General features: G+C 64.0%; 55 protein-coding genes (2 of these 55 only partly in view). 33 read left to right on the forward strand and 22 right to left on the reverse strand.

The genetic code is table 11. The annotated features are described in order from the left end of the window. Nucleotides 1-211 carry the beginning of an efflux RND transporter periplasmic adaptor subunit gene (locus H597_RS0126740; protein ID WP_028104814.1) on the reverse strand. 983 nt of this gene lie to the left of the window's left edge, so only the first 211 of its 1194 coding nucleotides appear in the window; the start codon lies at nt 209-211; the stop codon falls past the left edge of the window. Nucleotides 212-351: 140 nt separating this feature from the next. Next, on the reverse strand, nt 352-1281 hold the full coding sequence (gene tal / locus H597_RS0126745; RefSeq protein ID WP_028104815.1) for a transaldolase: 930 nt from the start codon (nt 1279-1281) through the stop codon (nt 352-354). A gap of 121 nt (nt 1282-1402) precedes the next feature. On the opposite strand from tal, the gene H597_RS0126750 reads away from it, so the two are divergent. From H597_RS0126750 to H597_RS0126760, 3 genes are all read left to right on the forward strand, one after another. Further along, nucleotides 1403-1777 carry a hypothetical protein gene (locus H597_RS0126750; protein ID WP_028104816.1) on the forward strand — a complete coding sequence of 125 codons (375 nt, stop codon included), beginning with the start codon at nt 1403-1405 and terminating at the stop codon, nt 1775-1777. Between the two features lie 36 nt (nt 1778-1813). Next, nucleotides 1814-3070: a D-amino acid dehydrogenase gene (locus H597_RS0126755; RefSeq protein ID WP_028104817.1), complete on the forward strand. Its 1257-nt coding sequence runs from the start codon at nt 1814-1816 to the stop codon at nt 3068-3070. 76 nt (nt 3071-3146) lie between these two features. Next, nucleotides 3147-3422, forward strand: a complete 276-nt coding sequence (locus tag H597_RS0126760) for a DUF4242 domain-containing protein (RefSeq protein WP_028104818.1) — start codon at nt 3147-3149, stop codon at nt 3420-3422. Here the strand turns inward: H597_RS0126760 and H597_RS0126765 are convergent. Further along, nucleotides 3419-4345: a GGDEF domain-containing protein gene (locus H597_RS0126765; RefSeq protein ID WP_051294140.1), complete on the reverse strand. Its 927-nt coding sequence runs from the start codon at nt 4343-4345 to the stop codon at nt 3419-3421. The two genes, H597_RS0126760 and H597_RS0126765, sit on opposite strands and share 4 nt — an antisense overlap. Nucleotides 4346-4441: 96 nt before the next feature. Between H597_RS0126765 and H597_RS0126770 the strand changes: the two genes are divergently transcribed. Beyond that, entirely contained in the window at nt 4442-4846 is a 405-nt protein-coding gene (locus tag H597_RS0126770; RefSeq protein WP_028104820.1) for a hypothetical protein, read from the forward strand. 98 nt (nt 4847-4944) lie between these two features. On the opposite strand, the gene H597_RS0126775 is transcribed toward H597_RS0126770, so the two are convergent. The 4 genes from H597_RS0126775 to pgi are packed head-to-tail and all read right to left on the reverse strand — an operon-like array spanning nt 4945 to nt 9845. Further along, nucleotides 4945-5799, reverse strand: a complete 855-nt coding sequence (locus tag H597_RS0126775) for an SIS domain-containing protein (protein ID WP_028104821.1) — start codon at nt 5797-5799, stop codon at nt 4945-4947. Next, nucleotides 5799-7271: a glucose-6-phosphate dehydrogenase gene (zwf, locus tag H597_RS0126780; RefSeq protein ID WP_028104822.1), complete on the reverse strand. Its 1473-nt coding sequence runs from the start codon at nt 7269-7271 to the stop codon at nt 5799-5801. Before zwf ends, H597_RS0126775 begins: the two co-directional genes overlap by 1 nt. A 34-nt stretch (nt 7272-7305) precedes the next feature. After that, nucleotides 7306-8199: an SMP-30/gluconolactonase/LRE family protein gene (locus H597_RS0126785; protein WP_028104823.1), complete on the reverse strand. Its 894-nt coding sequence runs from the start codon at nt 8197-8199 to the stop codon at nt 7306-7308. After that, on the reverse strand, nt 8196-9845 hold the full coding sequence (gene pgi, locus H597_RS0126790) for a glucose-6-phosphate isomerase (RefSeq protein ID WP_028104824.1): 1650 nt from the start codon (nt 9843-9845) through the stop codon (nt 8196-8198). The genes H597_RS0126785 and pgi overlap by 4 nt, the downstream gene beginning before the upstream one ends. 181 nt (nt 9846-10026) lie before the next feature. Here pgi and edd point away from each other — a divergent pair, with 181 nt between their 5' ends. The 6 genes from edd (at nt 10027) to H597_RS0126820 (ending at nt 16520) form a co-directional block, all read left to right on the forward strand. After that, nucleotides 10027-11949: a phosphogluconate dehydratase gene (gene edd / locus H597_RS0126795; protein ID WP_028104825.1), complete on the forward strand. Its 1923-nt coding sequence runs from the start codon at nt 10027-10029 to the stop codon at nt 11947-11949. A gap of 3 nt (nt 11950-11952) precedes the next feature. Next, nucleotides 11953-12573 carry a bifunctional 4-hydroxy-2-oxoglutarate aldolase/2-dehydro-3-deoxy-phosphogluconate aldolase gene (gene eda / locus H597_RS0126800; RefSeq protein WP_028104826.1) on the forward strand — a complete coding sequence of 207 codons (621 nt, stop codon included), beginning with the start codon at nt 11953-11955 and terminating at the stop codon, nt 12571-12573. Next, entirely contained in the window at nt 12573-13085 is a 513-nt protein-coding gene (locus H597_RS32635; protein ID WP_035375336.1) for a hypothetical protein, read from the forward strand. The genes eda and H597_RS32635 overlap by 1 nt, the downstream gene beginning before the upstream one ends. Nucleotides 13086-13112: 27 nt before the next feature. After that, a complete protein-coding gene (locus H597_RS33605; protein ID WP_028104827.1) occupies nt 13113-13712 on the forward strand; it encodes an RDD family protein in 600 nt (199 codons plus the stop codon). 146 nt (nt 13713-13858) lie between these two features. Further along, on the forward strand, nt 13859-15091 hold the full coding sequence (locus H597_RS0126815; protein ID WP_035375337.1) for a DUF3667 domain-containing protein: 1233 nt from the start codon (nt 13859-13861) through the stop codon (nt 15089-15091). Between the two features lie 10 nt (nt 15092-15101). Further along, complete coding sequence (locus H597_RS0126820; RefSeq protein ID WP_028104829.1) at nt 15102-16520, forward strand: hypothetical protein; 1419 nt, start codon at nt 15102-15104, stop codon at nt 16518-16520. 36 nt (nt 16521-16556) lie between these two features. Here the strand turns inward: H597_RS0126820 and H597_RS0126825 are convergent, their stop codons facing one another. Next, entirely contained in the window at nt 16557-17039 is a 483-nt protein-coding gene (locus H597_RS0126825; protein WP_229632254.1) for a GlcG/HbpS family heme-binding protein, read from the reverse strand. A 47-nt stretch (nt 17040-17086) separates the two neighbouring features. Between H597_RS0126825 and H597_RS0126830 the strand changes: the two genes are divergently transcribed. The 3 genes from H597_RS0126830 to H597_RS0126840 are packed head-to-tail and all read left to right on the forward strand — an operon-like array spanning nt 17087 to nt 18849. Further along, the gene (locus H597_RS0126830; protein ID WP_028104831.1) at nt 17087-18112 is read left to right on the forward strand and encodes an acyl-CoA dehydrogenase family protein; all 1026 of its coding nucleotides are present in this window, start codon (nt 17087-17089) and stop codon (nt 18110-18112) included. Further along, entirely contained in the window at nt 18109-18489 is a 381-nt protein-coding gene (locus tag H597_RS0126835) for a hypothetical protein (protein ID WP_028104832.1), read from the forward strand. The genes H597_RS0126830 and H597_RS0126835 overlap by 4 nt, the downstream gene beginning before the upstream one ends. A 9-nt stretch (nt 18490-18498) precedes the next feature. Beyond that, complete coding sequence (locus H597_RS0126840) at nt 18499-18849, forward strand: DUF3147 family protein (RefSeq protein ID WP_028104833.1); 351 nt, start codon at nt 18499-18501, stop codon at nt 18847-18849. A gap of 100 nt (nt 18850-18949) precedes the next feature. Here H597_RS0126840 and H597_RS0126845 read toward each other — a convergent pair whose 3' ends face one another. Genes H597_RS0126845 through H597_RS0126860 form a run of 4 tightly spaced genes read right to left on the reverse strand, consistent with a single transcriptional unit; the run spans nt 18950 to nt 21432 of the window. After that, nucleotides 18950-19486 (reverse strand): dihydrofolate reductase family protein, encoded by a 537-nt coding sequence (locus H597_RS0126845; RefSeq protein ID WP_028104834.1) that lies wholly within the window; start codon nt 19484-19486, stop codon nt 18950-18952. Continuing rightward, entirely contained in the window at nt 19483-20439 is a 957-nt protein-coding gene (locus tag H597_RS0126850) for a GGDEF domain-containing protein (protein ID WP_028104835.1), read from the reverse strand. Before H597_RS0126850 ends, H597_RS0126845 begins: the two co-directional genes overlap by 4 nt. Beyond that, nucleotides 20436-21065: a chemotaxis protein CheC gene (locus H597_RS0126855; protein WP_028104836.1), complete on the reverse strand. Its 630-nt coding sequence runs from the start codon at nt 21063-21065 to the stop codon at nt 20436-20438. Before H597_RS0126855 ends, H597_RS0126850 begins: the two co-directional genes overlap by 4 nt. Before the next feature lies 1 nt (nt 21066). Beyond that, on the reverse strand, nt 21067-21432 hold the full coding sequence (locus tag H597_RS0126860) for a response regulator (RefSeq protein ID WP_028104837.1): 366 nt from the start codon (nt 21430-21432) through the stop codon (nt 21067-21069). 80 nt (nt 21433-21512) lie between these two features. Here H597_RS0126860 and rpiA point away from each other — a divergent pair, with 80 nt between their 5' ends. Further along, entirely contained in the window at nt 21513-22190 is a 678-nt protein-coding gene (rpiA, locus tag H597_RS0126865; RefSeq protein ID WP_028104838.1) for a ribose-5-phosphate isomerase RpiA, read from the forward strand. A gap of 21 nt (nt 22191-22211) precedes the next feature. Continuing rightward, a complete protein-coding gene (locus H597_RS0126870) occupies nt 22212-22553 on the forward strand; it encodes a hypothetical protein (protein WP_028104839.1) in 342 nt (113 codons plus the stop codon). Between the two features lie 71 nt (nt 22554-22624). On the opposite strand, the gene H597_RS0126875 is transcribed toward H597_RS0126870, so the two are convergent. Next, a complete protein-coding gene (locus H597_RS0126875; protein ID WP_028104840.1) occupies nt 22625-22897 on the reverse strand; it encodes an oxidative damage protection protein in 273 nt (90 codons plus the stop codon). A gap of 24 nt (nt 22898-22921) precedes the next feature. Then, nucleotides 22922-24232 carry an amino-acid N-acetyltransferase gene (gene argA, locus H597_RS0126880; RefSeq protein WP_028104841.1) on the reverse strand — a complete coding sequence of 437 codons (1311 nt, stop codon included), beginning with the start codon at nt 24230-24232 and terminating at the stop codon, nt 22922-22924. Nucleotides 24233-24288: 56 nt separating this feature from the next. Here argA and hrpA point away from each other — a divergent pair, with 56 nt between their 5' ends. Further along, on the forward strand, nt 24289-28413 hold the full coding sequence (hrpA, locus tag H597_RS0126885; RefSeq protein WP_028104842.1) for an ATP-dependent RNA helicase HrpA: 4125 nt from the start codon (nt 24289-24291) through the stop codon (nt 28411-28413). Nucleotides 28414-28428: 15 nt separating this feature from the next. After that, nucleotides 28429-29286, forward strand: a complete 858-nt coding sequence (locus H597_RS0126890; RefSeq protein WP_028104843.1) for a hypothetical protein — start codon at nt 28429-28431, stop codon at nt 29284-29286. Here H597_RS0126890 and H597_RS0126895 read toward each other — a convergent pair. From H597_RS0126895 to H597_RS32650, 3 genes are all read right to left on the reverse strand, one after another. After that, nucleotides 29256-30272: a GlxA family transcriptional regulator gene (locus H597_RS0126895; protein ID WP_028104844.1), complete on the reverse strand. Its 1017-nt coding sequence runs from the start codon at nt 30270-30272 to the stop codon at nt 29256-29258. The two genes, H597_RS0126890 and H597_RS0126895, sit on opposite strands and share 31 nt — an antisense overlap. A 9-nt stretch (nt 30273-30281) precedes the next feature. Beyond that, complete coding sequence (locus tag H597_RS32645) at nt 30282-31343, reverse strand: DJ-1/PfpI family protein (RefSeq protein WP_035375339.1); 1062 nt, start codon at nt 31341-31343, stop codon at nt 30282-30284. A gap of 86 nt (nt 31344-31429) precedes the next feature. Next, nucleotides 31430-31939, reverse strand: a complete 510-nt coding sequence (locus H597_RS32650) for a PRC-barrel domain-containing protein (protein WP_035375340.1) — start codon at nt 31937-31939, stop codon at nt 31430-31432. 102 nt (nt 31940-32041) lie between these two features. Here H597_RS32650 and H597_RS36045 point away from each other — a divergent pair, with 102 nt between their 5' ends. Further along, nucleotides 32042-33064: an AAA family ATPase gene (locus H597_RS36045; RefSeq protein ID WP_083941323.1), complete on the forward strand. Its 1023-nt coding sequence runs from the start codon at nt 32042-32044 to the stop codon at nt 33062-33064. Here the strand turns inward: H597_RS36045 and H597_RS0126915 are convergent. Further along, nucleotides 33002-34225: a putative Na+/H+ antiporter gene (locus H597_RS0126915; protein ID WP_035375342.1), complete on the reverse strand. Its 1224-nt coding sequence runs from the start codon at nt 34223-34225 to the stop codon at nt 33002-33004. The two genes, H597_RS36045 and H597_RS0126915, sit on opposite strands and share 63 nt — an antisense overlap. 168 nt (nt 34226-34393) lie before the next feature. Between H597_RS0126915 and imuA the strand changes: the two genes are divergently transcribed. From imuA to H597_RS0126930, 3 genes are all read left to right on the forward strand, one after another. Continuing rightward, entirely contained in the window at nt 34394-35080 is a 687-nt protein-coding gene (gene imuA, locus H597_RS0126920; protein ID WP_028104846.1) for a translesion DNA synthesis-associated protein ImuA, read from the forward strand. Next, nucleotides 35010-36476 (forward strand): Y-family DNA polymerase, encoded by a 1467-nt coding sequence (locus tag H597_RS0126925; protein WP_051294143.1) that lies wholly within the window; start codon nt 35010-35012, stop codon nt 36474-36476. Before imuA ends, H597_RS0126925 begins: the two co-directional genes overlap by 71 nt. Before the next feature lie 119 nt (nt 36477-36595). Next, nucleotides 36596-37354, forward strand: a complete 759-nt coding sequence (locus H597_RS0126930) for an alpha/beta hydrolase family protein (protein ID WP_028104848.1) — start codon at nt 36596-36598, stop codon at nt 37352-37354. Between the two features lie 85 nt (nt 37355-37439). Here the strand turns inward: H597_RS0126930 and H597_RS0126935 are convergent, their stop codons facing one another. Then, a complete protein-coding gene (locus tag H597_RS0126935) occupies nt 37440-39332 on the reverse strand; it encodes a M61 family metallopeptidase (protein ID WP_028104849.1) in 1893 nt (630 codons plus the stop codon). A gap of 181 nt (nt 39333-39513) precedes the next feature. Between H597_RS0126935 and H597_RS0126940 the strand changes: the two genes are divergently transcribed. The 5 genes from H597_RS0126940 to coaD all read left to right on the forward strand — a co-directional run bounded on the left by H597_RS0126940 (nt 39514) and on the right by coaD (nt 44745). Continuing rightward, nucleotides 39514-39966, forward strand: a complete 453-nt coding sequence (locus tag H597_RS0126940) for an Hsp20 family protein (RefSeq protein ID WP_028104850.1) — start codon at nt 39514-39516, stop codon at nt 39964-39966. 118 nt (nt 39967-40084) lie between these two features. After that, a complete protein-coding gene (locus H597_RS0126945; RefSeq protein ID WP_035375345.1) occupies nt 40085-41566 on the forward strand; it encodes a DegQ family serine endoprotease in 1482 nt (493 codons plus the stop codon). A gap of 25 nt (nt 41567-41591) precedes the next feature. Further along, nucleotides 41592-42251 carry a response regulator gene (locus tag H597_RS0126950; protein ID WP_028104852.1) on the forward strand — a complete coding sequence of 220 codons (660 nt, stop codon included), beginning with the start codon at nt 41592-41594 and terminating at the stop codon, nt 42249-42251. Then, nucleotides 42251-43585 carry an ATP-binding protein gene (locus H597_RS0126955; RefSeq protein ID WP_028104853.1) on the forward strand — a complete coding sequence of 445 codons (1335 nt, stop codon included), beginning with the start codon at nt 42251-42253 and terminating at the stop codon, nt 43583-43585. Before H597_RS0126950 ends, H597_RS0126955 begins: the two co-directional genes overlap by 1 nt. A 29-nt stretch (nt 43586-43614) precedes the next feature. Next, nucleotides 43615-44745: a pantetheine-phosphate adenylyltransferase gene (coaD, locus tag H597_RS0126960; RefSeq protein WP_028104854.1), complete on the forward strand. Its 1131-nt coding sequence runs from the start codon at nt 43615-43617 to the stop codon at nt 44743-44745. Here coaD and H597_RS0126965 read toward each other — a convergent pair. After that, on the reverse strand, nt 44728-44910 hold the full coding sequence (locus H597_RS0126965) for a hypothetical protein (RefSeq protein WP_028104855.1): 183 nt from the start codon (nt 44908-44910) through the stop codon (nt 44728-44730). The genes coaD and H597_RS0126965 overlap by 18 nt on opposite strands. Before the next feature lie 199 nt (nt 44911-45109). Beyond that, nucleotides 45110-45889 (reverse strand): PhzF family phenazine biosynthesis protein, encoded by a 780-nt coding sequence (locus tag H597_RS0126970; protein ID WP_028104856.1) that lies wholly within the window; start codon nt 45887-45889, stop codon nt 45110-45112. A 55-nt stretch (nt 45890-45944) separates the two neighbouring features. Between H597_RS0126970 and H597_RS0126975 the strand changes: the two genes are divergently transcribed. The 6 genes from H597_RS0126975 to H597_RS34455 are packed head-to-tail and all read left to right on the forward strand — an operon-like array spanning nt 45945 to nt 53010. After that, nucleotides 45945-49178: an error-prone DNA polymerase gene (locus H597_RS0126975; RefSeq protein ID WP_028104857.1), complete on the forward strand. Its 3234-nt coding sequence runs from the start codon at nt 45945-45947 to the stop codon at nt 49176-49178. A 35-nt stretch (nt 49179-49213) separates the two neighbouring features. Next, nucleotides 49214-50104, forward strand: a complete 891-nt coding sequence (locus H597_RS0126980) for a hypothetical protein (protein WP_154668301.1) — start codon at nt 49214-49216, stop codon at nt 50102-50104. A gap of 5 nt (nt 50105-50109) precedes the next feature. Then, entirely contained in the window at nt 50110-50988 is an 879-nt protein-coding gene (locus tag H597_RS35225; RefSeq protein WP_154668302.1) for a hypothetical protein, read from the forward strand. Between the two features lie 52 nt (nt 50989-51040). Continuing rightward, nucleotides 51041-51646 (forward strand): hypothetical protein, encoded by a 606-nt coding sequence (locus H597_RS0126995; protein WP_028104861.1) that lies wholly within the window; start codon nt 51041-51043, stop codon nt 51644-51646. Between the two features lie 22 nt (nt 51647-51668). After that, nucleotides 51669-52550 carry a hypothetical protein gene (locus H597_RS0127000; protein WP_028104862.1) on the forward strand — a complete coding sequence of 294 codons (882 nt, stop codon included), beginning with the start codon at nt 51669-51671 and terminating at the stop codon, nt 52548-52550. Between the two features lie 13 nt (nt 52551-52563). Then, nucleotides 52564-53010 (forward strand): GNAT family N-acetyltransferase, encoded by a 447-nt coding sequence (locus H597_RS34455; RefSeq protein ID WP_028104863.1) that lies wholly within the window; start codon nt 52564-52566, stop codon nt 53008-53010. Here the strand turns inward: H597_RS34455 and H597_RS0127010 are convergent. Continuing rightward, nucleotides 53007-53441, reverse strand: coding sequence for a PRC-barrel domain-containing protein (locus H597_RS0127010; protein ID WP_028104864.1), 435 nt, complete (start codon nt 53439-53441; stop codon nt 53007-53009). The genes H597_RS34455 and H597_RS0127010 overlap by 4 nt on opposite strands. Nucleotides 53442-53577: 136 nt before the next feature. Between H597_RS0127010 and pyrG the strand changes: the two genes are divergently transcribed. After that, nucleotides 53578-55157, forward strand: the 5' portion of a protein-coding gene (pyrG, locus tag H597_RS32660; protein ID WP_051294144.1) for a CTP synthase. Its footprint extends 106 nt past the window's final position; 1580 of the gene's 1686 nt are visible here — the first part of the coding sequence; its start codon is at nt 53578-53580; its stop codon lies off the right edge, out of view.

Consider the following 55157-nt stretch of genomic DNA (forward strand, 5'->3'; position numbering starts at 1 on the left):
CCGGGGTGCGCGCCCGCACCTGGGCGATGCGCGAGGCTTCGACGCGGCCCGGCAGCTCGTTGGTGACGGTGACGGCGCCGGTGGCGGTGGTGACGACCGATACGGTGGGTGGGGGCGGGGCCGCCTTGTTGGCGTCTTTCTTATCGCCGCAGGCCGCCAGGATGAGCGACAGGGCGAGACCCAGTGGGAGTGTGCGCAATACAGGTTTCATTGGCGTCTCTTATTGTGAGGTGGGACTGCGCCGAAAATTGTATAACACTGTTAATTGTAACGTTTTGTATAGCTGAAAATGACAAAAAAGGCGCCGCAGCGCCTTTTTTCGGGGGGGGGGGGGGGGAAGCGGCGAAATGCTCAGCGCAGTGCCGAGATCATCTGCTTCAGTTTGTTGGCGTCGGCCACGAAGGCGCGGATGCCTTCGGCCAGCTTCTCGGTCGCCATCGCGTCTTCGTTCAGCATGAAGCGGAAGGTCTTTTCGTCCATCGACATCTTCATGGCGGTGCCGGAGTCGGCCGGGCTCAGCTTGCGCTCGACCGGGCCCTGGGTGTCGGCCAGCTTTTGCAGCAGGTCCGGCGAAATGGTCAGCAGGTCGCAGCCGGCCAGTTCCAGGATCTGGCTGGTGTTGCGGAAGGAGGCGCCCATCACTTCGGTCTTGTAGCCGAACTTGCGGTAGTAGTTGTAGATGCGCTTGACCGACTGCACGCCCGGGTCTTCCGCGCCCTGGTAGTCGATGCCGGTCGACTTCTTGTACCAGTCGTAGATGCGGCCGACGAACGGCGAAATCAGCTGCGAACCCGCTTCCGCGCAGGCGATCGCCTGGCACAGCGAGAACAGCAGGGTCATATTGGTGCGGATGCCTTCCTTTTCCAGCTGCTCGGAAGCGCGGATGCCTTCCCAGGTTGAGGCGATCTTGATCAGCACGCGTTCGCGCGGAATGCCGGCCTTTTCGTACAAGGAAATCAGCTCGCGGCCCCTGGCCACATTGCCTGCCACGTCAAAGGACAGGGCGGCGTCGATTTCGGTCGATACGCGGCCCGGCACGTATTTCAGGATTTCCGTGCCGAAGGCGATCAGCAGCTTGTCGATGATTTCGCCGGTGGTGGAATTCTTGTTGTCGCGTACCGCCTTTTCCAGCAGCGGCTTATATTCGTCCTTTTGCACCGCCTTCAGGATCAGGGAAGGATTGGTGGTCGCATCTTGCGGCGCATACGCCTTGATCGACTGGAAATCGCCGGTGTCGGCAACAACGGTAGTGTATTGCTTGAGCTGTTCGAGCTGGTTCATTGCAGTCCTGAAAAAGAGGGCGACGGAAAGGACTTATTGTACTAAATCGGCGCGCGCCATCGTGTTGCGTTTACAATGGAGAGTATTGGTATTTTCATATTTTGGTATTGAGGAGTTGGCCATGATCCTGGCAATTGTTGGAGCCCTGCTGCTGGCGCTGGGCCTGTTCTCCGGAGCTGCGCTGGTGATGGCCCAGCTGGGCATCGGTGGCGTGGCCGCCGGCATCTCGCTGTGGCTGATGTTCCCCCTGTTTAGCATCAGCGGCTACCTGCTGTTTGCCACCGGCGCGCGCGTGGCCAATTTCCGCGCGATGTCCTTTGCCGTCTCGATCGCCCTGCTGGTGATGGCGGTGGGCTGCGCGGCGGCCCTGGTGGCGGATGCAACGGCCTTGCTGGCGCTGCACGGCGGTACCGGTGCGTTGTGGTATGTGCTGCTGATCGCCGGTGCGCTGGGCGCAACGGGCGCCGCCTCGCATGGACGGGTGGCGGCGCAGTAGGGGACCGTAGGAGGCTGTGAATCTCTCAGTTCCACCATGAAATCTATCGCAGTGATCGGCGGCGGCATCACCGGCGTCACGACCGCTTATGCACTGGCCCGGCGCGGCCTGCACGTCACCCTGTTCGAACGTCATCGCTATCCGGCCATGGAAACCTCCTTCGCCAACGGCGGCCAGTTATCGGCCTCCAATGCCGAAGTGTGGAACAGCTGGGGCACCGTGTTCAAAGGCTTGACATCGATGCTGCGCAGCGATGCGCCGCTGCTGGTGAACCCAACGCCGGGCTGGCACAAGCTGTCCTGGTTTGCCGAATTCCTGGCCGCGATTCCGCGCTACGAATCGAACACCATTGCCGGCGCGCGGATGGCCATTGCAGCGCGCGAGCACCTGTTCGGCTGGGCGCGCGAGGAAGGCATCGACTTCGACCAGCGGCAGGAAGGCATCCTGCATATCTATCGCGACAAGGCGCGCTTCGACCACGCTGCCCGGGTGAGCACACTGCTGGCGCAAGGGGGCCTGACGCAGCGCGCCGTTACGCCGCAGGAAATGCGGGCCATCGAACCGACCCTGGCTGGCCGGTTCTACGGCGGGTTCTACACCGAAAGCGACAGCACGGGCGATATCCACAAATTCACGGTGGGTCTGGCGCAGGCGGCCCAGGCGCGCGGTGTGGCGCTGGCATGCGGCGTCGATGTGCGGCGGCTTGACGCCGGCGAGGATGGCGCGCGGGTCCTCTACACCCGCGACGGTATTGAGGAAGCGCAGCGTTTCGATGCCCTGGTGGTATGCGCCGGCACGGCCAGCCGGAAGATTGCGGCCATGCTGGGCGACCGTGTCAACGTCTATCCGGTGAAGGGCTACTCGATCACGGTAATGCTGGAAGATGCAGCAAGCCGCGCGGCCGCGCCGACGGTCAGCCTGCTGGACGACGCCAGCAAGCTGGTTTGCAGCCGCCTGGGCGCCAACCGCTTCCGCGTGGCGGGAACGGCGGAATTCAATGGCTTCAACCGCGACATCCGCGCCGAGCGCATCGCGCCCCTGGTGAACTGGGTGCAGCAATGCTTCCCCGGCGTCAGCACGCGCCAGGCCGTGCCGTGGGCGGGCCTGCGGCCGATGATGCCGGACCTGATGCCGCGCGTCGGCCCCGGCAAGCGGCCTGGCGTGTTTTACAACACCGGCCACGGCCACCTGGGGTGGACCATGGCGGCCGCTACTGCTGAGCTCATCGCCGGCCAGCTGCAGCAGGCACTGGCACCGGCAAGCCCGCGCCGGCGCGCACCGTTGGCGGCTTGACTGGACAGCGCGGCAGGATAGTCTATGGTGAAGATGGGCGGCCCGGCCGCCAATCCGGCAACCGAAGGAGACCACTATGCCCCGCTATATTGTTGAGCGCACTTTCCCCGAAGGCTTGCACATCCCTGTGACGGCGGACGGCGCCAAGGCCTGCGACGCCGTGATCGGCACCAATGCCCGCAGCGGCGTCACCTGGATCCACTCCTATGTGAGCGAGGACTTGCGTAAAACCTACTGCCTGTACGAAGCGCCATCGCCGGAAGCGATCCGCGAAACCGCCGAAATGAACAAGCTGCCGGTCGACAAGATCACGCAAGTGACCTCGCTCGACCCGTATTTCTACAAAGGCTAGGCGGGCTGCCCGATGACGATGCGGTTGCGGCCCGCGTGCTTGGCCGCATAGAGCGCCCGGTCGGCCGCTTCCAGCAGCGTCCTGGCGTCGTTCAGGCGCTCTTTATCGAAGCTGGCGACACCGATGCTCAGGGTGACATGCGCATGCGCAGCTTCTGGGGCGTGCGCCAATTTCAGGGATTCCACATATGCACGGATCACTTCCGCATGCTGGACCGCCTGTTCGGGCGTGGTATCGGGCAGCACAGCGGCAAACTCTTCGCCGCCGTAGCGCGCGGCCAGGTCCGCCGGGCGCTGCAGGCGCGACGCGAAGGCTTCGGCCACCATGGTCAGGCAGGCGTCGCCCTGCTGGTGGCCGAAGTGGTCGTTGTAGGCCTTAAAGGAATCGATATCCATCAGCAGCAGGGAAAGGGCGCCGTCCTGGCGCTGGGCGCGGCGCAGCTCGCGGTCCAGCGCCACGTCGAAGTGACGGCGGTTGGCGATGCCGGTCAGGCCGTCCACATAGGATTGCGCGCGCAGGGCCTCGGCCTGGCCGCGCAATTGGCGTTCCCGGTCGACGGTATTGCTGACATCCGCCACCTCGATCAGGCAGAAGCGTTCCTTGCCTTCGTTGAAAGGCGTCAGCGTGACCGACTGTTCGATGCGTTCGCCGCCCCAGGTGCCCGCGGCAAACAAGGGGAAGGGCGTGCGATCCTGGTTCTGCGGCAGGACGGACGGCAGGTTGTTGGCCAGGGCGGACTGCAACGATTGATCGATGCGCCGGCCCGACAAGGCGGGAAACGCCTCCAGCAACGTCAAGCCCTGCACACGGGAAGCCGCCATGCCGGAGCGGCTGGCTAGCCATTGGTTCCAGAAAACGATACGCTGGTCAGCATCCAGCACCATGAAGCCCAGGTTGGCAAGACCGAGTACACGGCCATACATTGTTGATTCTTGCATGAAAGGCATTATATGGATTTTAGAGCCGTGCGTCGGATTTTTATGTTGAGAAATTTCATTATGGAAACATATAATACTGACATGAAAAAAATCATTATTCTGGGCGCGCTTTGCGCTGCCTTTTCCGCGCACGCCGCGGAAGCCACGCCGCAAGCGGCACTTGATCAATTCCTGCGCTTCGAACTGGACGGCGGACGCCTGCGCAACGATACCGAAGGGTATTTCGAGCAGGTTCACCTGGTCGACGGTTGGAAAACCGACGCGCTGAACTGCGACGCCGCGCGCTGCAAGGCCGTGGTGACGTTCAACTACACGCCGACGGCGGGGCTGGACATGGAGCAGGCGGTACCGCATCCCAAAGGCGGCAGCTCGCAGGTCGAATACACCGTGCTGCAGAAGGGCGGCCAGTGGCAGGTGGAATCCGGCAAGGATACGCCGCACGTCTCGCGCGTCGCAATGGAAAAGTTGCTGAAGGACGGTCTCTAAGTCAATGAAAGCCGGGGCCAGCTCTGGCAATCGGACATTCGCGCTGCGCGAAGCGCAAATCTCCTCGAGAAGCCAGAGCTGACCACCGCTTTCAAATGTTAACCAATGAAGGAGTCGAACTGCATGTCGAACTCCTGCAGGGCCTTTTGCGCGTTCTGCATTTTCTTGCGGAATTCGGGGCCGCGTTTCAGCGCCAGTCCCACGGCCAGTACGTCAATCACCACCAGGTAGGCCAGGCGCGCCGAGATCGGGGTGTACGGGTCGGTGTTGAAAATCAGGTCGATCGGGATCAGGACCGATGCCGTTTCCGCCAGCGGCGTGCCCGATGGCGCCAGCACGATCACGTCGGCGCCGCCTTCCTTTGCCAATTTTGCCGAACGCACCAGGGCCGGGCTGTTGCCGCGCTGGGAAATCGCGACCACGGCGTCGCCTTCATGCAGCAGGGCCGCAGAAATACTGTGGATCGCCGGGTCGGCATAGGCCACGGTCGGCACGCCCGAGCGGAAGAATTTGTGCTGGGCGTCCGCCGCCACGATGCCCGACGTCCCATGTCCGTAGAATTCGATCTTGCGCGCCCGCGAGAGGATGTCGAGCGCTTTTTGCACCGGTTCGGCGTTCAGGTTGTTGCGCAGGTCCAGCAGCGTGTTGATGGAGCGGCTGCAGATCTTGCTCACCAGGTCGGCGGCCAGGTCGTCCTGCGCCGGCTGGTCGTTCAGGCCGGGCAGGGCGAGCGCCAGGCCTTGCGCCAGTTTCAGTTTGAACTCATGCCAGCCGTCGTAGCCGAGCGTGCGGCAAAAGCGCACCACGGTCGGTTCGGAGACTTGCGCCGTCTTGGCCAGCGCCGTGATATTGGCGCCCACCGTGCGGGTCGGGTTGTCTAGCACGGCCAGCGCGACCTTGCGCTCCGATTTGGAGAGCGAGTCGAGCTGGGTGCGGATGGAATCGAGCAGCATCAGTCTTCAGGCAACGCTTCTTCACGCCATTGCAGGCCGTCGCGGCCGATCAGGGCGCTGGCCGCAGCCGGGCCCCAGGTGCCGGAGGCGTACGGCAGCGGCGTGGAGTCGTCCTGCTCCCAGTTGTTCAGAATCGGTTCGACCCATTCCCAGGCGGCTTCCAGTTCGTCGCCGCGCATGAACAGGGTCAATTGGCCGCGCAGCACGTCCAGCAGCAGGCGCTCGTAGGCGTCCATGCGCGGCATCTTGAAGGTTTCGCGGAAGTCCAGTTCCAGCTCCGCCGGTTTCAGGCGCATGCCTTCGCCCGGGGTCTTGGCCATCAGGTTCATGCGCAGGCCTTCGTCCGGCTGCAGGCGGATCACCAGGGAGTTCGGCTGGAAGCTGGAGGTCGGCTGGTTGAAGATCGAGTGCGGGATCTGCTTGAAGCGCACCACGATTTCGGCCAGCGAATCGGCCATGCGTTTGCCGGTGCGCAGGTAGAACGGCACGCCGGCCCAGCGCCAGGTGTCGATTTCGACTTTCATGGCGACGAAGGTCTCGGTCCTGGAATTCTGCGGCGCTTCCGGTTCGTCGCGGTAGCTCGGCACAGCCTTGCCTTCCACATGGCCGGCGCGGTACTGGCCGCGCACGATGTTCTGCGCCAGCGTGGTCGGGGTGAAACGCTTCAGGGAGCGCAGCACCTGCAGCTTGGAGTCGCGCACTGCGTCCGGGGCGATCGAAGTCGGCGGTTCCATGGCGACGATACACAGCAACTGCAGCAGGTGGTTCTGCAGCATGTCGCGCAGCGCGCCGGAGGTGTCGTAGTAGCCGATGCGGTTGCCCACGCCCAGTTTTTCGGCGATGGTGATCTGCACGTCGGAAATCCATTCGCGGCGCCACAGCGGTTCGAACAGGATGTTACCGAAGCGCAGGGCCAGCAGGTTCTGTACGGTTTCCTTGCCGAGGTAGTGGTCGATGCGGTAGATCTGCGATTCTTCGAAGACCTTGCCCACTTCGGCGTTGATCTGCTTGGCCGAGGCCAGGTCGCGGCCCAGCGGTTTTTCCAGCACCACGCGCGAATTCGGCGTGGCCAGGCCTTTGTCCTTCAGGTTGTCGCAGATGCGCGAGAACAAGGCTGGCGGCGTCGCCAGGTAGTAGACGCGGGTGACGCCCTGGTCGCTGCGCAGGGACTCGGCCAGCGGCCCGTAAGTGGCGGCGTCGGTGGCGTCCAGCGATACGTAGACGATGCGCGCCAGGAAGCGCTCCCAGTTCTCATCGGTGGCCTTGGCGGACTTGATATGGGGACGCGAAGTGGTGGTCACCATATTGATGAACTCTTCCTGTGTGCTTTCCTGGCGGCCGACGCAGACGATGCGCGCAGTCGGCGGCAGGTCGCCGCAGACATCGCGGCTAAACATAGCGGGCAGCAGTTTGCGCATTGCGAGGTCGCCGCTGCCGCCAAACAGAACCAGGTCGAAATCAGAGAGAGCCATAATCGTCTTCAGGTGAGTTGAAACAGAGTTTACTTCAGTCTACGTAAGCAGGTTCAATGCGCCCCGCCACCGGCATGCGCACCGACAGCAATTTGCCGGTCAGCGGAAGCGCTGCCAGTTCTTCCGCCGGACGCTTGCCGGCGGTGGTGATGTACAGGGTGCGCAGGTCGTCGCCGCCGAAGGCTACCATGGTCGGGCAGCGCACCGGCAGGCGGATCTCGTCGAGCTGGTCGCCTTGGGGCGACAGCTTGAGGATGCGGCCGCCCTCGAACATGGCGACCCAGTAATTGCCTTCGCTGTCGACCGCGGCGCCGTCCGGGCGGCCGCCGTAATCGGCTGCCGATTTGTCGGTGGAGAAGCGGCGCACGTCGCGCTCGTCGCTGACGCTGCCGGACAACAGGTCGAACGCAAAGCGCGTCACGCGGTGGCTGGCCGTCTCGGCGTGGAACATGGTCTTGCTGTCCGGGCTGAAGCCCAGGCCATTCGAGTTGACCATGCCGCCGGACCAGACTTTGCGGACCTGGCCGCGTTCCAGCACATACATTTCGGCCGCCGGCTTGTCGCGCGGTTCGTAAATCGTGCCGCACCAGAAGCGGCCCGCGGCGTCGCACTTGCCGTCGTTGAAGCGGGTGGTGGACTGGTCGAAGGGCGCTTCCGCCACCAGTTCCAGTGCGCCGCTGTCCGGGTCGAAGTGCGAGAAGCCGCGCCGCTGCGCGACCATCAGGCCGCCGCTTGCCGCGCGCGCCAGCGCGGACGCTTCGCTGTCGACCTTCCATTGTTCATGCCGTCCGCTGGCGCTGCACAGGCGGTGGATGGCGAAGCCTTCGATATCGACCCAGTACAGGGCTTTTTCATCGGGCACCCAGAGCGGGCTCTCGCCCACCGTCATGGTGGCGTCGCAGGCGACGTCGATCTGGTAGCTGTTCATTCGATCTGGGCCGACTTGGCCATGACGATCAGGCCGTTGGTCGAGCTGTCATGGGCTTCCGGATCGACCTTGCCGGTCAACTCGGACTGGATCTTCTTGGCCAGCACCTTGCCCAGTTCCACGCCCCATTGGTCGAAGCTGGCGATGTTCCAGATGACGCCCTGCACGAAGGTCTTGTGCTCGTACAGCGCGATCAGGGCGCCCAGCGTCGATGGCGTCAACTGGTCCATCAGGATGGTGTTGGAGGGGCGATTGCCGGGGAAGGTCTTGTGCGGCACCAGCTCTTCGATTTCCGCCGCCGGCAGGTTGGCGCCTTTTAGCTCGGCGCGCACTTCATCCTCCGTTTTGCCCTTCATGAAGGCTTCCGACTGGGCGAAGCAGTTGGCCAGCAGGGCATCGTGGTGGCCGGGCAGGTCGTGCGTGGCGCGCAGGGCGGCGATGAAGTCGATCGGGGTCGTGTCGGTGCCCTGGTGCAGCAGCTGGAAGTAGGCATGCTGTGCGTTGGTGCCGCACTCGCCCCAGACGACCGGGCAGGTCGGGGTGTCGACCGGCTGGCCGTTTTTGGTCACGCGCTTGCCGTTGCTTTCCATGTCGAGCTGCTGCAGGTAGGCCGGGAAGCGGCTCAGGTCGTGGTGGTAGGGCGCAATGGATAGCGTGCCGGCGCCGAGGAACTGGCGGTTCCAGAAGCCGATCATGGCCAGCAGCACGGGCATATTCGCTTCCAGTGGCGCTTCGCGGAAGTGTTCGTCCATGGCGTGAGCGCCTTCCAGGAAAGCCTGGAAGTAGCCGAAGCCGATCGCCAGCGCGAGCGGCAGGCCGATCGCCGACCATACCGAATAGCGGCCGCCGACCCAGTCCCAGAAGGGGAACATGTTTTCAGGATCGATGCCGAAGGCGCGCACCGCATCGGTATTGGTGGATACGGCGACGAAGTGGCGCGGCAGGTCGGCTTCCTTGCCCTTGGCCAGGAACCAGTTGCGCGCGGTCTGCGCGTTCAGCATGGTTTCGGCCGTGGTGAAGGTCTTGGAGGCGACAATGAACAGCGTGGTCTCGGGATTGACCTGCGCCAGCAGCGCGTCCATATCGTGGCCGTCCACGTTGGAGACGAAGTGCATCTTCATGCGCGGGTGGCAGTAGGAGCGCAGGGCCAGCACCGCCATCTTCGGGCCCAGGTCGGAACCGCCAATGCCGATATTGACCACGTCCGTGACCGGCTTGCCGGTATGCCCCAGCCAGCCGCCGTTGCGCACCTTGTCGGTGAACACCTTGATGCGGTCCAGCACCGCGTGCACGTCGCCGTTCACGTCCTGGCCATCCACATGCAAAGCCTTGCCGCGCGGCATACGCAGGGCCGTGTGCAGCACGCTGCGGCGTTCGGTAATATTGATCTTTTCACCGGCAAACATGGCGTCGCGCTGCTCTGCCACCCCGCGGGTGCGGGCCAGGTGCACCAGCAGGCGGATGGTTTCATCGTTCGCCCGATTCTTGGAATAGTCCAGGAACAGGCCTGCCGCGTCGACCGTCATGCGCGGAAAACGGCCGGAATCCTTCTGGAACAGTTGGCGGATGTGCCAGTCGCGGGCGTCGTGGGCGTGGTGTTCGAGGGCCTGGTAAGCGGCGGTGGAGGTCAGGGCAGGCGAGCGCATAATGTCCTGTGAAGTTGGATCGTAGTGGCTAACTATACAGAAAAATCGGTAAATTCACTACAAATCTTTTAACGTGCTATAGGCTGCAAGGGGCGTGGAAGCGTAATTCAGCGCGTTGGAGGCGCTCGTTTCCGGAGATTTTGTAGTAAAATTTCCGTAAATTCATTGAAAAGGAACGATCATGCCGTTGCATCCAGTCCTGGAAAAAGTCACCGCGCGCGTCACCCAGCGCAGCCGCGTGTCCCGCGGCGCCTACCTGGCCCACCTCGAGGCGGCGCGCGTCAAAGGCCGTCCGCAGCGCGGCACGCTGGCCTGCACCAACCTGGCGCACGGTTTTGCGGCATTCCCGGCGAACGACAAGCTGGTGCTGAAGGAAGTGAAGAAGCCTTCCGTGGCGATCATCTCCGCGTATAACGACATGCTGTCGGCGCACCAGCCGTTCGAAACCTTCCCGGCCATCATCAAGGATGCCGTGCGCAAGGCCGGGGCGGTGGCGCAGTTTGCGGGCGGCACGCCTGCCATGTGCGACGGCGTGACCCAGGGCCAGCCGGGCATGGAGCTGTCGCTGTTCTCGCGCGATGCGATTGCCATGGCGACGGCCGTGGGCCTGTCCCACAATATGTTCGACTCCGTGCTGTACCTGGGCGTGTGCGACAAAATCGTTCCCGGCCTGCTGATCGGCGCGCTGCACTTCGGCCACTTGCCGGCGGTATTCGTGCCGGCCGGCCCGATGACCTCCGGCCTGTCGAACAAGGAGAAGGCGGCGATCCGCCAGCGCTATGCGCAGGGCAAAGCCACCCGCGAAGAACTGCTGGAAGGCGAAGCCCAGTCTTACCACGGTGCCGGTACCTGTACGTTCTACGGCACCGCCAACTCCAACCAGCTGCTGATGGAAATCATGGGCCTGCACTTGCCGGGCGCCGCTTTCATCAACCCGGGTACGCCGCTGCGCGACGCGCTGACCGCCGCCGCCGCCCAGCATGCGGCCCGCATTACCGAAATGGGCAGCGCGTACACTCCGGTTGGCCATATCGTCGACGAGAAGGCTATCATCAACGCCGTGGTGGGCCTGCTGGCGACCGGCGGCTCGACCAACCACACCTTGCACCTGGTGGCGATCGCCAAGGCGGCCGGGATCGTGATCGACTGGGACGATTTCAACGAACTGTCCGCCGTGGTGCCGCTGCTGTGCCGCATCTACCCGAACGGCGACGCCGACGTAAACCACTTCCACGCTGCCGGCGGCACCGGGTTCGTGATCCGCGAGCTGCTGGATGCGGGCCTGCTGCACGAGGATGTGCACACCATCCTGGGCAAGGGCCTGCGCCAGCACTGCGCCGAGCCTTTCCTGGGCGACGATGGGACCAGCGTGGTCTTCAAGGATGCGCCGCTGAAGAGCGCCGACGAAAAAGTGCTGCGCGGGGCCGCCGATCCGTTCTCGAAAGATGGCGGCATGGTGCTGGTGCAGGGCAACCTGGGCCGCGCCATCATGAAGGTCTCCGCCGTGAAGGAAGAGCACCGGACGGTGGAAGCGCCGGCGCTGGTCTTCGATTCGCAGGAAGCCTTCATGGAGGCCTACAAGGCCGGCAAGCTCGATCGCGACTTCGTGGCCGTGATCCGCTTCCAGGGCCCGAAAGCCAACGGCATGCCGGAATTGCACTCCCTGACCCCGGCGCTGGCCAACCTGCAGGACGCCGGCCGCAAGGTGGCGCTGGTGACCGACGGCCGCATGTCCGGCGCCTCGGGCAAGGTGCCCGCCGCGATCCACGTGTCGCCTGAAATCCTGGCTGGCGGTCCGCTGGGCCTGGTGCGCGACGGCGACATCATCCGCGTCTGCGCCGCCACCGGCACCCTCGACGCCCTGGTCTCCTCCGACGTATGGCATGGCCGCTCGCTGGCGCAGGCCGATCTCTCGCCTAACCAGATCGGCATGGGCCGGGAACTGTTCTCCATGTTCCGCAGCACCGTGAGCGAAGCGGAGCAGGGCGCGGCTACCTTCCCGCTGCCTTCGCCGATCCCGACCACCGTGCCGCTGCACGGCAAAGACGACGTGGGCAACACCGTGCCCGGTTCCGATGAAGATTTCCTCGCCAAGAAAGCCTGATATATGACCCTGCTTGAAATTATGCGTACCTCGGCCGTGATTCCCGTCATCGCGATCGACGACCCCGACCACGCCGTGCCGCTGGCGAAAGCCCTGGTGGCGGGCGGCATCCGCGTGCTGGAAGTGACCCTGCGCACCCAGCACGGCCTGGCGGCGATCCGCGCCATGAGCCAGGTGGAAGGCGCGATCGTCGGCGTCGGCACCCTGACCCAGCCCGAGGAATTCGCGGCCGCGCGCGATGCGGGGGCGGTGTTCGGCGTGTCGCCGGGGCTGACCGATGCCCTGATCGGCGCCGCCAAGTCGAGCGGCCTGGCGCTGCTGCCGGGCGTGATGACGCCGTCGGAAGTGATGAAGGCGCGCGAACAGGGCTTCAGGCAGCTGAAGCTGTTCCCGGCCGTTCCCGCCGGCGGCGTGGGCATGCTGAATGCGATTGCCGGCCCGCTGCCGGATGTGATGTTCTGCCCGACCGGCGGTATTTCGCAGGACACGGCGCCGGCCTTCCTGTCGCTGAAGAACGTCGCCTGCGTGGGCGGCTCCTGGCTGACGCCGAAGGACGCCCTGCAGGCCGGCGACTGGGACCGCATCACCGCCATCGCCAAGGCGGCCAGCGCGCTGCGCCACTGATGGAAGTCATTGCCCGGCCTTTGACGTCGGGCGAGATCGCGCTGGCCAGGCAGGTGTTCGGCAGCGCGATCGACTACCAGCGGGTGCGCGTCCACAACACCCGCTTCATTCCCTTCCTGCAGCACAAAGATGTCTGCATCACGCCCAACGGCGAACTGTATTTCCACTTGTCGCGCTTTCGCCCGGACTTCTCGCTGGCCAGCGCGCGCGAGCAGCACTGGTTCATGCACGAGATGGCCCATGTCTGGCAGTACCAGCTTGGCTACCCAGTGATGTGGCGCGGCGCCATCCGGATTGGGCTCAGCTACGATTACGAGGTGTCGCCCGAGCTGCGCCTATGCGACTTCAATATGGAGGCACAGGCCGAGGTGCTGGCGGATTATTTCGCGCTGGCCTTTTTGCACAAGCTCGATACCGGGGTCTATGCCGACATGCTGAGCGACTTCCTGCGCGACCCCGCATCGCACGCCAACTTGCCGAATATATTTTTTGCTAACAGTGTGGTATCGTAGTTGCTTTTGAGCATTTATTAAGTCGCTATGCATAATCCCTATCAGGCACCCGTCGCCACCCTGGAACAAGGTAATCAGGAGGGCGATTCCACTCCGGCGGTCGGGGGCTTCTGGCCGCGCGTCGGCGCAAAAATCATCGATTTCCTCGTCATGCTGCCGATTGTCGGACTGACTATCTGGCTGAGCGCAAAGTCGCGTTCCTTCTATTTCTGGGCGGTGATTCCGTCCCTCCTGTTCGCCATGTTCTACTCGGTCTACCTGGTGCGCCGTTTCGGCGGCACCCCGGGCAAACTGGCATTGAAGCTGCGCGTGCAGATGAAGGATCATTCGCCGGTATCGTTCACGGCAGCCTTGATTCGCGAGGCGCCTTTGATGCTGATGGGAGCCGCCAGCAATCTTGGTCTGGGGATGGCCGCCATGCAGATGGACGATGCGACGTATATGGCGCTGGGTTTCATGGAACGAAGCACGATGCTGGTGGCCACGGGCCCTGGCTGGGTGACGATTGTCAGTTGGCTGATCAATGCCTGGACCTTGGTGGGCGCCATCGTGCTGCTGTTGAACGAGCGCCGCCGTGCCGTGCACGACTTCCTGGCGGGCACCGTGGTCGTCAAAGTCAGCAAATAAGACGGGCCGGCGGGCCAGGTTGCAGCGCTGGTTGCGCTGCCTTGGGCGGCAGTTGGAGCCGTCATCGCCGTGGCCGCTGGCTTACTTAGCAATAAAGAGCAATAATTTGCTAACATTGCCACTTTGCACTTGGTGGAGTGGCAGTGATGGGACTCGAGATTGAAGCAGCAGGCGACCTGGTGACGGCCACCCTGGTGGCGAGCGAGGTGGAGGGCGAAGCCGGTCAATCCGGCGCACACGCGGATGCAGGCCCCTGCGCCAACTGCGGTACGCCGGTGACCGCCAATTACTGCGGCAACTGCGGCCAGAAAGGCCACCTGCATAAATCGGTGCTGCACCTGGGCGAGGAATTGCTTCACGGCCTGCTGCACTTCGACACCAAGGGCTGGCGCACCTTGCCGCTGCTGGTCATGCGCCCCGGCGAGCTGACGCGCCGCTACATCGACGGCCAGCGCACGCGCTTCGTTTCGCCGCTGGCGCTGTTCCTGTTCATGATGTTCTTCATGTTCTTCGTCTTCTCGCTGACGGTTGGGACCCATTCGACTTCGGATGCCGAAGACGGTAAAGACAGTGCGGTCACGTTCGAACAGAAAATCAACAAGAAAATCGCGGGCCAGAACGCGTTGATTGCCAAAGCCGAAAAAGAGCTGAAAGAGGTGGAGGCAGGCAGTCCGAAGGCGGAAAAAGCGCAGCGCCGTCTGGAAAAAGCGCAGAAAGAGCTGGCCGGATTGAATGTTGCCCTGCAGGCTGGCAAGGCTGCCTTGGGCGATCCTGCCAAGGTAAATGAGGCGAAGAGCAAACCGGAAGAGGAAGGGAAGGCCGCCAGCCCGGATAGCTCGGAAAAAGATACCGGGAAGGATGACGATATCGCAGCGGAAGTCATTCGCGATGTAGCGACTGGCGTAGCAAACAGAGAGGACAAGGCCGAGGGGAAGCGTGGCCTGCATTCCGATCTTCCGTGGGTCGACAAGGCTATCAAGCATGCCGCCGATAATCCGGAGCTGGCCAAATACAAGCTGGTCAATGCGGCCTACAAATATGCGTTCCTGCTGGTGCCGATATCGCTGCCATTCCTGTGGCTGATGTTCTTCTGGCGTCGCGGCATCACGATGTACGACCATGCCGTGTTCTCGCTGTATTCGCTGTGCTTCATGTCGCTGCTGCTGGCGGTCTTTACGACACTGGGCCATTTCGGTTTCGGCGTCGCGGCAGGCCTGCTGCTCGTTTTCGCCCCGCCAGTACACATGTACCGGCAATTGCGCGGCGCATATGCGTTGTCGAACTTCGGCGCGTTATGGCGCACCTGCTTCCTGCTGCTGATGGCGTTGATCGTGCTCTCAATCTACGCACTGGTGGTGCTGACGCTGTCTGCTGCATAAGGAAAGGTTAATGGTTTTTTCGTTTTTCAAGAATATTTTTCGCCGCCCCGATCCAGTAATTTCGCCGCCGCCGGCGGCAGGGCCCGCAGTTAAGCCGCAAAGCGTTCGCCCGGAAATTGCGGCGCAGAGCCGGCGATTGAAGTGGCATGATCTGGCTGAACTGGAGGAGCAGCTGGGGGACTATTCTGGATATGTGCGCCAGGCCGCAGTCGAGCGCTGCCTGGAGCTGAGCTTGCCAGGCACGCTGCCCTTGGTGGCCACTCGACTGAACGACTGGGTACCTCAAGTACGGGACGCGGCAAGGGCGGCAGTGCTGGCGATGCTGGCCGACGCCAGTCCGGAGGATCAGTGCGCCGCTTTGCAAATAGTGGGCGCGCTGCGGAATGCGAACCGCACAAGCCATGCCGAATGGATTTCTGCATTCGAGGATATCCTTCTGTCTTCGGCAGGAGAGGATGGTATTTGGGATTGGTATGTGGCGGCACCAAATAAACTGGCAAGAATATGTTTTGAAATTTTGCTGAAGCGCTCATCGCGCATCCTGCCGAAAATGCTTGCCAACGGCGTTTCCTCCAGGCGCGATATTGTTATCGCTTGCCGAAGCGCGCAAATCGCCAGGGAACTGCCTGTATCCGAGGGTCTGCCTGTACTGCGTATTGCGCTGAATTCACAGTTTGGCGCAGTCCGCCGGATTGCGTTGCAGGCCCTGCTGGCCAATGGTGGGGCGGGGGACTTGGTGCTCGATTATCTGCTGGATATGCACGGGACAGTGCGAGGAATCGCCATGTCCCATCTGCGTGAGCAGCAATTCGATTTGAACGCATTTTATCGCAGCGCATTGCTTGATTCGGCTCAGCGGCCAACGACACATCGCATCGCTTTGCTTTCGTTGGCGTCGTTGGGCAGTTCCGGGGATTTGGCTCTGGTCAAGGAGTACACCAACGCCGCGGCCAGCAGGTTGAGAGGAGCGGCCTATGCCGCCTGGATGCGGCTTGCACCAAATGAAAAAGACGAACTGATGCTACGTGCCTTTTCGGACCGCTCACCATTGGTCCGCAAATTCGCCAGGCAGGTCTTGGAAAAGCACGGCGGATATGCGTCATTTCCCGACCTTCATGCGGCGATCGGGGCAAATGAATATCTGCTCGGTTTGATGTTTACTGTCCGCGGCCATAAATGGAACTGGCTGGAAGCGATATCGCTCGTTGCACGTGATATTGCTCCTGGTTCGCCATTGGAAAAGGATCTTGCTGCAGAATTGCTGCACTGGATATCAAGCGCACGCTGGTCGCGGCTTCGCCCAATCGGGGCGCAGGCACAATCGCTCTCCGATCCAGTAACCGTCCAGCGCTTGGAAAGGTTGATTGCTGGGGATGCCGATTCGATTGGGCAGATGCGCGAACACCTAGCCCAAGGCTTGGCCGCCTGACCGCCTTGCTACCGCCAGGCGTGCCGTGCCGGCCGCTTACTCCTTCAACAGCGCCGCTCCGGCGCGGGCGATCTGTGCGTCCTGCGCCGCCTGGACGCCCGATACGCCGATGGCGCCGATCACTTTGCCGTCGGCCACCAGCCGCACGCCACCTTCGATCGGGAGCGAGTCCGGCAGGGCAAGGGCGGCTATGTTGCCTTTTTCCAGGACCTCCTGATGAAACTTGGTATCGCGGCGATAGTTGGCCGCGTGGCGGGCCTTCCCTTGCGACACCATGACCGAGGAATTGGGCGAGTCGTCCATGCGGATGAAATGCACCAGCTGCCCGCCTTCATCGACGATGGCAATCGATACGTTCCAGTTGTTCTTGCGCGCTTCCGCCTCGGCTGCCGCGGCAATCTGCTTGATCACGCTCAGGTTCATCACGGTACGCTGCGTGAGCTGTGCGTTGAGCGGAGCGGCGTGGGATGCGAGAGGTAGCGCGGTCATCATCAGGCAAAGCAGGGCGGTTCGCAGCATGGGGGCCTCCGAGGTTAGAATGCTGGCAATTCTGTCACAAAATACCTATGAACGTTGACATCGCTCGAATCCGGGCCGGCGCTGCTGGAGCCGAAGCCGCCGGCTTTCTGCTGGCGGACCAGCAGGCCCTGATCCATGAAAACGGCTGGCTGAAAATGCTGGCGCCGCGCGCTGCCGGCGGCGCCGAAATGCCCTTGCCGCAAGCCGTCCGGCTTGAGGAGGCAATCGCCGAGGCGGATGGCAGCATGGGCTGGGTGGTCACGCTGTGCGCCGGTGCGGGCTGGTTCGCGGGCTTCCTGCCGCCCGATACGGCGCGCGAAATCATCGCCACGCCGAACGCCTGCCTGGCGGGCAGCGGCGCGCCGACCGGCTATGCCGACCGCGCGGGCGAAGGCTACCGCATCACCGGGCGCTGGGATATCGCCAGCGGGGCGCCGATGGCGACCCATTTCACGCTGAACGCAGTGGTGCGCGGCGAGGGCGAGGAGCGCATTCGGGCCTTTGTGGTGCCGGCGGCGCAGGTGGTGGTGGAAGCGACCTGGCGCAGCTTCGGCATGCGCGGGACGGCGTCGCACAGCTACCGGCTCGACGCCGCCTGGGTACCCGCGAGCCATGGCTTCACGATCGACCCCGCCTGCACCACCGCGCCGGGTCCTTTATATCGCTTCCCATTCATGCTGCTGGCCTGGGTGACCCTGGCGGCCAACCTTTCCGGCATGGCGCGCCATTTCCTGCAACTGGCGCAGGACATTGTCGCGCTGCGCCGCACGCCGTCCGCCAATGCCCAGGATGCGCTGGCACAAGCCGCGGTGGCGCTGGAAGGAGCGCGGGAACGCATGTATGCTTTGCTCGACCAGGCCTGGACGCAAGCTGACGCGCCATCCGGCAGCGTCGGCGCGGCGCTGGACGCACGGCTGCGCGAGGCGTCGATGGCGCTGGTGCTGGCGGCGCGCCGGGCCGTGGCCGATATCTATCCTTATTGTGGCCTGCGTGCGGCGCAAGAGGATTCCGACATCAACCGTGTCTGGCGCGACTTCCATACCGCCGGACAGCATGCCTTGTTCACCCCATGATCGAATTCCTGTTCGAGCTCGTTGGCGAGTTCCTGTTGCAATTGCTGGTCGAGGCCTTGGCGGAATTGGGCCTGCATTCGCTGGGCGAGCCATTTCGCCGTCCGAAGAATCCCTGGCTGGCGGGCTTGGGCTACGCTATCTTCGGCGCCATTGCGGGCGGCATCACGCTCTGGTTGCTGCCCGACCACCTGGTGCGCAGCGAAGTTCTGCGCAAGCTCAACCTGCTGGTGACGCCGCTGGCCGCCGGCGGCACGATGTGCCTGATGGGCGCCTGGCGTGCGCGCCGCGGCGACGATGTGCTGCGCATCGACCGCTTCGCTTATGGTTATGTCTTTGCGCTGTCGCTGGCCTTGGTCCGCTACGCGTTTGCCCATTAGGAGAAGGCGATGCTCTGGCTGATTTTCAAATACCTGGTTACTGCCGGTGTCGTGGTGGCGGTGTCGGAATTCGCCAAGCGCAGCGACCGCCTGGGCGGGCTGATTGCGGCGCTGCCCTTGGTGACGGTGCTGGCGCTGATCTGGCTCTACGTCGAACGGCAACCGCAGGAGAAGATCGCCAACCACGCCTGGTACACCTTCTGGTACGTGGTGCCGACTTTGCCGATGTTCCTGGTCTTCCCCTGGCTGCTGCCGCGCCTGGGTTTCTGGCCCACCCTGGGCGTCAGCGTGCTGCTGACGGTTGCCTGCTTCGCCGCGTTTGCGATGGCGGTGCGGCGTTTCGGCATCGAACTGCTTTAGAGGCCGTTTCAAAATGGCCATGGCGTTGTTGCAGCTCCTTGCCGTGCAGGCGCACTGCCTTCGTCGCTGCGCCTAGCCACGCCCGTTTTGAAACAGCCTCTTAGCCGATAAGGCGCGTAGCGTAGGTGTTTTGCACCAGGCCGCCCGGCAGCTGGCGCGTGCCCATCAGGCGCAGCGGGATGTCGCGGCTGGTATGCCCGAATAGCGGTATGCCGGCGCCGAGCAGGATTGGAATGGTGGTGACGGTCAGTTCGTCCACCAGGTCCTCGCGGATGAAACTTTGCACGGTCAGGCCGCCGTCCACATACAGGCCCCGGCAGCCGTTGGCGGCCAGCGAGTCATAGAGGGCGCGTACGGGGCCGCGGTGCAGCTGGACTTTGCCTTGAAGCGATGCGGGCATGTCGTCCATGGCGCGGCTCAAGACCACTACGCGCTTGCCTTCGTAAGGCCAGTCCTCGAAGCCGAGCACCGTCTCGAAGGTGTTGCGGCCCATGACGATCACGTCGATGCCAGCCATGAAAGTGTCGTAGCCGTTTTCGCCGTCGACCGGCGTGCGGGACATGAGCCAATCGAGGTTGCCGTCCTCGCGGGCGATGAAGCCATCCAGGCTGCAGGCGATGAAGACTGAAGTTTTCAAATTGAATGCACCCGGTTGCGGCCGCATGCCTTGGCCTGGTACAAGGCGCGGTCGGCGGCGTTGATCAATTCATACGCTTCGTCGGCCTGGCCGCTGTCGCTGCAAGCAACACCGATGCTGATGGTGACGATGTGTTCGTCCATGCGGGCCGCCTGGTGCGGTATGCGCAAGTCGCGCACCTTGCGGCACATGGCGTTGGCCATCATCACGGCGGCGTCGCCCGGCGTGTCGGGCAGGATCACCGCGAATTCCTCGCCGCCGTAGCGCGCGAACAGGTCGCCCGGGCGCTGCTGCATGGTCGACAGCGCCGAGGCCACTGCCTCCAGGCAGGCGTCGCCCTGCTGGTGGCCGTAATGGTCGTTGTAGGCCTTGAAGTAGTCGATGTCGAGCATCATCAGCGAGAGCGACGTCCCCATGCGCCGCGCGCGCCGCGTTTCGCGGTCGATCGCCATATCGAAGTGGCGGCGGTTGGCGACGCCGGTCAGGTCGTCCAGCAAGGTTTGCGAGCGCAGGGCCACGGCTTGCTCGCGCAGCAGGTTTTCGCGCTGCACGGCGGCGCTGACGTCGTTGACCTGGATCAGGCAATAGCGCTCGTCGTCCGCGAGATGGAGCGGCGTGACCGTGATCTGCTGCTGCATGCGCTCGCCTTTTTCGGCGGTGGCCTTGTTGCTGTACAGCGGCAGCGGCCAGCGGTTCAGCGTTTGCGAGAGCAGGGACGGCAGGTTGCTGCGCAGCGCCTGGCCGATGGCGGCTTCCAGGCGCTTGCCGCGCTGCTCCGGGAACAGGTCGAAGAAATTGCGCTGCCGCGTTTCGGCATCGCACACGCCGGCGTGCTGGCTCATCCAGCGATTCCACAGCACCACGCGTTCATTCGCATCGAGCACGAGGGCGCCCATGTCGATGCAATCGAGCACGCCCTGCAATAGCGGCAGGGACTCGGCCGCGCTTTTCATGGCAGGGCCCCGCCGACGTTGCGCTGCAGGAAATTGACGATATGCTGCTTCAGGTCCTGCAGCGCCGTCATGTCCATGATGAAGGCCACGTCGCCCGCAATCTGCTGGCGTTCGATGACGAATTCGATATGCAGCATGAGCACGGCGGTTTCGCCGCAGCCGGCCAGGGACAGGATCTCTTCGCTGTAGCCGACCTGGTAATCGGGCAGCGATCCTTGCAGCTCATGCCCCAGCAGATTGGCCAGCGAACCGACGCAGCTGTTCAGCAGGATATTGCCGATCTCGCTCATCGCCTCCTGCTCCATGGCCGACAGTTCCGCCAGCGGCATGCTGTCGCCGATCATCAGCCGGACGATTTCCTGGCTTTTCTCTTCGGGGAACATCAGGATCGCTTCGGTCTCGAAGGCGCCAGTGTAGTGCTGGCTGATGCCGCACAGGCGGCCATTGCCGCTGCTGCGGCTGGTCAGCAGCTTGGCGGCCGCGCCGCGCGTCAGGAAGCTGATGGCCGGTACCGACATGGTGACCGTTTCGTTGACGATCTCGCTCATGGCGGAGGCGGCCTGGCCCACGCCAATATTGAACAGCTCGACGAGAGCGTCGTGCTCCAGTTCGGAGAGCCGGACCATGTCAGGCTTCCAGCGGCGCGATCAGTTGCGCGATGCGTTCGGCGGTAATGGGTTTTTCCATGAAGCCGACGCCGATTTCCTGGGCGCGCTGGCGGGTGGCGGCCTGGATATTGGCGGTCAGCAGGGAGATATGGGCATTGGGCAGCATCACGCGCAGGGCGGCGGCGGCGTCGACCCCGTTCATGCCGGGCATATTGACGTCGAGCAGGACCAGGTCGGGCTGCAATCCTTCGGCCTTGGCCAGGGCTTCGTCGCCATTGGCGGCCTCTTCCACAACCCAATCGGCATGGCGCACCTGGATATGCTGGCGCGTCAGCATGCGCGACACGCGGCTGTCATCCACGATGAGTACGGTACTTGGCTTCATTGCGGTTTTCCCGGGTGAGTGTGGCAATTCGGATAAAATACGCCATCTTTTCTATCCGCCTTATTGATTCCATTGTAACTATGACGCAAGACAAATTGAAACACGCTGTTGCTATTTCCGCGATCGACTACGTGATCGACGGCGAAATCATCGGCGTCGGCACCGGTTCCACCGCGAATTTCTTCATCGATGAACTGGGCAAGATCAAGCACCGCATCAAGGGCGCCGTGGCGTCGTCGGAAGCCACGGCGGCGCGCCTGGCAAGCCATGGCATTCCTGTCTACGATCTTAACGAGGTTTCGGAGATCGCGGTATACATTGACGGCGCCGATGAGATCAACGCGGCCGGCCACATGATCAAGGGCGGCGGCGCGGCCCTGACCCGCGAAAAAATCGTGGCATCGGTGTCGAAACAGTTCGTCTGCATCGCTGATGGTTCCAAATTGGTAGAAACCCTGGGTAAATTCCCCCTGCCGGTGGAAGTGCTGCCGATGGCCCGCAATGCGGTGCTGCGCCAGCTGGTGGCCCTGGGCGGCCAGCCGAAGGTCCGCACCAAGGCCGGTTCCGACGAGATCTTTGTGACCGACAACGGCGGCAACATCATCGATGTGGCCGGTTTGTCGATCAGCGACCCGGTGGCGCTGGAAACCCGGATCAACCAGATGGTCGGCGTGGTTGCCGTCGGCCTGTTCGCGGCGCGCGGCGCCAATGTGTGCCTGCTGGGTACGCCCGACGGTGTGCGCACCCTCAAATACTAATTCCTACTCGTGAAAGAGCCCATGAAACGTTTTTCCCTGCTGTTGCTTGTTGCTGGTCTGTTAAGTGCATGTTCGCACGCTCCCAAGGTTGCCCAGGCGCCCGTCAATCGCAAACCTGTGGTGGCCACCGAAGGATCGTCCAAGACGGCGCAGAAAGTGGAAATCCGTTCGGGCGTGTCCTCGGCAACGGTGGAGCGCTTGGCATATGCGCAAGAATGCCGCGGCGGGCAGGGCGCAGGACTGGTATCGGCCCAGGGGCCGATCGAGGTATACCGCATGGCTTGCTCGAGTGGCAAGGTATTCATGGCGCGCTGCGAGCTGCGCCAGTGCAAGGCGATTGAGTCGGAAACGGCAAGCCGCTAAAAGAAAAGGGGCGCCGCCAAACGAAAGAGGCGTTTCCTCTTTATTTGGCGGCGCCCCGTTTTTCTCTCTCGTCAGGCCGGCGGTGGTACGTAGCCGGCGGCCTGGTCGGCGCCTTCGCCGAAGAAATGCTTTTCCATCTGTGCCGCCAGGTATTTGCGGGCGCGCACGTCCGCCAGGTTCAGGCGGTTTTCGTTGACCAGCATGGTCTGGTGCTTGATCCAGGCAGCCCAGGCTTCCTTGGACACGGATTCATAAATACGCTTGCCCAGCTCGCCCGGATATGGCGGGAAGTCCAGGCCTTCGGCTTCCTTGTTCAGTTTGATGCAGTGGACGGTACGGGCCATCTTCGGTGCTCCTAAAAAATACAATTATAAGGTCTTGATCAGGACTTGCGACTTGCGCTGCCAGTTGTAGAGGCGCTGGCGGTCCTTCGGCAGTGCATCCACCGTGGCGGGGATGAAGCCGCGCTTGATGAACCAGTGCGCGGTGCGGGTGGTCAGCACGAACAGCTTGCTGATGCCCTGCGCCCGGGCGCGGTTTTCCATGTGCTTGAGGATGCGCTCGCCGTCGCCCTGGGCTTGCACGTCCGGGTTGACAGTAAGGCATGCCATTTCGGCCATTTTTTCTTCCGGGAAGACGTACAGCGCGGCGCAGCCGAAAATCACGCTATCGTGCTCGATAACCGAGAACATCTCGATTTCGCGCTCGATCAGTTCGCGGCCGCGCTTGACCAGGGTGCCGTCGGCCTCCAGCGGTTCGATCAATTTGATGATGCCGCCCACGTCTTCGATGGTGGCCGGGCGCAGCGATTCCAGGTTCTCGTGCGAGATCATGGTGCCCACGCCATCGTGGGTGAATAGTTCCAGCAGGGCCGAGCCGTCCATCGCGAACGGCACGATGTGGGCACGTTCGACGCCGTTGTTGCAGGCTTTGACGCAGTGCTTCAGGTAGTAGGCGGTGGCGTCGGGCAGGAAGCCGGCCTGCAGCACGGCTTCGGCCTGGTGCGAGGACAGTTCGCGAATTTCCGTGCCGGCGGCGTCGGCCATCATCTGGGTTTCGGTGATGAAGACCAGCTTGTCGGCATGCAGGGCGATGGCAGCGGTGCAGGCCACGTCTTCCATCGTCAGGTTGAAGGTCTCGCCGGTCGGCGAGAAGCCCAGCGGCGACAGCAGCACCACGCCGTCCGAGCCCATGATCGAATGGATGGTTTCGGCGTCGACCTTGCGGGTCAGGCCGGTCAGCTCGAAGTCCACGCCGTCGATCACGCCGAGCGGGCGGGCCGTGATGAAGTTGCCGGAAATGATGCGGATGGCGGCATGCGACATCGGGGTGTTCGGCAAGCCCTGGCTGAAGGCGGCCTCGATATCGAGGCGCAGCTCGCCGGCCGCTTCCTTGGCGCATTCCATGGCGGCCGTGTCGGTGATGCGCACGCCGTTGTGGAAGCGGCCTTCCACGTTACGCAGGGCGAGCTGCTCCGCGACCTGGGGGCGCGAGCCGTAGACCACGGTGACGTTGATGTCCAGAGCGTGCAGCAGCGACAGGTCGTGCGCCAGCACCGGCAGGGCGCCGGCGGCAACCAGTTCGCCGGGGAAGGCGACCACGAAGGTCTTGCCGCGGAAGGCATGGACATAGGGCGCTACGGAGCGCAGCCAGGAGACGAATTGGATAGGGTTTTCCATTATCCGCGCATTATAATGCGCTGCGCGGTTTTCGCGCCCAAACTATGTAAAAAACGATGTCTGAAGCAAGCAAGAAGAATCCTCCCCAGCAAGCCGGCGCCGAGCGCCCTCAAGGCGAGCCGCGCCGTCCGGCCAGGCAGCCCGGCCAGCAGGCCCGCCGCGCCCCCGCGCAGCAGGAAGGCGGCCACGCGCCCGCACGCGGGGAGCGCCGCGAGCGCGAGTCGGCGGAGCAGCGCGCCGAACGGGAGGCGGCAAGCGCCTTGCGCAACCCGCTGCCGCCGATCACTTTCCCGGAAGAGTTGCCGGTCTCCGGCCGCCGCGCGGAAATCGCCGAGGCCCTGCGCAAGCACCAGGTGGTGATTGTCTCCGGCGAAACCGGCTCGGGCAAGACCACCCAGCTGCCCAAGATCTGCCTGGAGCTGGGGCGCGGCCAGAAAGGCCTGATCGGCCACACCCAGCCGCGCCGTATCGCCGCCTCGTCGACCGCGAAACGCATCGCCGTGGAGCTGGGCTCCCCGCTGGGCGAGCATGTCGGCTACAAGGTGCGCTTCAACGACACCCTGAGCAAGGGCGCCTCGGTCAAGCTGATGACCGACGGTATCCTGCTGGCCGAAACCCAGACCGACCCGCTGCTGAAGGCTTACGACACGATCATCATCGACGAAGCCCACGAACGCAGCCTGAACATCGACTTCCTGCTTGGCTACCTGAAGCAGATCCTGCCACGCCGTCCGGACCTGAAGGTGATCATCACCTCGGCAACCATCGACGCCGAACGCTTTGCCCGCCACTTCACGCAGGAGGGCAAGCCGCCGGTGCCGGTGATCGAAGTGTCCGGACGCCTGTACGCGGTGGAAGTGCGCTACCGGCCGGTGGAGCGCGAGCAGGTGGTGGTGCCCGGCGCACAAGGCGCTGACGCCAAGGGCGCCCGCACCGCAGCCGCCCGCGACAAGCGCGACCTGATGGACGCCATCGTCGACGGCGTCGACGAAGTCTGCCGCCTCGGCAGCGGCGACGTGCTGGTCTTCCTGCCCGGCGAACGCGAAATCCGCGACGCCGCCGAAGCCTTGCGCAAGCACCACCCGCCGCACGTGGAAATCCTGCCCCTGTTCGCCCGCCTGTCGGTGGAGGAGCAGGACCGCGTCTTCCGCACCTCCAATGCGCGCCGCATCGTGCTGGCGACCAATGTGGCGGAGACCTCGCTGACGGTGCCGGGCATCCGCTACGTGGTGGATGCCGGCCTGGCGCGCGTCAAGCGCTACAGCTACCGCAACAAGGTGGAACAGCTGCAGGTCGAGCCGGTCGCCCAGTCGGCGGCCAACCAGCGCGCCGGCCGTTGCGGCCGTGTGGCCGACGGCGTTTGTATCCGCCTGTACGACGAGCAGGACTTCCTGCAGCGTCCGAAATTCACCGATCCGGAAATCCTGCGCTCCTCGCTGGCCTCCGTCATCCTGCGCATGAAGTCCCTGCACCTGGCCGATGTGGAGAGCTTCCCCTTCATCGAGCCGCCGCTGGGGCGCGCCATCGCCGACGGCTACCAGCTGCTGCAGGAGCTGGGCGCGGTCGACGACGACAACCAGCTGACGCCGCTGGGCCGCAAGCTGGCCAAGCTGCCGCTCGACCCGCGCGTCGGCCGCATGATCCTGGCCGCGCAGGAATACGCCTGCCTGACCGAGGTGCTGATCGTCGCCGCCGCGCTGTCGGTGCAGGACCCGCGCGACCGTCCTGTCGAACACCAGCAGGCCGCCGACGAAGCGCACAAGAAGTTCGCCGATGAAAAATCCGAATTCCTCAGCTACCTGAAAATCTGGAAGTGGTTCGAGGGCGCCATCGAGCACAAGAAGTCGAACCGCCAGCTGATGGACAGCTGCCGCGCGACGTTCCTGAACCAGCTGCGCCTGCGCGAATGGCGCGACGTGCACTCGCAACTGCTCACCATCGTGAAAGAGCAGGGCTGGCGCACCAACGAACTGCCGGCCACCTATGAACAGCTGCACATGGCGCTGCTGACCGGCCTGCTGGGCAATATCGGCTTCAAAGGCGAAGACGAGACCGGCGGCGCCTACCTGGGCGCACGCGGCATCCGCTTCCATGTCTGGCCGGGTTCGCACCTGTCGAAGAAACCGGGAAAATGGATCGTCTCCGCCGAACTGGTGGAAACCACGCGCCTGTATGCGCGTTGCGTGGCACGCATCGAACCGGAATGGATCGAGAAGATCGGCGGCCACCTGCTGAAGAAATCCTGGGGCGAACCGCGCTGGGAAAAACGCCCGGCGCAGGTGACCGCTTCCGAGCGCGCCACGCTGTACGGCCTGGTGGTGTATAGCCAGCGCCGTATCAACTACGGCCAGAAGAATCCGACCGAAGCGCGCGAAATTTTCATCCGCGATGCGCTGGTGGGCGGCGACTACGACACCAGGCTGGCGTTCTTCGCCCATAACCACAAGCTGGTGCGCGAGATCGAGAACCTGGAACACAAGTCGCGCCGCCAGGACGTGCTGGTGGACGACCAGTTGATTGAAGCCTTCTACGACGGTCAGATTCCGGCCGACGTGGTGAATGGCGCCGCTTTCGAAAAATGGTACAAGGATGCGTCGCACGACGATCCGAAGCTGCTGTTCCTGAACCGCGACGACCTGATGCGCCACGAAGCGGCCGGCATCACGACCGAACTGTTCCCGAAGAAGATGATGGCGGCCGGGCTGGAGATGCAGCTGTCGTACCACTTCGAGCCGGGCACGCCGCGCGACGGCGTCACCCTGACCGTTCCGCTGTATGCGCTGAACCAGCTGTCGCGCGAACGCTGCGAATGGCTGGTGCCGGGCATGCTGAAGGAAAAGGTGCACCTGCTGCTCAAGACCCTGCCGCAAAAGCAGCGCCGCCATATGGTGCCGCTGCCGGATTACGCCGCCAAGTTCTGCGAGCGCACCGAGTTCGCGCGCGGCGACCTGGTCGACGCGATCATTGCCGATATCCGCAAGCAGATCACGATCGGCGTGCTGACGTCCGACTTCAAACCGGAGCAGCTGCCGGCTCACCACTTCATGAATTTCAAGGTGGTGGATGAACATGGCCGCCAGCTCGACATGGGCCGCAACCTGGCCACCCTGCAGGCGGAATACGGCCTGCAGGCGCGCCAGAGCTTCCAGCGCATGGCGGAAGGGGGCAATACGCCAGCCTCCGCCGCACAACTGGCGCAGCTGGCCGTCGGCGCGGCCGCTCCGGCCAAGCCGACGCACGGCGGCATTGCGGCCGACGCGGCACGCAGTACAGCCCCGGCACGCCCGCCCGCCGGGGCGCCGTCGCCCGCCGCGCCAAGCGCCCCTTCGCAGCACACCAATATCACCACCTGGAGCTTCGGCGAATTGCCCGAGCTGCTGGAAATCACCCAGGGCAAGCTCAGCCTGATCGGTTTCCCCGCCCTGGTCGACAAGACTGCGCACTGCGACCTGGAAGTGTTCGACGATCCGAATGTGGCCGCGCGCACCCATCGCATCGGGCTGCGCCGCCTGTTCATGCTGCAGATGCGCGACCAGATCAAGTTCGTCGAAAAATCGATCCCCAACCTGCAGCAGATGGGCATGCAGTTCATGTCCATGGGGACGCAGGAGGAGCTGCGCGACCAGATCATCGCCAAGGCCATCGACATCGCCTGCCTGCAGGATCCGTTGCCGACCGATGAGGCAAGCTTCAATAAGCGCAAGGACGAAGGCAAGTCGCGCATCGTGCTGCTGGTGAACGAGATCGCCCGCCTGGTGTCGCAGGTGCTGACCGAATACCACGGCCTGCCGAAGCGGCTGCAGGGCATCAACCAGCAGGTGGCGCAGGACATGCAGCAGCAGCTGCAAGGCCTGGTGCACAAGCGCTTCCTGATCGAGAACGAGTTCTCGCAGCTGGCGCATTTCCCGCGCTACCTGAAGGCGATGAACGTGCGCCTGGAGAAGATGCGGGCCGACGCCGCGCGCGACACCAAGGCCATGTCCGAGTGGAACCAGGCGGCGGCGCCTTACCAGCGCCTGATGCGCGACAAGTCGGCCGGCAAGAACACCGACCCGAAACTGGTCGAATACCGCTGGATGCTGGAAGAGCTGCGCGTCTCGCTGTTTGCGCAAGAATTACGAACGCCGATGCCGGTTTCCGTCAAACGCCTGACGAAGGTGTGGGAATCGATGCAACGCTGATTGAGGAAGTATTTAATGTTGAACTGGAAATGCCGTATTACCTTCTCTTTGCTCGCCCTGGCCGCCACCAGCGCCCTGGCAGTGGGCGCACCCTATGACGAGTCGTACGACCACAAATCCAGTGGTCCCGCGGTGATTCTTCCGGCGGGCGCCGACTCCGCTGCAGATCGCGATGCCTTGGCGGTGCACCTGGCCGGTCGCGAATATCGTTCAGGTTCCGGCTGGTGGGCGCTACGCTGCAATGATGCATGCGAATTGATTCCCTTGAGCGTGACGGTGACGTCCAAAGACCATGAGCGGTATGACGACACGCCAATGCCGGGGCAGCTGCTGCAGTTTTCTCCGCGCCTGCCGGCGGACGGCGTGATCGCGGTGTTCAAGCCTTTCCGTGCGCCGCTGGACAAGCTGCAGTTGAAAGCCGGCCCGGTGACGTCGTGGATCCCGGGCCGCGAATGCAAGCCGAAAAAAGGCATCCGTCACCAGGGCGGGGATGTCATGGGCGGCGAACTGTCCCTGCCTGCAGGCGGGAAATTGCGCTTTGTTCCCCGACTGGATCAACCGGTGAAGGCGGCGGGGGCGGACGCTGCGCTCCCGCCTTCGGTCTGGCTGGAGCTGCAATCCGGCGCAAAGCGGCAGAGGATTGCTGAATTTCAATTTGACATCATGTGGGGCGAAGGCAGCGCCATGGGGACGGATTCGTATGTCCGCTTGGTGGGAGACCTGGATAATGACGGCAAACCTGATTTCATCATCGATACCGGTGCCGTGAGGAAGGATCTGACGCTTTACCTCTCCTCGCTGGCGGGACCGGACGAAATTGTCGGCATGGCCGGCAGTTTCTCCTACCTTGCCCCAAACGATCCTGGCTGCTGATCGGACTCTCGGCTGGAGAAGCGCTGACGATATTCGGCGGGGTTCACACCGAGCAGGCGCTGGAAGGTGCGGCGCAGGTTCTGTTCCGTGCCATGCCCGGTGTTGGCGGCAATGGCCTTGAGGGGGAGCGTGGTTTCCTCCAGCGCCCGCCGTGCCGCTTCCATGCGCATCGCTTCGACGGTGCGCGCCGGGGTGCATCCGACTTCGCTGGCGTAGCTGCGGGCAAAGGTGCGCGGGCTCATATTCGCCTGCTCCGCCAACCGCTCCACGCGCAGGTCGCGGTGCAGATTGATGGCGATCCAGGCGTGCAGGTCGGAGAATTTACCGTTTTCGCGCGACTGTGCGGTCAGCGGGACGCTGAACTGCGATTGGCCGCCGGCGCGTTTCATATACACCACCATTTGCCGCGCTGTTTCGATGGCGACGCGGTGGCCGTAGTCGTCCTTGATCAGGGCCAGCGCGAGGTCGATGCCCGCACTGACGCCCGCCGACGACCATACCTGGCCGTCGCGGATGTAGATCTTGTCTTCGTCCACCCGCACCTGCGGATGCAGCCGGCGCAGGCGTTCCACCCATTCCCAGTGCGTTGCCACGCGGCGTCCGTCCAGCAAGCCGGCCGCTGCCAGCATGAAGGCGCCGGTGCAGACCGACGCCAGGCGCCGCACCGATGGGGCGCGCCGGCGTATCCAGTTCACCAGCTCAGGCGGGGCGACGTAGGTATCGCCGGCGCAGCCTCCGGCCACGAGCAGGGTGTCGATCTCGCCGCCGTCGAGCAAGGCGACAGGGACTGTCATGCAGGACAAACCGGCGCTGCTGGCGACCAGTCCGCCCTCCGCGGAAGCGACGATCAGTTCATATAGCGGCGGGCCGCCGGCCGAATGGCGGCGGGTGGCGCTGGCGAAGGCCTGCAATGGACCAGTCAGGTCCAGCAGGTTCATGCCTTCATACGCGAGCAGGACGATGCGGCGGGGGCGGGTGGGCTGCATGCCCGCAGTTTACCTCACCGGATAGCCCGGGTACTCGAACTCCAGCGCGATACGATGGGCGGTACGCGGACCGTAGGAGCCGGCAATTTCTGTGAGCACTGCGTCCAGCGAACCCACCGGGGCGGGCAGCATTGCCGCAGGCGCTGCGGTGCTGCCGGCAACCCGGTCTGGCAGCACCTTCAGGCCATGGCTGCTGGCCACCGGCGCCTCGCTTGACGCCACGGCCAGCACGCGGCTGCGGTAGGTGCGGGTATAGGCGTCGCTGGCGTAAGCCAATGCGATTTCATCAAAACCCGTCGCCAGCGGCAGGCCGGTGTCATTCATGCTGTGCAGCCATTGGTCGGTGTAGCGCGTCAGCCAGACGTTCAGGTTGTAACCGAATCGCGGCGCGTAGACGCCGCTGTCGTGGCGGCTGCTCCAGTCTGCAACACCCAGGCTTGCCGCGACGGCTGCGGCTTTTTCGCGCCCGGCAATCGCTTCCACCAGGGCCAGCGAAACCGGCTGGGCGGCGCTGATCCCGGCGCTGGAGATCACCTTGCCATCGGCGACGTAGCGCACGTTTGGCAGCCATTGGGTATCCGGATATTTTTCAAGACGGTAGTCATGGGTCGCCCAATGCGCCGTCCCGCGCCGGCCTTTCATCAGGCCGCTATCGGCCACGCTCAGCGCACCGTCGCAGATGCTGACCATGGTGGCCCCTTTGGCTGCCTGTGCCTGCAGCCAGGCCAGCATGGGAGGAAAATCCACGCGCTTCATGTATGGCACGATGACGTAGTCGGCGCCTTCGGGATAGCGCTGGTCGAAGCCCGCCATGTCCAGGTCTGGCTGCACACGCAGGCCCGTATTCATGGCGATGGTTGGGCCTGTGGTCGCGACCGCCAGCACTTGCGCGATATCGGCGCGCTGCAGCACGCCGTATGGCAACATGAAGTCGGTGATTTCAGTCGACGCGCTGTCGCCGAGGACGGCGATCAATGGGCGCTCGTGGCCGGGACGCGGCTGATAGGCGGGGAGTTCGCCAGCCTGGGCGCAGGAGAGTACAAGCAGCGGGAGGGGGAGCAAGGTGCGCATGGCAGATAAGCGGCTGTAATGTCAGCAGCCGATTATCTGCGCCTGGGATTGCTCAGGACTGCCAGAAAGCCGTCAATTCCTGCCAATCAGTAATTGCCTTTATTGCCGCCGCTGTAGCTGCTGCCGCTGGTCGAGTCGCTTTGCATGGTGCTGGTGCCGGAGCCCATCACGCTGCCGGTCGAGGTGCGCATGCCGGTGGACGTGGCGCCGTAGAAGTTGTGGATCTGGGTGGTGAATTCCGGATCCGCCATGTTGGGCCAGCGGTCCTTGTCGAAGCCCGGCGCGCTCTCCAGTTTTTCCTTGGTGCAGTCGAGCACAAAGCGTTTGTTGACGGTGTCAAGCTGCAAGGCCTGCCATGGCACGGCGAACAGCTTGTCGCCCAGGCCCAGCACGCCGCCGAAGGACAGCACGGCATAGGCGATCTGGCCAGTCTGCATGTCGAGCATGATTTCCTTGATGTCGCCGAGGTCTTCTTCCTGCCGGTTGTAGACGTCTTCGCCCATCAGTGTGTCGGCGCCCATCAGACGGGGGCCTGGACCATCGTTATCGTCACGGTCGCGATAGATGCCGAATTTGTCGCGGTCTAGATAGCTCATTCTGCCTCTCCTCATTTGTGTGAACGGGGTGAGATGAGAATAGCGCAGCTGGATTTTTCGCGTCCTTGTCGAAATTCAATAGTGTGGGGCTACAATGCCACCATGAATTACAAGCATGCCTTGGTGGTTGGTAAATTTGCGCCTTTGCACAAGGGGCACCAGCACTTGATTGAATGCGCGCGCAGCGGGGCGCAGCGGGTTACTGTGCTGTGTTATGCCACGCCGGACTTCACGGACATGCCTTCCGGATTGCGTGCGCAGTGGATTGCGGCCTTGTATCCGGATGTGCAGGTGCTGGTGCCGGATGGCGCCCCGCCCGATAGTGCGCCGGGCCCGGCGCATTGGGCCTTCCTGCGCCAATGGCTGGCGCAAGCGGGTGTGGATGCCGACGTTGTGTTCTCCAGCGAACAATACGGGCCGCCGTTTGCCGCAGCCCTGGGGCTGGCGCACCGCATGGTCGACCATGCGCGTGCATGCGTGCCGATTTCGGCCAGCATGATCAGGGCGGATGTGCATGCACAACGTGCCTGGCTTGCACCGGGCGTGTACCGCCATTTCGTGCAGCGCATCGTCCTGGTTGGCGCAGAGTCGACCGGCAAGTCGACGCTTGCCGCCTACATGGCCGAGCGTTGCGGCACGCGCTTCGTGCCGGAGATCGGGCGGGAAGTGTGGGAGGCGCGCCAGGGACAGCTGGCGCCCGCCGATTACGTAGCGATTGCTGAACGCCACCGCGCGGAGGAGGATGCGGCGCTCGAGCATTGCCATCGCTACCTGTTTTCCGATACCAATGCCTTGACCACGTTACTGCTTGGTTTCTGCTACGGACACTTGCACCAGGCCCCGCCGGCCTTGCTCGATTACGCGCAAGATTGTGCCCGGCGTTATGCGGCGCATTTCCTCTGCGGCGAGGAAATTCCGTTTCACCAGGATGGCTGGCGTGATGACGCCACGTGGCGTAGCCGCATCCAGGGCATGGTGCGCTACGATCTTCAGGCAAGGGGTATTCCTTACCTGGAGTTGCGCGGCACGCTGGCGCAGCGCGCCGATCGGTTGATGGCCCGTTTAGAGGAAGAAGGCGGCCGCGGCGACCGCCGTTGGAGCGAGCGCGCCGGCCAGCAGGCCTAGCGCCCCGATCGATTCATCGCGAAAGCCTTTGCGCAGCAGGGCGACGCCGGCTGGATTCGGCGCGTTGGCGATCACAGTCAGGCCGCCGCCCGCGACGGCGCCGGCGACCAGCATGTATTGTGCCTGCGGTTGAATGCCGTCGATCAGCGAGCCAAGATACGTGAGGGCTGCGTTGTCTGTGATCGCGGTCAGGCCCAGCGCGCCGAAGAAGAGCGCCAGCGGCTGCAGGCTTTCGACAATCGGTTGCAGCCACCATTGCTGCATGCTGCCCAACACCACCAGGCCAGCGAGGAAGAAACCGACCAGCAAGGCTTCTTTCAGGATCAGCGGCGACTGGTGCTGCGGATACGCGCTGGTGAAGCCAAGAAAGAACAGGAACAGGCCAAGGAACAGCACCGGATGGTGGGCCAGCATCACCACGGCGGCGAGGAAAGCCAAGTGGATCATGCTGGTCGCCAGGGGAGCGCGGGTGCTGGCGGTGGGCCTTGGCGCATTGCCCTGGAGGCTATTGCGCAGCAGCCAGGTTAACGCGCTGGCGTTGACCAATACGGCGAGCGTGGCTTTCCAGCCGAAGTTGGCGGCCATGAAGGCGCTGTCCCATTGCCAGGTCGCGGCCACCATCAGCACGGGCGGCGCGGCGTAGGCAGTCAGCGTGCCGCCGACCGAGACGTTGACGAACAGCACGCCCAGTGCCGCGTACTTCTGCCACTCCGGCAAGCCATCTCGGAAAATCTGCGGCGCCAGCATCAGTGCGGCCAGCGTCATGGCGGCGGGCTCGGTGATCAGCGAGCCTGCCAGCGGCACCAGGGCGAGGCCCATCCACGCCTGCAGCAGCGGGCGCCCGCCGGAGAGGATGTCGATCATCCGCTGCACGAAATCCAGTACCGGCTTCGATGCCGCCACCACCATCACCACGAAGACGAACAGCGGCTCGGTGTATTGCTGCGTTTCCGCGTAGGCGATGGCGTTTTGCGGACCGGCCACGCAGGCCATCGCCACCAGCAGCACCATGGCCCAGAAGCCGAATACCACCTCCACCTCGCCTAGCAAATGCAGCAAGCCGCCGTGGCGCGGATATTTGTGCGACAGCCGTTCAAAGGCTTTGGCGCTGAAAGTGTGCAGTAAGGCGAAGACAAACAGGATTGCGCCGATCAGTTGCATGGCTGTGGGACTTAAGTTGGCAATATTGCCGATTCTATCAGCCGAACTGGTGGCGGCAGGTTTCTTCGCACTCAGGTATCTGGACCGTTCTTGCCGCCCAAACGCGGAAACAGGTTTTCTCCGCGCGCTTGTAGGACTATACTGTATGCATGTACAGTATAGTCTGCCATGGCGCTCGTTGACCCACAACCCCTGCATCCGGCCCTCTGGCTGGCATCCCAACTCAGCAAGGGAGCCACGTCCTGTGTGGATACCGGAATCCCCGTCCTCTCCCACCAGTTGCCCGGGGGAGGCTGGCCGACGGGCGTCCTGACGGAGTTGCTACTCCAGCAACCTGGCATCGGCGAATGGCGCTTGCTGCAAGCCGCGCTGGCCGGCCAAAAGCTGCCGGTGGCATTGCTGCAACCGCCCTATGCCCCGCAAACCCTGGGCCTGGACTTGCATTCCCAGCAACTGCTCTGGATCCGCAACACCGGCAAGGCGGCTGACTGCCTGTGGGCTGCCGAGCAAATCCTGCGCAGCGGCAGTTGCGGCGCCGTGCTGTTGTGGCAACAGCAGATCCGCAATGAATCGCTGCGCCGCCTGCATCTGGCTGCCCAGTGTGGCGAGGCCCTGTTCTTCCTGCTGCGGCCGATTGCCGCGGCCCAGGATTCCTCTCCCGCGCCGCTGCGGCTGGCACTGCGGCCCGCCGCTGGCGGCATCAATATCGAATTCATCAAGCGCCGGGGACCGCAGCGCGACACGCCGCTGTTCCTCCCATTAACCCCCACCCTGTTGCAACGCCATGCGTCTGTGGATCGCTCTCTACCTGCCCCGGCTACCGCTCGAAGTGTTCTGTCCGAACTGGTCGGATGATCAGTGCAGCGTGGTGCTGGAACAGGAGGGCGTGCTGGCCGTCTCCTGCCTGGCCCACAGGATGGGCGTGCGGCCCGGCATGCGCCGCAGCGGCGCCCTGATGCTGGCGCCGGAAGCCCAGATGCACGAACGCGCGCCGCAGCAGGAGCGGGAAGCCCTGCAGGCCGTCGCCTTGGCCATGTTGCAATACACGCCCCAGGTGGCGCAAGGCGAGGGCGCCACCCTGCTGCTGGACGTGGGCGCCAGCCTGCGCCTGTTCGGCGGCATCCGCCGCCTGTGCCGCCTGGTGCGGGACAGCCTGCAAAAGCTCGGCTTCAGCGGCGTGCTGGGCGTGGCGCCGACGGCGCGCGGCGCCTGGCTGCTGGCGCGCGCCGGCGGCGGCCGCACGCTCAAACTGGACAGCCTGCTGCGTCGCCTGCATCTGCTGCCGGTGGGCCTGTTGCCGCCGTTGCAGCGCCACCAGCGCTGGCTGGAGGGCATCGGCTGCCGCGGTATCGGCGATCTGGTGCGCCTGCCGCGCCCGGGCCTGCAGCGCCGCTGCGGCATCGAAGTGCTGGATATGCTCGATGCCGCGCAAGGCCTGGCGCCGGAAATGCACGAATGGATCGCGGCACCGCCCAGCTTCAAGGCCAGGCTGGAACTGTTCGGCCGCATCGAAAACACCGACCTGCTGCTGGCCGGCGCCTGCCGCCTGCTGCAACAGCTGACCGGCTGGCTGTGCGCCCACCAGTTCGCCGTTTCGCGCATCCGCCTGCTGCTCGAACATGAGCGCGGCCGCGAAGCCTGCCCGCCCACGCCGGTGGACGTGATGCTGGCCGAGCCCACCTGGCGCGATGCGCATATCGTGCGCCTGTTGAAGGAGCGCTTGGCCAAGGTGGAACTCCCGGCGCCGGTGATCGGGCTGGCGCTGGAAGCGGCCCAGGTTGAAGCGATGGCGCCGCTCAGCGATTCGCTGTTCCCCGAACCCGGCGGCAGCCCGCAGGAGCGCCAGCGCCTGGTCGAAGTGCTGGTGGCGCGCCTCGGCGCCGACAATGTGTTGCAGCCTTACCCCAAGGCCGACTACCGGCCCGAGGTGGCCAACCGCTGGGTGCCCCTGCACGAGCCAGTGCGCCCGGCCGACGTGGCGGGCCAGTTGCCGCCGCGTCCCTTGCCGCGCCCGGCCTTCCTGCTGCCCAAGCCGATCCAGCTGCTGATGCGCGACCACCGGCCGTTCTATTGCTCGCCGCTGCGCATGGTGTCCAGCGGCGAGCGCATCGAAGCCGGCTGGTGGAGCGACACGCAAAGCCGCGACTATTTCATCGCCGAGGGCGAAGACCATGCCTACTACTGGGTGTTCCGCGAGCGCACGCCCGGTACGGACGAAACGCGCTGGTTCCTGCATGGTTTGTTCGCCTAGCGCATGTGCCGTGGACCTCACCCAGGGGCCGATCAACGGCGCTGGCGGCGAACCCGTCGCGCATGGCAACCCCCATTTGAAGGAAGGCGTATGATGGGCGCAAAACGGGAGGAGCGCCTATGTACGCACAACGACTCGAATTCCCTGGGGCCGCCGGGCAAAGGCTGGCGGCGCGGCTGGACTCTCCAGCGACCGGTGCAAGCGCCTATGCCTTGTTCGCGCATTGCTTCACCTGCGGCAAGGATGTATTTGCCGCGAACCGCATCGCGCAGGCCCTGACCGAACATGGCATCGCCGTGCTGCGCTTCGATTTCACCGGTTTGGGTGCCAGCGAAGGCGATTTTGCCAACACCAATTTCTCTTCCAATGTGGCGGACCTGCAGGCTGCCGCGGCCTTCCTGCGCCATGAATTCCAGGCGCCGCGCATCCTGATCGGGCATAGCCTGGGCGGTGCGGCGACGCTGGCGTTTGCGGGGACGGTGCCGGAAGCGCAGGCCGTCGTCACCATTGCCGCGCCGAGCGATCCGGTGCATGTCACGCAATTGTTCGAAGAGCAGATTGACGAGATCACGGCCAAGGGCGAAGCCATGGTGCAGCTGGCCGGGCGCCCTTTCCGCATCAAGCGGCAATTCCTGGAAGATGTGGCGGAGCACAGCTTGCGCAACAAGATCGCCGGCATGCGCAAGGCCTTGCTGGTCATGCATGCGCCGGGCGACACGACGGTCGGCATCAACAATGCGCTGGAAATTTTCGCGGCGGCCAAGCATCCGAAGAGCTTTATCTCGCTCGATACCGCGGACCACCTGTTGACCGTTCGCGAAGACGCGAGCTACGTGGCCGGCCTGATCGCCGCCTGGAGCTCGCGTTACCTCAAGTAGCGGGGGAACCCTCCCGGATGGCCGAGTTCTGCCAGCGCGAGCAGGGGTGGGCGGGCGCACCGCAGTGCGCCCGCAAGAGCGTGGTTTACTGTCGCGGCGCCAGGATCGCTTCCAGGCGGTCCGGCGTGCCGTCGATGCGTTCCAGGCGCGGATACTTCAGGCCTTCGTAATAAGGCAGGGCAACGGTGCTGTATTGCTGGCCGTGCTTTACCAGCAGTTCGATCGGCTTCCGGCTGGTCTTGGCTTCGGTGATCGCCTTGCGCAGCAGTTCGGCCTTGTAGGCGCGGCCGTTCACGGCCAGCAGGGTGGTATTGCCCGACAGGCCGGCCTTGAAGCCGACGCCTTCCCACTGGATGCTTTCGATCTTGCCTTCGCTGCCGACGTTGAAGCCGAGCGAGTAGGTGAAGTCGGCCGATTTGCCGCGCTCTTCGGCGGCTTTCAGGAAATCGGTCTGCTTCTCGGCAAATGCCAGCTTGTAGCCGGCGCGCGTGATGCCGTCCAGCGGCACCGGGCCCAGGTCTTCAATGCGGGTGCGCAGGAACGTGGCCCAGTCATGCGGCTGGACGCTGTTGAGCGCATGGACCACATCGTCGACGGTGTAGTGCAGGGCGGTGTTGCGGCCGTCTTCCACGCCGAAGAATTTGCTGGAGAAGTCGTCCAGCGAGCGCTGATCGCCCGACAGTTCGCGGATCTTGGTGTCCACGTCCAGCCAGATCAGCATGCCTTCGTTGTAGTAGTCTTCGCTGCGCTGGTAGTTCGACCAAGGGATGGCGCGGCGCGCGTTGATGATCGGGTCGTAGGTGGTGTCCTGCACCGAACGCCATTCGCGGCCCTTCATGATGGCGTAGCGCGCGGCGGTGGCGGCGATGGCGTCCTTGATGCTGGCAGCCTTCATCAGGCCCGAGCGCGCCGCGAGCAGCTCGCCGTAGTAGGTGGTCTGGCCTTCATACACCCACAGCAGGTCGTTTTGCAGCGGCTGGTTGAAATTCAGGACGTCCTGGCCTTTCGGGCGGCGGAACTTGCCGTTCCAGGAGTGGGTGAATTCGTGCGGCAGCAGGCCGCGCTCGGATTCGGTCTTGTTCCAGTCGGTGAAGTAGTCGGTCTTCAGCGCGTTCTCGCTGGACTGGTGGTGTTCGCGGCCCACGCGGCCGAATTCATCGCTCAGGGCGAACAGGAAGTCGTAGTGTTTGAAGTGCTGCGAGCCGAATACCTTGTAGGCCTGCTTGACCAGGTTGCGGTGCAGTTCGATGTGTTCCGGCTTGGCTTCCAGCGCTTCGGCGTTGTCGGCCACCACGTTCAGGTAGACCGGCGCCTTGGCGCCCGGATCGAGGTCGAAGCGCTTGAAGTAGCGGCCGGCGAACAGCGGCGAATCGACGAAGGTTTCGACGTCGGTGGTCTTGAAGCTCACCACGTCGCCATGGCGTTCGGCTTCTTCCAGCGCGGAGCCGTATTGCCAGCCGGGCGGCAGGGTCAGCGTGGCCTGGATCGGGATGCGGCGCGTGGCGTAGCCGGCCGGGTACATGGTCATCGACTGCCATTGGATGCCCAGGATGTCGGGCGTGATCGAGGTGCGGCCTTGCGCCGATTCGGTCGGCGCCAGGTGCTGGTATTCCACCTCGATCGCCTTGGCGCCGGACGGCACGTCGATATGGAAGGCGTAGACGTTCACGTTGTCGCGGCGCCAGGCCAGGGTCTTGCCGTTGGCGCTGACCTTGAAGCCGGCAAACTGGTTCAGCGCACCGGTCGGTCCGTGCTGCGCCGTCACCCACTGCGGGAACAGCAGCGTCATCTTGCCCGCTTTGGCGGGGATGGTCTGCTGGATGCGGTAAATGTTCTGGGCCGTGTTGGAGGCGTCGACCTTCATCACGATGGTGCCTGGATAAGGCTGGTCGGCTGGCGCCGGGATGGCCTGGCCGGCGTGGGCGCTGGAGGCGGCGCCCAGCAGCAGGGCGAGGGCGGTTTGGGTGAACAGTTTCATTTATTTCAACAAGGAAAGTGCGACGGGCGAGTGTAGCACGCAGGGGGTGGGGAATTGTTTCAGAACGTAACGCTAAAAATTCCTCTTGAAATCCGTTTGGGCGAACTTATATCGGAGTCAGCGGTTGCCCAGAAGGGGGCCGCAGGACCGTATATCGCTTAACTTTGAAAGGATATTGAAAATGCGTACTTTTGACCTGACCCCACTGTATCGTTCCGCCATCGGTTTTGACCGCCTGGCCCAGATGCTGAATGATGCGCATCGCAACGAGCAGCCAAGCTACCCTCCGTACAATATCGAGCTGGTGTCGGAAGACGAGTACCGTATCGTGATGGCGCTGGCCGGCTTTGACCGCAGCGAAATCGATATCACGACCGAACGCGACTCCCTGATCGTCGTCGGCCGCAAGCAGAAAGACAGCCAGGAAAAGACTTTCCTGCACCGTGGCATCGCCTTCCGCGACTTCGAGCAGCGCTTCCAGTTGGCCAACCACGTGCGGGTGAACGGCGCCTCCTTCGACAACGGCATGCTCACCATCGAGCTGCAGCGCGAAGTGCCGGAGGCCCTGAAACCACGCAAGATCGCGATTGACGGCGTGGTCAATCATGCTGCCCTGGAGCAAAAAGCGGCCTAAACGCGTCTGCTCCTATGAAAAGGCCGGGTTTCCCGGCCTTTTTGCATTAAGACGCGTCTAAGTTTCATGCCGCATATTGGAGCCGTTGAGAAACGCCATTTTCATCAGGAGTCAAATCATGCGCAACACCACTACCATGTTCCTCGCCCTGGCCACCGCCGGCGTCGTCGGTGCCGGTGCAGCCATCGCTGTCCAGCATAGCCAGGCCATCGCCGCCCCAGTCGCCGCCCTTTCCGCCCCGGCCAACGCGGCCCAGGGCGCCCCGGCGCCCGTGCCGGCACCGATGATTTCCTTGCCTGACTTCAGCGTCATCGCCTCGCGCAATGGTCCGGCGGTTGTCAATATCAGCACGGTCGGCAGCACCAAGGAAGCCAATTTCCGCGGCGGCGATGACGATGCCGACAACGACCCCTTCTTCGAATTCTTCCGCCGCTTCCAGGGCCCCGGCCAGCGCGGCCGCGGCGGCGCCGTGCCCACCCATGGCGTGGGCTCCGGCTTCATCGTCAGCGCCGACGGCATCATCCTAACCAATGCCCACGTGGTGCGCGACGCCAATGAAGTGACGGTCAAGCTGACCGACCGCCGGGAATTCCGCGCCAAGGTGCTGGGCTCCGACCCGAAAACCGATGTGGCCGTGCTGAAGATCGAAGCCAGGAACCTGCCGGTGGTGCCGCTGGGCCGCTCCACCGACGTGAAGGTGGGCGAGTGGGTGCTGGCCATCGGTTCGCCGTTCGGCCTGGAAAACACCGTCACCGCCGGCGTGGTGAGCGCCAAGGGCCGTTCCCTGCCGGACGACTCCAACGTGCCCTTCATCCAGACCGACGTGGCGATCAACCCGGGCAACTCGGGCGGTCCGCTGTTCAACACCAAGGGCGAAGTGATCGGCATCAATTCGCAGATCTATAGCCAAAGCGGCGGCTACCAGGGCCTGTCCTTCTCGATCCCGATCGATGTGGCGACCCGCGTGCGCGACCAGATCGTCTCGACCGGCAAGGTGGTGCATGCGCGCCTGGGCGTGATGGTGCAGGAAGTGAACCAGGGCTTTGCCGATTCCTTCGACCTGGAGTCGCCGGAAGGCGCGCTGGTGTCGAATGTGGAGCGCGGCGGCCCGGCGGAAAAACTCGGCCTGAAGGCGGGCGACGTGATCCGCAAGATGAACGGCCAGAAGATTATCGCCTCGGGCGACCTGCCGGCGCTGGTGAGCCTGGCCATGCCCGGTGATAAAGTGGAGCTTGAAGTCTGGCGCCAGGGGAAAAACGTTACGCTGGAAGGCAAGCTGGGCAATGCCGCCGACCGCAATGTGGCGGCGCTGAAGAACGACGAGGCGGCGGCCAAGCTGCGCCTCGGCCTGGCGCTGCGCCAGCTGGACCCGCAGGAACGGCGCGAATCGGGCCTGCCGTCCGGCCTGCTGGTCGAGGATGCCGGCGGCGCCGCCGCCAGCGCCGGCGTGCAGCCGGGCGATGTGCTGTTGTCGGTGAACGGCCGTCCGGTCAATTCCGTGAACGATGTGCGCGACCTCGTGGCAAAATCCAGCAAATCGGTCGCGCTGCTGATCCAGCGCGGCGAGGACCGCATCTTTATCCCGGTGCGCCTCGGTTAATCCATAGAACAAGAAAGGTAAGACAATGCGCCTCCTGCTGGTAGAAGACGACACCATGATCGGCGAGGTAGTGCTCGACCTGCTGCGGGCAGAGCACTACGCCGTCGACTGGGTCAAGGATGGCGCCATGGCCGATACGGCCCTGCAGACCCAGACCTACGACCTGGTGCTGCTGGACCTGGGCCTGCCCAAGAAGGACGGGCTGGAAGTGCTGCGCTCCATGCGCGCCCGCAAGGAACTGACCCCGGTGCTGGTGGCCACCGCGCGCGACGCCGTGGAGCAGCGCATCGCGGGGCTGGACGCGGGCGCCGACGACTATGTGCTCAAGCCCTACGACCTGGACGAGCTGCTGGCCCGCATCCGCGCCTTGCTGCGCCGCGCCGCCGGGCGCGCCGAGCCGGTGTTCGAGCACAAGGGCGTCTCGATCAACCCGCAGACGCGCGAGGTGATCGCCAACGGCCAGCCGGTCAACCTGTCGGCGCGCGAGTGGGCGGTGCTGGAAGCGCTGATCGCGCGCCCCGGCATCGTCTTGTCGCGCGCCCAGCTGGAAGAAAAGCTGTACAGCTGGAAGGATGAAGTCAATTCCAACGCGGTCGAAGTGTACATCCACGGCTTGCGCAAGAAACTGGGGGCGGAACTGATCCAGAACGTGCGCGGCCTCGGCTACATGGTCCCGAAAGCATGATGATGGCGGTGCCGAAGGTCAATGTCACGCACTCGCTGCGCGGGCGCCTGCTATGGTTCCTGCTGGCGGCCATCACCACGGCCGCCGTGGCGCAGGCCATGATCGCCTACAGTTCGGCGCTCAGCGACGCCGACCAGATCTTCGACTACCACATGCAGCAGATGGCCATGTCGCTGCGCAGCAATACGCCGATGGCGGCCAGCCACAACACCGACCCCAACGATCCGGGCAACGACGAGATGGTGGTGCAGGTCTGGACGCCGGACGGCATCCAGGTCTTCCGCTCGCTGTCCCGGGCCGAGCTGCCGCAGCGCGCGGTGCTGGGCTTTTCCAATGTGCGCGCGAACGGCACGACCTACCGCGTGTTTTCGGCGCAGTCCGCCAACCAGACCATCCAGATCGCCCAGGACCTGGCCGTGCGCAAGCGCATGGCCGGCACGCTGGCGCTGCGCACCGTCGGCCCGATCGCGCTGATGGCGCCGGTGCTCATGGTGGTGGTGTGGTGGGTGGTCTCCGGCTCGCTGGCGCCGGTGGCGCGCGTGCAGCGGCAGCTGGCCCTGCGCAAGGCCGACGACCTGTCCGAGGTGTCCGACGCCGACCTGCCGGACGAAGTGCGGCCCCTGGTGCAGGAACTGAACCTGCTGTTCTCGCGCGTGCAGACGGCGTTCGAGGCGCAGCAGAACTTCGTCGCCGACGCGGCGCACGAGCTGCGCACGCCGCTGGCGGCGCTCAAGCTGCAGATCCTCAGCCTGGCGCGCGCCGATTGCAGCGAGGCGCGCGAGGTGGCGATCGGCCGCCTGTCGGCCGGGGTGGAACGCGCCTCGCGCCTGGTGGAGCAGCTGCTGGTGCTGGCGCGCACCGAGGCCGCCGACGCCAAGCTGGAACCGGTCAGCCTGACCGAGCTGGCCAAGCGCAGCGTGGGCGATATGGCCGGCGCGGCGCAGGCGCGCGGCATCGACCTGGGACTGGCGCGGGCCGAGGAGGCCAGCGTGCAGGGCCAGGGCGACGCCCTGCTGATCCTGTTGCGCAACCTGGTCGACAACGCCGTCAAGTACACCCCGGCCGGCGGCATGGTCGACGTTTCGGTGCTGGCGGCGGCCGAGGGCCAGGGCGCGCGGCTGGTGGTGGAGGACAGCGGCCCCGGCATCGCGCCGGAAGAGCGCGAGCGCGTCTTCAACCGCTTTTACCGCGTGCCGGGCAGCGAAGCCCAGGGCAGCGGGCTGGGTCTGGCCATCATCCGCGCCATCGCCGAACGGCACGGCGCCACGTTAACGCTGGACGCTTCCGAGCGCCTGGGCGGCCTGCAGGTGACGGTGGAGTTTGCCTCGCGCTAGAATGTCGTTTTTGACAAGTGGAGCAGGGCATGCAGAAGATCGGTTTCTCGGGCACTTTGGATCCCATCACCAATGGCCACATGTGGGTCATTGGCGAAGCGCGTTCGCTGGCGGACGAAGTGGTCGTATTCCTGTCCGAGAACTCCACCAAGGCGCCCAAATTCACCGCCGAGGAGCGCAAGGGCATCGTGCTGGCCAGCTGCGCCGAGCGGGGCTGGGGCAATGTCAGCGTGCAGATCGTGAAAAGCGAATACACGGCGCGCGTGGCCAAGCGCAACGGCGTCGACTACCTGATCCGCGGCATCCGCAGCACTGCCGATTTCGACTATGAAAACCTGATCCAGCAAACCAATGTGGAAGTGATCGGCGGCGCCAAGACGCTGTTCGTGATGCCGCCGCGCGACCTGGGATCGGTCAGCTCCAGCTTCGTGAAAGCGCTGGAAGGCCCGGTGGGCTGGAACTGGACCATGAAGAAATTCGTGCCGGCCCCGGCCTACGAGGCCTGGATCCTGGCCTGGCTGCGCAAGGAATGGGACAGCCTGTGGCGCGAGCGTCCGCATTCGGCCGACTGGTTCGAGCGCCTGACCGGCGAGCAGGCTTACGGCGGCGCCGATCGCCATTACCACAACCTCGACCATCTGGTGCACGGGCTGGCGGAAATCCGCGCCTGGGCCGCCAATACCGGCGCCTCGGCGGCCGATGTGGCGCTGGTGAAGGCCGCCTTCTGGTTCCACGATGCCGTGTATGCCCATGGCGCCGGCGATGTGACGAACGAGGAAGCCAGCGCCCGCCTGTGGCTGGGCAGCGGGCTGGAGCCGGACGCCGTGCGCGCCGACGAAGTGGCGACCCTGGTCCGCACCACCGACCACTTCCAGGGCGGCGCCATGGTGCATCCCCTGAAGGACACCATGCTGTCGGTGGACCTGGCCATCCTCGGCCAGGAAGCCGAGGTCTACCAGGCCTATGCGCGCGGCATCCGCGCCGAATACGCCCATGTGCCGGAAGAGCGCTACAACAGCCAGCGGGCCCAGGTCCTGGCCCACCTGCGGGGCAAGGCCGAGGCGGGCACGCTGTTCGCGGACCCCTTCTTCACCGATAACTACACGGCCGCGGCCATTGCGAACATGGGCGCGGAACTGGCCCTAATTGCCGGCCGTTAATGGACGCGCCAGGTCGAGCCAGAACAGCTCGACCTCCTCCAGCGCATTGGCCTTGGCGCATTTTTCGGAAACGGCACTGAGGATGAATTCCTCCGCCGACATCTGTTCTATCGGGGCCCATTTGGCGATTGCGGAAATAACGTCGCCGGCTAAGTGGATCGTCATTGCAGCCATAGCACCTCCTCCGAGTGGGTTGTGATTCCACCTTGCATCATTTGCCCGGAGGAGGCTTTGCGGTATATCAAAGCGATTCAGAACTTCAGCAGCAGGCGTGCGAAGTCGCCCACACGTTCTCGTACCTGAAGCGGCGCCGACGTTCATTCCGCACCATGCCCGGTTCAAACGTGTCGTGCTCTGCCCCAACTCAAACGTAGTCCGCCGCCCCGCCGATCTGGATGTGTGCGCCGTCCAATTGCGTGCGCAGCAGGCAGGGTTGACCGAGCTGGGCGCCCTGGTAGAGGTCGAGCGAGCGGCCCAGGTGCAGCGTCAGCGCCCCAGCGGCCACGCCGGTGGCGCTGTCTTCCTTGGCGGGGTCCAGGTGGTTGAAGTTACGGCCCTCGAAGGCGCCGTCGGGGCGGCGGCACCAGGCATAGATGCCATTTACGCCGTGCTCCTGGCCCCATTCAAAGATCGCCGCCAGGTTCGGGCGCAAGGACTGCAGCGTGGCGCTGTCGGCCACTTCGACCAGTAGCTTGGGGCTGCCGACCGAGGCGACCGCGGGCGCCGAGACCAGCGGCAGGCCGGGCGCCGCCAGCAGGCGTTCGGCAAGGTCGGCCGGCGCAGCGGCATCCGGTGCCGGCTGGCGCGCCAGGCTGATGAAGGCCCCGGTGGCGCTGCGGGTCAGCACCAGTTCCTGGCCGCGCATGGCGCTGCGCACTGTGATCGGGCCGGGCGCATCGGCCAGCAGCACGCGGGCGGCGGCCAGGGTGGCATGCAGGCAGAGGGGAGAGCGCGTGTGCGGGTAGAAGTAGTCCAGTGTCCACGATGCGCCGCCGGTGCCCGGGTCGACGAATACGCTGGCGCTTTTATTGGCCGCCTTGGCAAAGGCTTGCCGGTCCTCGGCACGGATGCCGCCAAGTATCACCAGGGCAGGATTGCCCGCGCCGGGGCGGGTGCCAAAACAGTTCAGCTCGTAAATAGTCATCGGCGCAGGATACAACAGTGTGGCGCAGGGCGCCGGCGGTGGTGTAGAATGCTGTATGGGTATACAGTTATTGCGCGCCGGGCTGCCCGCCTATGCGGAGCTGTTTTGCCTGTCAAACTTTTCATTTTTGCATGGCGCCTCCCATTCGGAAGAACTGGTGGAGCGGGCGATCAAGCTCGGCTACAGTGCGCTGGCGATCACGGACGAATGCTCGCTGGCCGGTGTGGTGCGGGCACACGCGGCGGCCAGGGAGCGTGGCCTGCAATTGCTGATCGGGGCCCATTTCCACCTGACCCATGCCGACGGCAGCCCGGCGCTCTCGCTGCTGGCGCTGGCCACCAACCGCAATGGCTACGGCAACCTGTCGGAAATGATCACCCTCGGCCGCATGCGCGCCGACAAGGGCAGCTACCAGCTGCACCCCGACGATTTCGCCCAGCCCCCGCCCGAACGCGAACATTTGCGCGGGCTGCCCGATTGCCTGCTGCTCCTGCTGCCGGAATACCCGGCCGAGGTGGAACGCCTGCACCGGCAGGCGGCATGGATGGCCGCCACTTTTGGCGAGCGCAGCTGGATCGGCTTGACCATGCTGGGCCGCGCCTTCGATGAGGCGCACGACGCCGCGATCGAGGAAGTCGCGCTGCAGCATGGCTTGCCGGTGGTCGCTGCCGGCCACGTGTGCATGCACGTGCGTTCGCGCAAGCCCCTGCACGATACCCTCACGGCGGTGAGGCTGGGCAAACCCGTCCAGGAGTGCGGCTATGCGCTGGGGCAGAACGCCGAGCAGCATCTGCGCTCGCGGCTGCGCCTGGCGAACGTCTACCCGGCGCCGGTGCTGGCGGAGACCATGCGCATCGCCGGCATGTGCCGTTTCTCGCTGGAGGAGCTGCGCTACGAATATCCGCATGAGCTGATCCCGCCGGGCCATACGCCGGCCAGTTTCCTGCGCCAGGAAACCTATAAGGGCGCCGAGGGGCGCTACCCGCACGGCATCCCGCCCGCGGTGCAGGCGCAGATCGAGCAGGAGCTGGAGCTGGTGAAGGCGCTGGAATATGAATACTTCTTCCTGACCGTGTACGACATTGTTCGCTATGCGCGCTCGGTCGGCATCCTGTGCCAGGGGCGCGGATCGGCCGCCAACTCCGCCGTCTGCTATTGCCTGGGCGTGACCTCGGTCGACCCCATCCGCGGCAACAGCGTCGTAGGGCGCTTCATGTCGATCGAGCGCAAGGAGCCGCCGGACATCGACGTCGACTTCGAGCACCAGCGGCGCGAAGAGGTGATCCAGTACATCTACGAAAAGTATGGCCGCCACCGTACGGCCCTGGCGGCCACCGTCATCTGCTACCGCACCAAGAGCGCATTGCGCGACAGCGGCAAGGCGCTCGGCGTGGACCTGGAGATCGTCGAAAAGGTCGCCAAGTCGCACCGCTGGTTCGACCGCAAGCAGGAATTGATGGAGCGCTTCGCCGAGTGCGGGCTCGATCCCGATTCGCCGGTGGCGCACCAGTGGGCCCACCTGGCGCTGCAGATGCTCAGCTTCCCGCGCCATTTGTCGCAGCACGTGGGCGGCTTCGTCATTTCGCAGGACAAGCTTTCGCGCCTGGTGCCGATCGAGAACGCTGCGATGGAGGACCGCAGCGTCATCCAGTGGGACAAGGACGACCTGGAAGAACTGGGCCTGCTGAAAGTGGACGTGCTGGCGCTGGGCATGCTGACTGCCATGCGCCGTACTTTCGACCTGATCTCGCAGCGCTATCAACTACCGTTCGGCATGACCAGTGTGCCGCCGGAAGACGACGCGACGTATGACATGATCTGCCAGGCCGATACCATCGGCGTGTTCCAGATTGAATCGCGCGCGCAAATGAGTATGCTGCCGCGCCTCAAGCCGCGCAGGTTCTACGACCTGGTGATCGAGGTGGCCATCGTACGGCCCGGCCCGATCCAGGGCGGCATGGTGCACCCATATTTGCAGCGGCGCATGGGGAAGGTGCCGGTCACTTATCCGGATGGGCTCGAGAAAGCGCTTGGCCGCACCCTGGGCATTCCGATCTTCCAGGAGCAGGTGATGCAGGTGGTGATTGACGGTGCCGGCTTTACGCCGGGCGAAGCGGACCAGCTGCGGCGTTCGATGGCGGCCTGGAAGCGCAAGGGCGGTTTGGAAAAGTATCAGGAGCGCATTGTCAGCGGCATGATAAAGCGCGGCTTGGGCGAGGAGTTTGCGCTGCAGATCTGCCAGCAGATCCAGGGCTTCGGCGAATACGGCTTCCCCGAGTCGCATGCGGCGAGTTTTGCGCTGTTGACGTACGCGAGTTCCTGGCTCAAGTGCCATGAGCCGGCGGCTTTTCTGTGCGCTTTGTTGAATAGCCTGCCGATGGGCTTCTACAGCGCGTCGCAGCTGGTGCAGGACGCGAAGCAGCATGGCATCGAAGTGCGGGCAGTGGATGTCACGATCAGCGCCTGGGAATCGTCGCTGGAAGAAGTGGAGGAGGCCGCACCGGCGCCCATGCAGCCGCTTGGGCGCGATGTGACGCCGGACGAATTCCTTGCGGCGTTGTCGGCCCAGGGCCAGCGCCGGCAAGCCGCCGTGCGGCTGGGCATGTCGCGGCTGTACGGCATGCGCGGGGACGCGGCTGCGCGCATCATGGCCGCGCGTGCAGTGCGGCCCTTCGCCAGCGTGGCCGACCTGGCGCGGCGCGCCGACCTCAATCGCCACGACCTCCAGGTGCTGGCCGGCGGCAATGCCTTGCATGCGCTGGCAGGCAACCGCAGGCAGGCGCTGTGGGACGCGGCAGGTGCTGTGCCCGACAAGGACTTGCTGCGCCCGACCGAAGTGGAAGAGGAAACCCCGCAGCTGGTTCCGCCGACCGAAGGCGAGGAAATCGTCGGCGACTACCGCGCGCAGGGCTTGACGCTGGGGCGCCATCCGTTGGCGCTGTTGCGGCCGGCGCTCCTGGCCAAGCGTTTCCTGCCGGCCGAGGTGCTCAACACCTTCAGCAACAATCAGCTGGCGCGCGGCGCCGGCATCGTCACCGGCCGCCAGCGCCCCGGCACGGCAAAGGGGGTCTTGTTCGTCACCATTGAAGACGAAACCGGCTACGTCAACGTGATCGTCTGGCCCGACCTGGTGGCGCAATACCGGCGCGAAGTGCTGGGCTCCACGCTGCTTGGGGTGTACGGCGTGTGGCAGCAGGAGGGCATCGTGCGCCACCTGGTGGCGCGCCGCCTGGTCGACCTGTCGCACCTGCTGGGCCGATTGCCGACCGCCAGCCGTGATTTTCAATGAGAATGTGCGCGGGTTCCGGGTGTTACCATGCCGGCATGAATTTAGCTATCAAGAAAATATCGATTTTGCTCCCTGTGGCTGTCCTTGCAACTGCCTGCCAACGCGGCGAAAAAGCTGCCCCGCCATCGGTCATACAAGTTAAAACGCCAGTGGCCGCGCCACAGGAAGTGGCCGGAGCACCCGCTGCGCCGGTGGATCCGGAAGAAATCCGCATGATGGAGCTGATGCACGTCATCTATGGAACTGCCGCCAATACGCCCTTGATTGTCGATCTGCCGGACTACGACAAGCGCAGCGAAAAGAGCAGCTATCGCATCACCCCTCTCAGCATGCACGGCATTGGAACGGACCGCGTGGCCCTGGTGGCGAGCGCGAACTACGCGCACGACGATAATCCCAGTCACGGCCAGCCCGGTTTGTTGAATGCCTATGTGCTGCAAAAACAGGACGGCAAATGGAAAGTGGAGCGTCGCTTTGAAAACGTCGATGCAATGGGGACGTGGGGCAAGCTGGGCACTGTCGCCTGGGTCGAACTGGGGCCGGGACAGCCGGGTTTCGTGATCGAGTGGGGCGGGACCTGGCAAGGCAATACCGTCCAGTATATGTCGGTGTTTGATCTCGGCGACCCGAAGCTGCATGACCTGGCAAAGAAAGTCGGGCTGGTCGGCTCCGATAACGGCGGCGATTGTGACGAGCGGCGACATCGCTGCTGGAGCGTTGAAGGTAAATGGCGCTTTGAGCGCAAGACGCAGCAACCCTACGACGATCTGGTGTTCGATTTCAGCGGATATACCGAGTCCCGGCCCGAAGATTCCGCCGAAACGGTCGCACGCACCCGCACTGAGGTGAGCAACACAGCGCGATACGCATTCCGCAGCGGGGAATACGTCCTTGCCAGCGGCGAACATTCCGTTCCCAATCCGTGAAATATATGAAACCTGGCCAGACCAAACTGACGCCGCTGCTTGGCGCGGCACTACTCCTCGCTGCCTGCTCCAAACAAGAAGCGCCGCATGCCCCCGCCAAACCTGATCCTGCGCCAGTGCCAGCGCTTGCGCAAGCCAAGGCCGCTGGCAGCGGCAGCCTGCCGAGCATGATGGACCTGATGCGCGTCGTCTATGGACGCACGGAGGGCGACCACGTCATCGCCACCTTTCGAAACGAGGAGGCTCCTCTCGTGCGGGAGCGCTTTCGTCTCGAACCAGTCAGCATGCGTGCACTTGGCGCTGACCGTGTGGCCCTGGTCGCAAATGGGGTTCTTGACGAAATCCGGGATCCGAAATACGAAAATGCCGGTCGCTTGAGCGCCTACCTGTTGCAGAAGCAGGATGGGGAATGGACAGTTGAACGCAAGTTCGAGAACGCCTCCAGCTCGGGCACTTTCGGGCAGCTGGGTAACGTCAGCTGGCTGGACCTTGGTGCGGGAAAGCCGGGTTTCGGCATCGAGAGTACTTATACGCCGGATGGTCTCGAAATACGGCAAATTTCGCTGTTCGACCTGGCCGCTCCACGTATGAGAAATATGTCGATCTTTATGCGCTCGCTCGCATCGGACAACGAAAAGATATGTGACGCAGCAAAGCCGGAATGCTGGAGTATCAAAGGGACGTGGCGTTTCGAGCGCCAGCCGCAGCAGGTATACGACGATGTGGTGGTCGATTACGTCGGCTATGTCGAGACCAGGCCAAACAACGCGCCGGAATCGGAGCCCCGCAGCCGCAGCGAGGTCAATTCCACCCTGCGCTATACCTATCGGCATGGCGAATATTATCTGGTCAGCGGCGAGCTGCCGTCGGTGCCGGGGCTTTGATGATCGATACGAATAAGCTTGCGCTGCTTGGCGTGGCGCTGCTCCTCGCGGCATGCGGCAGGAACGAAACACCCCAGCCGGCTGCTGTCAACCCCGCCCCTGCAAAAGCCTCCGCGGCCGTAACGAAGGCGCCGGCCGCTTCAAATGCCGCCAGCTGCTGAATGCCTACGTACTGCGCCGGCAAGGCGAGCAATGGAAAGTCGAGGCGAGCCATGAAAACATTGCCTCCCTGGGCTCCTTCGGGCTATTCGGCGAGGTGACGTGGGTCTCGCTGAGAAGCGGGCGGCCAGGTTTCACCGTGCGGCATGGCGGCACCTGGCAAGGCCAGTCGATCAGCTACCTGTCCGTATTCGGTCTGGCGGATCGCTCCATGCACGACCTGACGAAGGGCGTGCCGGTATTTTCGACCAGCGGCAACTGCGGCAGCGACAGTCCCTCATGCTGGTCGGTTGAGGGCAAGTGGCAGTTCGAGCAGCGCCAAGGCGCATCGTATGATGACCTGGTGCTGCGCTTCTCCGGGTACGCTAAAAGTAGTGCCGAGGAGGCACCGGAAAAGTCGTCGCGCGAGGGGAAGACCTTGCGCGGCATGGCACGCTACAAATTCGACGGCAGCCAGTATGTATTGATTGAGGGCGAAAATATTGTCCCGGAAATTTGAGTTGAACCCTACAAGGATTGCGATGAAGAACACGAAAAAGCTGATGCTGCTTGGTGCGGCGTTGATCCTGTCGGCCTGCGCCAAAAAGGAAGTTCCGCCGGCCGTTGCAGAACCCGTGCCCGCGCAGCCGGTGGCGGCCGAGGCGAAAAAGCGGGTCAGCGCCGAGACGGTGCGCATGATGGAGCTGCTGCGCGCGGTGTACGGCAACGAAGGGGCGCACGAGGATTATCTGGTGGCGCAACTGCCGGACCATGAAGAAGGGCACAATGCGACAGGATCATATCGCCTTGAACCAGTCGCCATGCACGAACTGCCGGATGGCCGGGTAGCCGTTGTTGCCAACGCCCAGCAGCTGGATGAACAAGGCGAAGCCATGGCCTACCATGCCACCTCCGGCTTGTTGAGCGCATACATCCTGCGCAAAGACGGCGGCAAATGGACAGTCGAAGCGCGTCACGAAAATATTGCCGAAGTCGGTTCGAACGGCGTGTTTGGCCAGGTGCAGTGGGTGTCGCTGGGCCAGGGCAAGCCTGGCTTTATGGTGCGGCATGGCGGCACCTGGCAGGGCGCCTCTGTCGAATTCGTTTCCATCTTTGACCTGGCGGATGGCCCCATGCACGACCTGGCCCACAGCCTGTCGCTGTCATCGGACAATGAGGGCGCCTGCGGCGAAGAAACCTCGCACTGCTGGTCGATTGAAGGCAAACTGCAGTTCGAGAAGCGCGAAGGCGCTGCGTTCGACGATGTGGTGCTGCGCTTTACCGGGTTTGAGGAAAACAGGGGCGACGATGCGCCGAAAAATCAGGCGCGCCAGCACGAGGAGCGGAACGGGATGGCGCGCTATAAATTCGACGGCCAAAGCTATGTGCTGATTGAAGGTGAGAATATTGTCCCGGGCGTTTGAGGTCCGGCCAGGCGTGCCTGACGACGCAGCTGCGATCAGTGCCCTGATCCTGTCGCTGCAGCCATTCCTGACCATCGAACCCGATGGCGCTGGCGCGGAAGAGTTCCTGGTGTCGCTGTCGCCGGACATCATCCGCCGCAATCTGCAGGCCGACAACTATCGCTACCAGTTGGCCTTCGACGGCGCTACGCTGGCCGGGGTGGTGGCTGTGCGCGACAACGCGCATTTGTTCAGTCTTTATGTGGGATCGGCCTGGCACGGGCGGGGCGTCGGCAGGCTGCTGTGGGAGGCGGCCCGGGACGCGGCGCTGGCGCGCGGCAACCCGGGCAGCTTCACCGTGAACTCCTCGGCCTTTGCGGAAGGCCTGTACCTCCACCTGGGCTTCACGGCGACCGGCCCGGTGGCGGAAATGCACGGGATACGCTTTATCCCGATGCGGCTCGACCTGCAGTCCGCCTAGCGCGAGCTTTGGTCCAGGTGGCTGGGACCGCTGGTGCTGCTGCTGGTGCCGTAGTAGTTGTGCACTTCAGTGGCCCAGCTCTGGTTGGCCATATCCGGCCAATGGCTCTTGTCGAAGCCGGGCGCCTGGTCGATGCGCTCCTTCTCGATGTTGAGCGTCATGCGGTGATTGGACGTGTCGAGCGTGAGCGCCTCGAACGGCACCGCGAACAGCTTCTCGCCGATGCCCAGCACGCCGCCGGTGGCCATCACCACATAGGCGACATGCCCGGTCTGCATATCGAGCATGATTTCCTTCACCGTGCCCAGGTGTTCATTCTGCAGGTTGTGGACGTGGTCGCCGATCAGGGTGTCCGCGCCCATCAGGCGGGGACCGGGGCCCTGGTGCCCAGTGTCGACATAGTTGCCGTACTCGTCGCGGTCAAGACTCATGGTGGCCTCCTGTTGAAATAATGTCATTGTTGCGGCCTGGCGGGGCCCGGGTCTGTTCGGTGCCGCACGCATTTGCTTCCAAAATGAGCTATAATTTCAATTTCCCGCTGCGCGCCTCCCCGGCGCCGATCTCGCAATGACCAAATTTGTCTTCGTCACTGGTGGCGTTGTGTCGTCCCTTGGTAAAGGGATTGCCGCCGCCTCCCTCGCCGCGATCCTCGAATCGCGAGGCCTCAAAGTCACCATGCTCAAACTGGACCCGTACATCAACGTGGACCCAGGCACCATGTCCCCGATGCAGCACGGTGAAGTCTTCGTTACCGACGATGGCGCTGAGACCGACCTGGACCTCGGTCACTATGAGCGTTTCATCTCCACCCGCATGCGCAAGGTGAACAACTTCACCACCGGCCAGATTTACGAATCGGTGATCCGCAAGGAACGCCGCGGCGAGTACCTGGGCAAGACCGTGCAGGTGATCCCGCACATCACCAATGAAATCCAGGATTACATCCGCCGTGGCGCGGAAGGCTACGACGTCGCCCTGTGCGAAATCGGCGGCACCGTGGGCGATATCGAATCGCTGCCATTCCTCGAAGCCGCGCGCCAGCTGTCGCTGCGCGCCGGACGCAAGAACTGCGCTTTCGTTCACCTGACCCTGGTGCCGTACATCGCATCGGCCGGCGAACTGAAGACCAAGCCTACCCAGCACTCGGTACAGAAGCTGCGCGAAATCGGTATTTCGCCGAACGCGCTGCTGTGCCGCGCCGACCGCAAGATCCCGGAAGACGAAGTGGCGAAGATCTCCCTGTTCTCGAACATCGAAGAACGCGCCGTGATCTCGGTATGGGACGTGGACACCATCTACAAAGTGCCGCAAATGCTGAACGACCAGGGCCTGGACGCGATCATCTGCGAAGCGCTGGACCTGAACCCGGCGCCGGCCGACCTGTCGATGTGGGCAAAGCTGATCCACAACCTGGAAAACCCGAAGGCGGAAGTGTCGATCGGCATGGTGGGCAAGTACGTCGAACTGACCGAATCGTACAAGTCGCTGACCGAAGCGCTGCGCCACGCCGGCCTGCACACCGAGTCGCGCGTGAACATCGAGTACATCGACTCCGAAGAGATCGAAACCAAGGGTGTCGCCGAACTTGCCAAGTTCGATGCGATCCTGGTGCCGGGCGGCTTCGGCAAGCGCGGCGTGGAAGGCAAGATCAAGGCGGCGCAATTCGCCCGTGAATCCAAAGTTCCTTACCTGGGCATTTGCCTGGGCATGCAGGTTGCGCTGATCGAATATGCGCGCCACATGGCCGGCTTCAGCAAGGCCAACTCCACCGAATTCGAGCCGGACACCGAGCAGCCGCTGGTGGCCCTGATCGACGAATGGCAGAACGAAGACGGCAAGATCGAGAAGCGCGACGCCAACTCCGACCTGGGCGGCACCATGCGCCTGGGCGCGCAGACCTGCGAAGTGAAGCCGGGCACCCTGGCCTCCGAGATCTACGGCAGCGTGGTGACCGAGCGTCACCGCCACCGTTACGAAGCGAACAACCATTACCTGGCCCGCGTGGAAGAAGCCGGCCTGGTGGTGGCGGCGCGCACCCCGAACGAGAACCTGTGCGAAATCATGGAACTGCCGCGCACCGGCGCCAATGCGCACCCATGGTATATGGGCGTGCAGTACCACCCTGAATTCAAATCGACCCCGCGTGA

The sequence above is a fragment of the Pseudoduganella violaceinigra DSM 15887 genome (assembly GCF_000425385.1).
GTDB classification, from domain to species: Bacteria; Pseudomonadota; Gammaproteobacteria; order Burkholderiales; family Burkholderiaceae_D; genus Rugamonas; species Rugamonas violaceinigra.

Bases quoted from the DNA above. Each gene is read 5' to 3' on its own strand.
- H597_RS0126770 (WP_028104820.1), top strand. From the start codon at position 4,442: ATGAAAAAAATCATTATTCTGGGCGCGCTTTGCGCTGCCTTTTCCGCG.
- argA (WP_028104841.1), bottom strand. From the start codon at position 24,232: ATGGAAAACCCTATCCAATTCGTCTCCTGGCTGCGCTCCGTAGCGCCC.
- H597_RS32645 (WP_035375339.1), bottom strand. From the start codon at position 31,343: ATGCGCACCTTGCTCCCCCTCCCGCTGCTTGTACTCTCCTGCGCCCAG.
- H597_RS0126935 (WP_028104849.1), bottom strand. From the start codon at position 39,332: ATGAAACTGTTCACCCAAACCGCCCTCGCCCTGCTGCTGGGCGCCGCC.
- H597_RS0126840 (WP_028104833.1), top strand. From the start codon at position 18,499: ATGCTCTGGCTGATTTTCAAATACCTGGTTACTGCCGGTGTCGTGGTG.
- H597_RS0126890 (WP_028104843.1), top strand. From the start codon at position 28,429: ATGTTGAACTGGAAATGCCGTATTACCTTCTCTTTGCTCGCCCTGGCC.
- H597_RS0126860 (WP_028104837.1), bottom strand. From the start codon at position 21,432: ATGAAGCCAAGTACCGTACTCATCGTGGATGACAGCCGCGTGTCGCGC.
- H597_RS0126995 (WP_028104861.1), top strand. From the start codon at position 51,041: ATGCGGCAGGAACGAAACACCCCAGCCGGCTGCTGTCAACCCCGCCCC.
- coaD (WP_028104854.1), top strand. From the start codon at position 43,615: ATGCAGAAGATCGGTTTCTCGGGCACTTTGGATCCCATCACCAATGGC.
- H597_RS0126775 (WP_028104821.1), bottom strand. From the start codon at position 5,799: ATGCTGCTCGATTCCATCCGCACCCAGCTCGACTCGCTCTCCAAATCG.
- H597_RS0126940 (WP_028104850.1), top strand. From the start codon at position 39,514: ATGCGTACTTTTGACCTGACCCCACTGTATCGTTCCGCCATCGGTTTT.
- edd (WP_028104825.1), top strand. From the start codon at position 10,027: ATGCCGTTGCATCCAGTCCTGGAAAAAGTCACCGCGCGCGTCACCCAG.
- H597_RS0126925 (WP_051294143.1), top strand. From the start codon at position 35,010: ATGCGTCTGTGGATCGCTCTCTACCTGCCCCGGCTACCGCTCGAAGTG.
- H597_RS35225 (WP_154668302.1), top strand. From the start codon at position 50,110: ATGAAACCTGGCCAGACCAAACTGACGCCGCTGCTTGGCGCGGCACTA.
- zwf (WP_028104822.1), bottom strand. From the start codon at position 7,271: ATGGCTCTCTCTGATTTCGACCTGGTTCTGTTTGGCGGCAGCGGCGAC.
- hrpA (WP_028104842.1), top strand. From the start codon at position 24,289: ATGTCTGAAGCAAGCAAGAAGAATCCTCCCCAGCAAGCCGGCGCCGAG.
- H597_RS0126875 (WP_028104840.1), bottom strand. From the start codon at position 22,897: ATGGCCCGTACCGTCCACTGCATCAAACTGAACAAGGAAGCCGAAGGC.
- H597_RS36045 (WP_083941323.1), top strand. From the start codon at position 32,042: ATGAATTACAAGCATGCCTTGGTGGTTGGTAAATTTGCGCCTTTGCAC.
- H597_RS0126760 (WP_028104818.1), top strand. From the start codon at position 3,147: ATGCCCCGCTATATTGTTGAGCGCACTTTCCCCGAAGGCTTGCACATC.
- H597_RS0126895 (WP_028104844.1), bottom strand. From the start codon at position 30,272: ATGCAGCCCACCCGCCCCCGCCGCATCGTCCTGCTCGCGTATGAAGGC.
- imuA (WP_028104846.1), top strand. From the start codon at position 34,394: ATGGCGCTCGTTGACCCACAACCCCTGCATCCGGCCCTCTGGCTGGCA.
- eda (WP_028104826.1), top strand. From the start codon at position 11,953: ATGACCCTGCTTGAAATTATGCGTACCTCGGCCGTGATTCCCGTCATC.
- H597_RS33605 (WP_028104827.1), top strand. From the start codon at position 13,113: ATGCATAATCCCTATCAGGCACCCGTCGCCACCCTGGAACAAGGTAAT.
- H597_RS0126750 (WP_028104816.1), top strand. From the start codon at position 1,403: ATGATCCTGGCAATTGTTGGAGCCCTGCTGCTGGCGCTGGGCCTGTTC.
- H597_RS0126930 (WP_028104848.1), top strand. From the start codon at position 36,596: ATGTACGCACAACGACTCGAATTCCCTGGGGCCGCCGGGCAAAGGCTG.
- H597_RS0126815 (WP_035375337.1), top strand. From the start codon at position 13,859: ATGGGACTCGAGATTGAAGCAGCAGGCGACCTGGTGACGGCCACCCTG.
- H597_RS0126825 (WP_229632254.1), bottom strand. From the start codon at position 17,039: ATGCTGCGAACCGCCCTGCTTTGCCTGATGATGACCGCGCTACCTCTC.
- H597_RS32635 (WP_035375336.1), top strand. From the start codon at position 12,573: ATGGAAGTCATTGCCCGGCCTTTGACGTCGGGCGAGATCGCGCTGGCC.
- H597_RS0126830 (WP_028104831.1), top strand. From the start codon at position 17,087: ATGAACGTTGACATCGCTCGAATCCGGGCCGGCGCTGCTGGAGCCGAA.
- H597_RS0126870 (WP_028104839.1), top strand. From the start codon at position 22,212: ATGAAACGTTTTTCCCTGCTGTTGCTTGTTGCTGGTCTGTTAAGTGCA.
- H597_RS0126755 (WP_028104817.1), top strand. From the start codon at position 1,814: ATGAAATCTATCGCAGTGATCGGCGGCGGCATCACCGGCGTCACGACC.
- H597_RS0126785 (WP_028104823.1), bottom strand. From the start codon at position 8,199: ATGAACAGCTACCAGATCGACGTCGCCTGCGACGCCACCATGACGGTG.
- H597_RS0126955 (WP_028104853.1), top strand. From the start codon at position 42,251: ATGATGGCGGTGCCGAAGGTCAATGTCACGCACTCGCTGCGCGGGCGC.
- H597_RS0126820 (WP_028104829.1), top strand. From the start codon at position 15,102: ATGGTTTTTTCGTTTTTCAAGAATATTTTTCGCCGCCCCGATCCAGTA.
- H597_RS0126765 (WP_051294140.1), bottom strand. From the start codon at position 4,345: ATGTATGGCCGTGTACTCGGTCTTGCCAACCTGGGCTTCATGGTGCTG.
- H597_RS0126850 (WP_028104835.1), bottom strand. From the start codon at position 20,439: ATGAAAAGCGCGGCCGAGTCCCTGCCGCTATTGCAGGGCGTGCTCGAT.
- H597_RS0126945 (WP_035375345.1), top strand. From the start codon at position 40,085: ATGCGCAACACCACTACCATGTTCCTCGCCCTGGCCACCGCCGGCGTC.
- H597_RS32650 (WP_035375340.1), bottom strand. From the start codon at position 31,939: ATGAGCTATCTAGACCGCGACAAATTCGGCATCTATCGCGACCGTGAC.
- H597_RS0126950 (WP_028104852.1), top strand. From the start codon at position 41,592: ATGCGCCTCCTGCTGGTAGAAGACGACACCATGATCGGCGAGGTAGTG.
- H597_RS0126855 (WP_028104836.1), bottom strand. From the start codon at position 21,065: ATGGTCCGGCTCTCCGAACTGGAGCACGACGCTCTCGTCGAGCTGTTC.
- H597_RS0126980 (WP_154668301.1), top strand. From the start codon at position 49,214: ATGAATTTAGCTATCAAGAAAATATCGATTTTGCTCCCTGTGGCTGTC.
- tal (WP_028104815.1), bottom strand. From the start codon at position 1,281: ATGAACCAGCTCGAACAGCTCAAGCAATACACTACCGTTGTTGCCGAC.
- H597_RS0126965 (WP_028104855.1), bottom strand. From the start codon at position 44,910: ATGACGATCCACTTAGCCGGCGACGTTATTTCCGCAATCGCCAAATGG.
- H597_RS0127010 (WP_028104864.1), bottom strand. From the start codon at position 53,441: ATGAGTCTTGACCGCGACGAGTACGGCAACTATGTCGACACTGGGCAC.
- H597_RS0126975 (WP_028104857.1), top strand. From the start codon at position 45,945: ATGGGTATACAGTTATTGCGCGCCGGGCTGCCCGCCTATGCGGAGCTG.
- H597_RS0126915 (WP_035375342.1), bottom strand. From the start codon at position 34,225: ATGCAACTGATCGGCGCAATCCTGTTTGTCTTCGCCTTACTGCACACT.
- H597_RS0126835 (WP_028104832.1), top strand. From the start codon at position 18,109: ATGATCGAATTCCTGTTCGAGCTCGTTGGCGAGTTCCTGTTGCAATTG.
- H597_RS0126970 (WP_028104856.1), bottom strand. From the start codon at position 45,889: ATGACTATTTACGAGCTGAACTGTTTTGGCACCCGCCCCGGCGCGGGC.
- rpiA (WP_028104838.1), top strand. From the start codon at position 21,513: ATGACGCAAGACAAATTGAAACACGCTGTTGCTATTTCCGCGATCGAC.
- H597_RS0127000 (WP_028104862.1), top strand. From the start codon at position 51,669: ATGAAGAACACGAAAAAGCTGATGCTGCTTGGTGCGGCGTTGATCCTG.
- pgi (WP_028104824.1), bottom strand. From the start codon at position 9,845: ATGCGCTCGCCTGCCCTGACCTCCACCGCCGCTTACCAGGCCCTCGAA.